The following is a 57,671-nucleotide window of genomic DNA, read 5'->3' on the forward strand; positions in this document are numbered from 1 at the left end:
CCGTCGCCGCTGCCGGCGCGGGCACTGCGGCCGCGGTGTCTTGCGCCGCCAGGTCAGCAGGCGCCGCGGAAGCCGAGGGCGCCGTCGATGTCTCGGCTGCCGGTGTAGCGGGGCCGGTTTGCGCCGCCGTGTCGTCCTTGGTCATCGATGCGGATGGCTCTGCCTGCCTGACGGTGGGCGACGGCGCGCTCTCCTGTGTTGTCGTCTGCGCGTCCGCCTTCGGCTCGCTGGCAACGCTGGCCAAAGCGGTTTCCACCGGCTGTACGGCCACGGCCGGTGCCGCCTCATTGTTGGTGACTTCGACCGGGTCGGAGAAGAAGGCTTTGCCCAGTTGCAGGCCGGCAAGCGCCAGCATGATGGCGATTGCCCCCATCAGGATCGGCTTGCGCCGCGCCTTGAGCAGGTCGCCGATCCTGAGTGCCTTGACCGGGCCTTTCATCGTCGACTGGCGCTTGAGGGCGTCCGCCTCGGCGGCCGCCGCTTGCGCAGCCCGTCTGGCTGCCGCGATGAAGTCCGATTTCGCCGCCTCAGCGCCGCCTTCCCGGGTCGGCTGCCCGCGCTCGTCGCGCACGCGCTTCATGATGGCGCTGAGGTCGGGTGCGCCGGAGCCGGGTTCCAGTGGCCGGTTGGCGAGCTTGGGGTCGAGGGGCTCGTCGAGATCGACGCTCGGTATCTCGGCGCTCTGCGCCGAGCCTGCAAGCGGCGGCATCTCGGCGTCCTTCTTGCCCTTCAAGGCGCGCGCCAGCCCGCCTAACATCGATTTCCTGCCGCCGCCTTGCTCGGTTTTTTCACGCGTCGTGTCTGAACCGAGAGCCGCCAGGGCTGCTGCGGCGGCGGCCTCGGCTGGCGTACGCGGACCTGGCTCGTCGCGCACGAGCGCCGCGGCGCGGCCGTCGAGATCGGCCATGCTGCCCGTCAACGGCAGCGGCTGGTCGAGGTCCATCGACGGTGCGTCCTGCACCGAGATCTTGGATGGCCGGCCGAAACGCTTGCTCAACTCCGCGCTTGCCGGTTCGCCCGTCTCCAATGAACCAAGCCTGTCAACGATCTTGAGCAGCGTATCGTGGATAGCCTCGAACGTTCTCGAATTGCGCTCGTCCGAACGGCGCGTCAGTGCCTCGAGCGTCTTCAGGTCCTGGGCGAGGCCGGTAACGGCCGCCGTGTTGGCGCTTGATCCGGCCAGTGAGCGGACGGCGCTCTCAGCCGCCTCGCGCGCCGCGCCGAGGATGGAATCGCGGGTTCCGGCCAGCGACTTCTCGATTTCGTTGAGACGCGGGCTGATGTCGTCGAATTCCGGCAGCGGCGTGCCGGGCTTGGAAAGATGCGCCGTCAGGCCGGCGACCTGCGCTTCAAGGCTGCGGATCAACGCCGGGTCGATGCTGGCGACCTGCGCCGCGGACGAATCCAGCCGGCTTGAGATGTCTTCGAGCCGGCTCTCCAGGCCACGGATCGCCGCCTCGTTGGCGGGATCTGGAACGCGCGTCTCAATCCGCTTGGCCAGCGCGGTGAAGCGGGCGTCGATAGCATCCATAATGCCGGCGCTATCGACCTGCGGCATGCGCTGGTCCAGCCTGTCGGCGACCTCGTCCAACCGGCGCTCAAGGTCGCGAAACAGCATGTTGCCTTGTTCGATTGCGTCGCCCTGGCGACGTTCCATCATGCTGGACAGCACGTCGAAGCGCTGCTCGAGCCCCTGGAAGATGTAGTCGGCGTCGGGCATGGCAGGCGCGTGGTCGATCTTGTCGGCAATAAGCGCGACTTGCCTGGCAAGGCGCTCCATCGCCTGTTCCGGCAGATTGGCTCGGCCGGCCAGTTCATCCACGCGGCTCGACAATGTGTTGAGACGGTCGATGACCTCCCGACCCGGACGATCCTGCGACACTTCTTCGATTTGCTGGGCCAGTGAATCGATCCGCTTCTCGATGCGTTCGAAGGGCTCGGGGTCGAACGAATTGGCTTGCGCGGCAACCGTCGAGGCGACGATCGCGCGGGAAATCTCGTCGAGCCGCTCGTCGATCTGACTGAATGTGTCGCCGCCGCGATTGTCCTGCTGGCGGGCGAAATGGTCGACCGCTCCGGCAAGCGTGCGGACCTTTTCCTCGAGCGAGCGCAGCGACAGCGATTCCGGCAGATTGCTGACGGCATTGCTGATCTGTTCGAGCCGCTCCGTCAGCGCCGACAGGCCGGGTGCATCGGAACGCTTGCGCTGATCGGCCTCGACGCGATCCTCGAAAGCGTTCCAGCGGCGGTCGAAATCGTCCCAGCGGCGTCCGACCGCCTGCACGCTCTCCTCGCGCGCCAGCGTATCGAGCGCGGCTTTGACCTGCTCAAGCTCGAGCCGCAGCATATTGACGCTTCTGTCGTCGCTTTTTTCGGCCAGTGTCTGGATGGCGCCGGAAAGCCGCTCGAATTCGACGCTGAGTTCGGCGCTGCCTTTGCCGCCGCCATTTGACTGGAAGGCTCGCCCAATATTCTTGCGCAGTACCTCGAACTCGCGTTGCAGGCCGGAGGTCATCTGCTGGCGCAAGTCTTCGCGCAGGCCGCGCAATTCCCCGGCGATCTTGCCGGCTAGGGCGACGCTGTCCTCCTGGCCGCGTACCCGGTCGATATCGCGGGCGATCGCCTGGTAATTCTGGTCGAAAGCCGCTGCTGGACCTTTCGGCCGCTGCGCGCGTGGATCCTCATACCGGCGCTGCTGGCCATAGGGTTGGGCGCTGGGATAGCGTGGTTCTGCCGCTGGTCGGCGCGGATCGGGGTGGCTTGCCGTCTCCTCGCGCGTCCGCTCCAGCCGCTGCTCCAGAGTTTCCAGGGAGCGGTTGAGCTCTTCAAGCGTCGTGTGCGGCCGGCGTTGCCTGCCGGCGTTGAGTGTATCGAGGTAGGACCGCTTGCTGTTCATCAATGCGCCCGTTTCAGAATTGCTGGCTTTCACCAGGTTCCCAAAGTCCTGCCGGGACGAAGGCGACTGCTTGGCTTGTTGCAGTGGAAGACGAGCTTCCCGGGTCTCATCCGCGCTCCGAAAAACCGTGAAAAATTCAGTACAGGATAGACACGGGTAACCGACATGCGCACATTTCGCCCCAACGTGGTAAACAACGCGTTAACCAAGCTTAAGAAGTTGCAACTTTGTCGGCTGGCCGCCGACGGCGCCGGGTGTCTTTTTTGGACGCGCAAAAGACGTTGTAGAATTTTGATCAGCCGCATGATCGCTCCCGAAATCGGCAACGACCTTTTAGGTTGTCCGCTGGTGCTGCGGCATAAAGTTGCAAGACCAGAACGCTCTTGCGTGGTGAGGCGGCTATCGATATAGAATTGACGTAAACGTAAATGAGCGGATTACGCCGTTTGCGATTTGTTTGTTGAAACCACGAGTGGAAGCACGCCCCCGCTTTCACTCAGGCGACGCAAGGTCCGCGACCGCGACGCCACCAGACGGGGAAAGCCAGTGACCATGAAACTTATTTCGCCCGGCCAAGCCGCGGCCAACACCAACGATATGTCGAGCGAAGCCGGTGAAGAGCTTGTCCGCATCGGCGAAATGGCCAAGAAATACGGAGTGACGCTGCGTACGCTGCGTTTCTATGAGGACAAGGGTCTGCTCAACCCGCAGCGCGACGGCTCGACCCGTCTCTATACACGCCGCGACAGGGCCCGGCTGAAGCTGATCCTGCTTGGCCGCAAGGTCGGGTTCTCGCTGCGCGACGTCAAGCAGATGATGGACCTCTATGATCCGAACGGCTCCAACACCAAGCAATTGCGGCTGGCGCTCGACAAGTCGGAGAAGCAGCTTGCCCGTCTGCAGAAGCAGCGGGCGCTGATCGACGACGCCATCAGCGAACTGAGTGCTTCGATGTCGACCGTCCGGCAAATGCTGATCGAGCGCTCGACGCCGCAGGCCAGCGTAGCGAGCTAAACTAAGCTTTCGATTTGTGACGAATAAGAGCCGCGTGGCTTTCGCTGCGCGGTTCTTCGTCGTTTGCCGTGCTTTGTCGTTTGTCGTCCTGGCGCGCGGGGAAAATTTGACGCACCGCCGAATTGACGTTTACGCAAACGTCAATATTTGTTATCTCGACCACAACGTTGGTCCGTCTGCCATCCTCATATGCTGGGGCTGATTTCGGGGCCAAGACCGCATGGTGGAGGAAACGCATGCCGATCTACAGAGCGCCGGTCCGGGACACGCTGTTCGTGCTGAACGAAGTGCTGGGATATCGGCGTTATTCCAATCTTCCCGGATTTTCCGACGCGACGCCGGATGTGCTCGAGGCCATCCTTGCCGAGGGCGCGAAGCTCGCCGAAAACGTGATGCAGCCGCTGAACCGCGTTGGCGACGTGGAAGGCTGCATGCGCCATGACGACGGTTCGGTAACGACGCCGAAAGGCTTCAAGGAAGCTTTCGACCAGTATCGCGAAGGCGGCTGGATGGGGCTCGCGGCACCTGTCGAGTTTGGCGGGCAAGGCTTGCCCTACGCGGTGCACACTGCGGTTGCCGAATACATGGTGTCGGCCAATATGTCGCTGATGATGTATGCCGGCCTGACGCAAGGCGCGATCGCTGCGATCATCACCCATGGCACCAAAGAGCAGAAGGCAACATGGTTGCCGAAGCTGGTCGAGGGCGCCTGGACCGGCACCATGAACCTGACCGAGCCACACTGCGGAACCGATCTTGGCTTGCTGCGCACCAAGGCCGTCCCAAATGGCGACGGCACCTACAGGATCTCCGGTCAGAAGATCTTCATCTCGGCCGGCGAGCATGACATGTCGGACAATATCGTCCACCTGGTGCTGGCCCGTATCGAGGGCGCGCCGGATGGCGTGAAGGGCATCTCGCTGTTCATCGTGCCGAAGCTCAAGCTCGATGCCTCAGGCAATCCGGGCGAGAAGAACACCGTCTCCTGTGGCTCGATCGAGGAGAAGATGGGTATCCATGGCAACTCGACCTGCGTCATGAATTACGACGACGCTGAAGGCACGCTGCTCGGCGAGGCCAATGGCGGGCTGAAAGCAATGTTCACCATGATGAATGAGGCGCGGCTTGGCGTCGCCCTGCAGGGACTTTCGCTATCTGAGGTTGCCTACCAGAATGCGGTTTCCTACGCCAAGGATCGTCTGCAGGGCCGCTCGCTGTCAGGGCCGAAGGCGCCGGACAGGAAGGCCGATCCGATCATCGTCCATCCGGACATCCGCCGCAGCCTGATGACCATGAAGGCTTTCAACGAGGCCGGCCGCGCGCTGGCGCTGTGGACGGCGATCAAGTCCGACATCGCTCACCGCTCCGGTGACGACAAAGATCGCCAGGTCGCAGACGACTACACCGGCCTGATGACGCCGGTGGTCAAAGGCGTGCTCACCGACAAGGGGTTCGATCATGCGGTAATGGCGCAGCAGGTCTTCGGCGGCCACGGCTATATAGAAGAGCACGGCATGAGCCAGTTCGTCCGCGATGCGCGCATCGCCATGATCTATGAGGGTGCCAACGGCATCCAGGCGCTCGACCTCGTCGGCCGCAAGCTGGCCTTGAATGGCGGCCGCGCGGTCCAGGCTTTCTTTAAGGAAGTCGGAGAGTTCTGCGAGGAAAACCGCACCGACGAGACGATGGCGCCCTTCACCAAGGCGCTGAAGAAGGGCCTCAACGATCTGCAGACGGCGACGATGTGGCTGGTGCAGAACGGCATGGCCAAGCCCGATAACGCCGGTGCCGCCTCGACCGATTACATGCATCTCTTCGGCCTGGTGGCGCTGGGCTATATGTGGGCGCAGATGGCCAAGGTGGCCGCAGCGAAATTGGCGAACGGCGCCGACGGCGCTTCGTCCTTCTACGACAACAAGCTGGTGACGGCGCACTTCTTCATGGAGCGGATCATGCGGGAGACGTCGGCGCATCTTGCCCGCATCTCCAGCGGCGCCGACACATTGATGGCACTGCCGGCGGAAGCGTTCTAGGTTCGGCGTCTCCCTCCCGCTCGAGGGGATGGTGGCCCGAAGGGCCGGGAGGGGTCCTGCGTGCAGTGCGCCGACCTCCATTCTGGTGCATGCCTTGGAGGAAAATGATCGCAATGCCGTGGCACATGGCGCAGGTTGTAAAAGGTAAGGTCGAGCAAGTCATCGGCGACCCCCCCCGGCCGCTTCGCGGCCACCCTCCCCTCGAGGGGGAGGGGAACGTCGGCGCGAGGGAGAAACCATGACCCACCCCGCCGAAATCCTTGGCCTTCCCAAGCCCGCCTGGGCGGCGGACGAGGTCGGCATGCTTTACGACATGGCGCACCGCTTCATGTCGGAAGAGATCGCGCCGCGTTACGACGAGTTCGAGAAGAACGAAATGGTCGACCGCGAGAGCTGGCTGAAGGCGGGTGCTGCCGGCCTGCTCTGCGCCTCTATGCCGGAGGAATATGGCGGATCGGGCGGCACCTTCGCGCATGAGAGCGCCATCATCGAGGCGATCGGCCATGTCGGCGTCGACGGGTTCGGCATTGGCCTGCACAATTCGATCGTTGCCCCCTACATCCTCCATTACGGCTCGGACGAGCAGAAGAAGAAATGGCTGCCGAGGCTGGCGACCGGCGAGCTGATCGGCGCCATCGCCATGACCGAGCCCGGTGCGGGCTCCGACCTTCAGAGCGTCAAGACGCGCGCCGAAAAGGACGGCAACCAGTACAAGCTCAACGGCTCGAAGACCTTTATCACCAACGGCCAGCTCGCCAATTTCATCATCGTCGTTGCCAAGACCGATCCTGAGAAGGGCGCCAAGGGCATCTCGCTGATCGTCGTCGAGACTGACGAGGTGGAAGGTTTCGAGCGCGGCCGCAACCTCGACAAGATCGGCCTCAAGGCCAACGACACGTCGGAACTGTTCTTCAACGACGTACGTGTGCCGACCTCGAACCTGCTCGGCAACGACGAAGGCCAGGGCTTCGTCCAGTTGATGCAACAATTGCCGCAGGAGCGGCTGCAGATCGGCACCACTGCTATCGCCATGGTCGAGCGGGCCTTGGCGCTTACCATCGACTACGTCAAGGAGCGCAAGGCCTTCGGCAAGCCCATCATCGAATTCCAGAACACCCAGTTCAAGCTTGCCGAATTGAAGACCGAGGCGACCATCGGCCGCGTCTTCTACAATGACTGCGTTGCCCGTCACATTAACGGCGGCCTCGACCCGGTGACCGCGTCTATGGCCAAATACTGGCTGTCGGACCTGCAAGGAAAAGTCGTCGACGAATGCCTTCAATTGCATGGCGGCTATGGCTACATGAATGAATATCCGATTGCGCGCATGTTCCGCGACGCCCGCGTCCAGCGCATCTACGGCGGCACCAACGAGATCATGAAATTGCTGATCGGGCGCTCGCTCTGAGCGAGTTTCAGCAAACCCAAGGAGCAGGAAAATGGCCGAAGCTTATGTCTATGATGCCGTGCGCACGCCGCGCGGCAGGGGCAAGAAGGATGGCTCGCTGCACGAAGTGCCGGCGGTGCGGCTCGGCGCCAAGGTGCTCGAGGCCATCCGCGACCGCAACGGGCTGGACACCGGCACCGTCGACGACATCATCTTCGGTTGTGTCGATCCGGTTGGCGAGGCGGGTGCGGTCATTCCACGTGCCGCCGCTTTCGAGGCCGGCTACGACACCAAGGCGCCTGGCATGCAGATATCGCGCTTCTGCGCCTCGGGCCTCGACGCCATCAATTTCGGCGCCGCCAAGATCGCGCAGGGCGCCGACGAGATCGTCATTGCCGGTGGCGTCGAATCGATGTCGCGCGTCGGCATGGGCGCCTCCGGCGGCGCCTGGTTCATGGACCCATCGGTCGGCCTGCCCGGCTGGTTCGTGCCGCAAGGAATCTCGGCCGACCTGATCGCCACCAAATACGGCTTTTCGCGCGACGACGTCGATGCCTACGCGGTCGAAAGCCAGAAGCGTGCCGCCAAGGCGTGGGGCGAGGGCCGCTTCAAGAATTCGGTGATCTCGGTCAAGGACCAGAACGGCCTGACCATCCTCGACCATGACGAACATATGCGGCCCTCGACCGACATGCAGTCGCTGGCCGCGCTCAACCCGTCCTTCGTCATGCCCGGCGAAATGGGCGGCTTCGACGCCGTCGCCGTGCAGAAGCATCCCGAGGTGGAACAGGTCAACCACGTCCACCATGCCGGCAATTCCTCCGGCATCGTCGATGGCGNTGCAGAAGCATCCCGAGGTGGAACAGGTCAACCACGTCCACCATGCCGGCAATTCCTCCGGCATCGTCGATGGCGCGGCGGCCGTGCTGCTCGGCTCGAAAAAGGCGGGAAAGACGCTCGGCCTCAAGCCGCGCGCACGCATCCGTGCGTTCGCCAACATCGGCTCCGAACCGGTGCTGATGCTGACCGGCCCCGTCGACGTCACCGAGAAGCTGTTGAAGCGGGCGAAGATGAAGCTGTCGGACATCGACCTGTTCGAGCTCAACGAGGCCTTCGCTTCGGTGGTGCTGCGCTACATGCAGGCTTTCGACATTCCGCATGACCGGATCAACGTCAATGGTGGGGCCATCGCCATGGGCCATCCGCTCGGCGCCACCGGTGCGATGATCTTCGGTACGGTGCTGGACGAATTGGAACGCCGCGACCTCAACACCGCGCTGGTGACGCTTTGCATCGGCGCCGGCATGGGCACTGCAACGATCATCGAACGCGTCTGACGGAGAGAGATGATGAGCTACACCAATTTCACCCTCGACATCGACGCCGACGGCATTGCGCTGGTCACCTGGGACATGCCGGACCGTTCGATGAACGTCTTCACCGAGGAGGTGATGCTCGAACTGAATACCATCGTCGACAAAGTGGCGAGCGATGCAGCGATAAAGGGCGCGGTGATCACCTCCGGCAAGGATACGTTCTCGGGCGGCGCCGACATCACCATGCTGCAGAAGATGCTGGCGACCTTCGCCGCCGACAAGGCGAAGGACCCGGAGAAGGCGACCAAGGCGCTGTTCGACAATGCGGGCACCATGAACGGCCTGTTCCGTAAGCTGGAAACTTCGGGAAAGCCATGGGTTTCGGCGATCAACGGCACATGCATGGGTGGCGCGTTCGAATTGTCGCTCGCCTGCCATGGCCGTGTCGCGGCCGATTCAGACAAAGTGAGGATGGCGCTTCCCGAAGTGAAGATCGGCATTTTTCCGGGCGCCGGCGGCACCCAGCGCGTGCCACGGCTGACCGACCAGCAGCAGGCGCTGCAAATGCTGACGTCCGGCCAGACGCTGTCGCCTCAGAAGGCCAAGTCGATGGGCCTGATCCATGAGATTGCCGAGCCGGACAAGCTGGTCGAAACCGCCAAGGCGATGATCAGGAACGGCTTGAAACCGGTGGCGCCATGGGATGAAAAGGGCTTCAAGCTGCCCGGCGCCCCGATCTATTCGGTGGCCGGTGCCAATCTGTGGCCCCCGGCCATCGCCATTCTGCGCCGAGAGACCTATGGCAATTATCCCGCCGCTGCCGCCATCCTGAAATGCGTCTATGAGGGCCTGTTGGTGCCGTTCGACACCGCCTTGCGGATCGAGCAACGCTATTTCACCGAGATCATGCAGACCAGGGAAGCGGCAGCGATGATCCGTTCGCTGTTCGTGTCGCTGCAGGAACTGAACAAGGGCGCGCGCCGCCCGGCCGGTGTGCCGGAAACGAAGTTCAAGAAGATCGGCGTACTCGGCGCCGGCTTCATGGGCGCTGGCATTGCCTATGTGACAGCCAAGGCCGGCATTCCGGTGGTGCTGCTCGACCGCGACATGGAGTCCGCCGCCAAGGGCAAGGCGCATTCCGACAACCTGATCTCGGATCAGGTAAAGAAGGGCCGTGCCAAGCCGCAGGACAAATGTCAGTTGCTGTCGCTAATCACGCCGACGGCCGACTATGCGGATCTCGCCGGCTGCGATCTTGTGGTCGAGGCGGTATTTGAGGATTCGGCCGTAAAGAAGGGTGCCACCGAACAGGCCGAGGCTGTGCTCAAGCCGTCGGCGATCTTCGCCTCGAATACGTCGACCATACCGATTACATCGCTGGCCAGGAATTCGGCGCGGCCGAAGAATTTCATCGGCATCCATTTCTTCTCGCCGGTCGACAAGATGATGCTGGTCGAGATCATCCTCGGCAAGAAGACCGGCGACAAGGCGCTGGCAACCGCGATCGACTTTGTCCGTGCCATCAAGAAAACGCCGATTGTCGTCAACGATACGCGCGGCTTCTATGTTAATCGCTGCGTGCTGCGCTACATGTCGGAGGCCTACAAGATGCTGATCGAAGGTGTTCCGGCGCCAATGATCGAGAACGCGGCCAAGGCCGCCGGCATGCCGGTCGGTCCTTTGGCGTTGACCGACGAGACGGCGATCGACCTTGCCCAGAAGATCATGAAGCAGACCATGCGCGACCTCGGCGACAAGGCGGTCGATCCGAAGCAGATGGCGCTGATCAACACGATGGTCGACACGCATGGTCGCTTGGGCCGCAAGAACGGCAAGGGCTTCTATGACTATCCGGCAAAACCGGCCAAGAAGAAGCTGTGGCCAGGCCTCAGGGATCTCTACCCGCAGCTGGCGCCGGAGCAGGTCGATTATGAGGAACTGAAGCAGCGGCTGCTGGTCACCATCGCGCTTGAGGCGGTACGGGTGATGGAAGAGGGCATCGTTACCGACCCACGCGAGGCCGATGTCGGCTCGATCCTGGCCTTCGGCTTCGCGCCCTATACAGGCGGTGCACTGTCCTACATCGACGGCATCGGCGCGAAGAAATTCGTCAAACTCGCCAAGCGCCTGCAGAAGAAATACGGCACCGAGTTCAAGGCGCCGAAGCTGCTGCTTGATATGGCCGAGAAGGGCGAGACCTTCTACGAGCGCTTCGATCCCTATACCAGGGACGAGGCCAAGGAGGCAGCCTGACGCCGTCTTCGGCGGTGGACAAGATGGCGGCCAAGGGGTAAAACAGGGAAGGTATTTTTTCCTGTTTCGAAGGAAGAGCAAGGTGCTCTCGCACGACCGCGTTTGGGCCGCCATCGACGCTCTTGCCGAGCGTTATTCGCTTTCGGCCTCTGGGCTGGCCAGGCGCGCTGGCCTCGACTCGACCGCCTTCAACAAATCGAAGCGGCTGTCCTCAGATGGACGGCCGCGCTGGCCGTCGACCGAATCGCTGGCCAAGATCATCGAGGCGACCGGCGCCTCGCTGGATGAATTTGCGGGGCTGGTCGAGGGTCGGGGTAATTCCGGCGCACTACCCGTGCAGAGATCGTCGGTGCCGCTGCTCGGCTTCGCCCAGGCGGGCGCCGGTGGCTTCTTCGACGACGCCGGGTTTCCAGCGGGGCAGGGATGGGACCTGATCGAGCTTCCGGCACGGGCAACCGAAACCTCCTATGCCTTGAAGGTCCAGGGCGATTCCATGCTGCCGCTCTATCGCAATGGCGATGTCCTGATCGTCGAGCCAGGGGCTACCATACGAAAGGGTGATCGCGTCGTCGTCAAGACCAATGCCGGCGAGGTGATGGCCAAGGTGCTCGACCGCCAGACACCGAGGTCGATCGCGCTGGTCTCCCTCAATCCCGATCACCCGGACCGCGACATCCCCATGCGCGATGTCGAATGGGTGGCGCGGATTGTCTGGGCAAGCCAGTAGGCGCGGGGCCGGTGCGTCTGCCTCACCTTGCCTTGGCTGTTCTGGCGATCCCGGCGATGGCCACGGCAATTGTCGCCGGCGGCCGCGCCGTCCAGAGCGAAAGCGGCGGCCCCTGGGAGCAAATCCAGGTCGGCGCTGAACCGCAGCCCGCCGCGCCGGCTACGTCGGCCATCCCGAAACCAGTGCCGGCCAAGCAGGCGGCGCATTCGAGGGCAATCGATCCAGAAATCGTGGTGCCGCCGCAGCTCGGTTCCAACGAGCTTGAACGGATAGAGCCGCGCGCCCCGTTGAGCGATCTGGCATTGGCCGGACCGCCCAAGCCGCCAAAAACGAAAATGCCCGACGACTGGAAAGGCACGAAACTATTCCAGCCCGTCGCGTCGGCCGCCGGGGTCATCGAAGCAAAGGGCTATTCGATTGCGGTTTCCGGTATCGACATCGTCAAGCAGGAGGAGACTTGCACCGACGGCGGCGAGTCCTGGAATTGCGGCATTCGGGCGCGAACGGCCTTCCGCGCCTTTCTCCGCAGTCGTGCGGTGGTCTGTGCCGTGCCGCCCGAAGGCGGTCCTGATCTGATCGCCGCCGAGTGCCGGATCGGCAATCAGGATATCGGCCAATGGCTGGTCGAAAATGGCTGGGCGCGCGCCGCCAAGGGCGGCCCTTACGTAGAAGCCGGCGAGAAGGCGCGTGCAGCAAAAAAAGGCGTCTTCGGGCCGCCGCCGAGCGTTTCAGGCCTGCCGCCGCTCCCGGCTGCTGCGTCGCGATCCGCGCCTGTAGCGCCTAGCTCGATCCTGGAGGAGCAAGACGGCGTCCTCATGCCGCCAGCTGACCAGCCAGCGCCCGCTGAATGAGCTCGCGCGTTTCGGCGATGCCGTAGAGCGCGGCGAAGGAGCCGAAGCGCGGCCCGCGTTCCTGACCTATCAGCACCTGATAGATCATCTGGAAGAAGGCGACGGAGACACCGGGTCCGCCCTCCGGGCTCTGCTTGGAATGATCCTGGTAGCGCTCGATCTTGCGCGCAACATTGAGGGCAGCGTTCTGGATTGCCTCGCTGTCGGCATCAGCCGGCAGCGCGGCGAGCGCTTCCGAAAGCTTGGTCAGCGCCTCGCGCTCGACCGCGTCGGCAGCACGGTACACTTTCGCCGGCTTCACGAAATCGTCGAAATAGCGGATGGCATATTCGGCCAGCCGGTCGAGCTCGGGATGGGTTGTCGGCGTCACACCCGGCGCGTGGCGCGAAATGAAACCCCACAGCACGTCCCTGTTCTGCGCATTCGAGGCGCTGACCAGGTTGAGCAGCAGCGAGAACGGAACCGGCAGGTCGACTGCCGGGGGATTGCCGTCATGCATGTGCCAGACCGGATTGCCCAGCCGCTCCTTCCAGTCCTGCCTCTGATAGGCAGAGAGGAACGTGTAATATTCGTCTACCGCCTTCGGGATGACGTCGAAATAAAGCTTCTTCGCGGTTCGCGGGCGCTGGAACATATAAAGGCTAAGGCTCTCGGTCGGCGCGTAAGTCAGCCACTCGTCGATGGTCAGCCCATTGCCCTTCGACTTCGAGATCTTCTGGCCGTTCTCATCGAGGAACAGCTCATAATTGAAGCCCTCCGGTGCCGGAGCATCGAGCGCGCGGCAAATCTGCCCGGCGAGCTTGACGGAATCGATCAGATCCTTGCCGGACATCTCGTAATCGACGCCGAGTGCTGCCCAGCGCATCGCCCAATCTGGCTTCCATTGCAGCTTGGCATGACCGCTGGTCACCGGCGTCTCGAAGCGCTCGCCGGTGTCCGGGTCGCGCCACACGATGGTGCCGGCGTCGAGCTTGCGCTCGTCGATCGCGACTTGCATGACGATGCCGGTCTTGGGATGGATCGGCAGGAAGGGCGAATAGCTCAGCGCCCGCTCCTCGCGCAGCGACGGCAGCATAATTGCCATCACCTTATCGAAGCGCTCGAGCATCTTGAGCAGCGTCGCGTCGAAGCGGCCGGAAGTATAATAGTCGGTCGAGGAAGCGAATTCGTAATCGAAGCCGAAACGGTCGAGGAAAGCGCGCAGCCGTGCGTTATTGGCGGCGCCGAAGGACGGATACTCATTGGAGAACGGGTCCGGTATCCTGGTCAGCGGCTTGCCGAGATAGGCGCGCAGCATGTCCTTGTTAGGCACATTGTCCGGCACCTTGCGCAATCCGTCCATGTCGTCGGAGAAGCACAGCAGCCGCGTCTTGACCTTGTCTTCAGTCAGCACGCGGAAGGCGTGGCGCACCATAGATGTGCGCGCCACCTCGCCGAACGTGCCGATGTGCGGCAGGCCGGACGGGCCGTAGCCGGTCTCGAACAGCACCGTTTCCGGGTAGCCGCTGCTCGCGTAGCGGGCGACGATCTTGTTCGCTTCCTCGAATGGCCACGCCTTGCTTTCGGCGGCGGCGGCGAGGACTTCCGGGCTGAGATCGATCGGCTGTTGTTCGGCCATGATGCTATTCCTGCAACTTTGCCAGCATCCATGCCGGCAGCCGCATGCTCTAGACCATGATCCCGAAAAGTGGAACCCGGTTTTCGGGCAGCACCGTGATCAGGCAAGAAGATTAAGAGCCCCCGTCCCGATAGTCAGGATGGATCAAGTTCCAAGGCGTGATCGGAGCGCCAACGATCGCGGCTGTTTTTCCTTGCGGCGCCGGTCCCTCGTTCCTAACTTCGGGACCGTCTCAAGGAGTTGTAAATGCCATTGTCGCCACACGAAGCCATGATCTACCTGATGGTCATCACCTCGGCGTCAGACCGCGACATGACCGACGTCGAACTGGCGCGGATCGGCGACGTCGTTCGATCCTGGCCGGTGTTTGAGGATTTCAACCAGGAGCGGCTGGTCGAGGTCGCCCAGGCCTGCCAGAAAATGCTGCATGAAAAGGATGGGCTGGAGGGCGTCCTGGCGCGCGTCGCCGAGGCGCTGCCCGAACGCCTGCGTGACACCGCCTATGCCGCCGCCTTCGAGGTCGCAGCTGTCGATCTCGAAATGCGCCTGGAGGAGGTGCGCGTCCTGCAGCTCGTCCGCCGGGAACTCGACCTCGATGCGCTGACGGTCGCCGCCATTGCGCGAGCCGCCAAGGCCCGCCTTCGCACGCTGACCTGAGCCGGCGGCCAAGCTCAGAAAAAACTGACGGGAAAATAGCGCAGATAGAACTCGGCGAACGTGCCTTTCACCGAGATTTCCTGCAGCGCGTAGTCGAAAGCGGCGGCCAGTGCCGGATCGTCGGCCCTGGTGGCGATTGCCATGCCTGAGCCGAGATATTCGGGCGCCAGATAGGGGCCGCCGGCAAAGCGGCAGCAGCCCGCTGCATCCGAACCGCCGAGCCAGAAGGCGAAACGCATGCCGTCGCCGAAGGCGGCGTCGATCTTGCCGGCTTTCAGCTCGCCATAAAGCTCCTCCGGCTTTGCGAACGGGACGATTTGGACGTCGCCGAAATAATCGCGCAGCATCCGCTCGTGCGCGGAGCCGGCGATCACGCCGACACGCTTGCTGCGCAGCTTGTCGAACATTGGTTCGGTCAGCGCCTGTGTCTTCAGCATGATGAAGCGTGCCGGAAATTGCAGGTAGGAGCGTGAAAATGCGTATTTCGACCGCGACTCCGGCGTCGCGGCGATGCCGGCAATGATCGCTTCGCCCTCGCCTTTCCCGAGCGCACCTTCGAGCTCGGCCCAGGGCAGCGCCTGGATCTGGCATTTTTCGGCAATGCCGAGCTCGGCGCAGATGGCGCGCGCCAGGTCGACATGGAAGCCCGACAGCCGGCCTGCCCCATCGAGGAAATTGAACGGCGGGAAATCCGTGGTGGTCAGGAATCGCAGCCGCGGCAGCATCGAAAGGTCCGGCTTTGGCAGCCGCTCCTTGGCGTCCCAGAACACCGGCACCTGCGGCTCCGCGGCGAGCGCAGCAACCGCAAGCGATTGCGCTCCGATCAATATCGAGATCAATGAAATGGATATGCGCCGAAACGCCACGCGACGACTCCGTCCGGTCTTGCCCCGGCTTTCGTACGAAATAACAGGTTTTTGTACGAAAAAAACACAGGTACGACGGTTTTTGGTTTCATCATTGCAATTTAGGGATATTGTTTAGTGAGTTTGCAAGTGACTGCGTGATGCCGGCTGAAGAGGAGCAGTAGGACGCACAGGGGAGGCAGCTTTGCAGTCCGGGGTTGATGGCGTGGTGCGGGTTGATCACTGCCATTGGCGTCAAGAGCGGAAGGCAACATGGGGTAGATGTTGCGATGGGTCATTTCGATCGTACGCTGGAGTTGATAGATCAGTTGCAGCACGCCGGCACAGCCGCCGCCGTCTGCGAAAAGCTGCTGGGGGTAACAAGCGGGTTCGGGCTGACGGCGCTGATGGCCGGGACGGTTCCGCAACCTGGCACGCCGAGAAACCAGCAAAAGGACCATGTGCTGCTCTGCGACTGGCCGGCTGAATGGCTTGAGCGCTACGTCGCGCGCAACTACGTCGATCACGACCCCGTCGTCAGCCACATGAAGCAGCTTCAAGCGCCATTCCAGTGGCGGGAAGCATCTCAGGGCATCCGCATCGGCAAGAGCGGCGGCGAGGTGATGGGCGATGCCGGCGAATTCAAGCTGCGCGACGGGTTGGCCTTCCCGCTAATCACGCTCGATGGCCAGATCGTCATGGTGTCGCTAGGCGGCGAGGCTGTCGAATTGTCGAGTGCCGAGTTCGGGTTGGTGTCGCTGGTCTCGACTTATGCGATTGGCCGCGCAATGCAGCTCCACACTATGGCGGGCAAAACCATCGATCATGTCGAATTAACGCCGCGTGAGCGCGAATGCCTGCAATGGGCTGCTGTTGGCAAGTCCGAATGGGAGATTTCACAAATTCTCGGCATTTCGGAACACACGTCAGAGAAACACCTTCTTAACGCCAAAAGCAAACTCGGTGCTGTTAACCGGGTCCAGGCCGTCGCGGAAGCGATAAGGCGCGGCTATATTAACTAGGTCGGCCGCGCCGGCCTAGAAATTCTTGCTTGCGTGATCGCGTAATTTTTTTGGGAAAGCACGGCCGTATCTTCCTATTGAAACTAGGAGACGGCAAATGCTTTTTTCCCTCACGACCCAGGAATTGATGGAACGGCCCGACCTCTGGGAGGCAGTTCATCGTTTGCGTTACAGAGTTTTCGTCGAAGAGATGGGATGGACCGATCTGCAGCGCCCTGATGGCCTCGAGATCGATCAATTCGACCACGACGAGGCAGTGCACCAGATCGTCATCCGCAATGGCGAGCTCGCCGGTTATCAGCGGATGTTGCCGACGACCCGGGCACATCTTCTAACCGATGTGCTGGCGGACCTTTATGAGGGAACCCCACCGTCGGGCCCGAATGTCTATGAACTGACCCGCTATGCGGTTGCGCCGGGATTCCGCGACGGTCGGCGCGGCGTGTCGACGGTCGGCACCGAGCTGATCGCCGGCTTCGTCGAGTGGGGACTGAAGCGCAACGTCAACCAGGTGATCATCGAATTCGAGCCGATGTGGGTGCTTCGCGCGCTGCAGCTGCATTTCCTGGCAACGCCGCTCGGTTACCAGCGTACCTATGGCAACCAGCAGGTGGTTGCCACACTGCTCACCTTCAACGAGCACACGCTCGACGTGGTGCGTTCGCGCCGCAACCACTTTGCGCCGGTGCTGGCCAGAGGGTACCCGGACATGCTCGGACAGAGACGCGCCTCGTGAGATTGGAGAAAGGCCATGAACGTTCACTCAAAAGCAGAATTCCGCAATCACACGCTGATCGTCACGGTATCGTCGGGTGACGGCCGCCCGGTGCTGGACAGGCGGGCCTATGAAAGCCTGGCCAGGACATTCCACGAAGCCGCTGTCGACGACGACGTCCGCGTCGTGGTCCTGCGCGGCTTGGCCGGGTGCTTCTGCCTCGGTGCCGATTTCTCCGAATTTCTCGACGCCACCAAACATCGGCGACTGATCGCCGCCGTCACCGATATGTTCCGCACGCTGGCGACGTTCCCGAAACCGGTCCTTGCCTGTGTCGACGGCGACGCCGTCGGCGTCGGTTGCACCATCCTGTTCCACTGCGACATGGTGATCGCCTCGAGCAAGAGCACGTTTCGGGTGCCGTTCGTCGATTTCGGCCTGGTGCCGGACGCGGCGACCAGCATTCTGGCGCCGCAGAAGCTCGGCTATGCCGGGGCGTTCCGCTTCTTCTGCCTGGGCGACACGCTCGCCGCCGAAGATGCCAGGGCACTGGGCCTTGTCGGCGAGATCGTGACGGACGGCAGCGTCGAGGAAGCCACGTTGGCAAGAGCCAGGCAACTCGCCAAGAAGCCTGTCGCGGCGCTGCTACAGACGCGCGACCTGCTGAGGGGCGACACCGGCGCGCTCTGCGACCGCATCGACCAGGAGATCTCGCTTTTCCAGCAGGCGCTGCAGGACGACACCACGCTGAAGCGACTGCAGCGGATTGCCCGGCTGGCGGCATGAGAGCCGCGTATCGATGAGGTGAGCTTATTTTTCGAGGAAAGTCGGCCCTTCGCCGATGATCTTCTTGTCCTCCTTGCCGATGACGTCGAGGTCGCGGCCGTCATAGGGAAGCGAAAGGAGAATGCGCTGCATGACGGCCAGCCGCGCGCGCCGTTTGTCGTTCGCCCGCACAATGATCCAGGGCGCGAACTCCTTGTGCGTGCGCTCGACCATCAGGTCGCGCGCTTTGGTGTATTCGTCCCATTTGGTGATGCCGGCGATGTCGATTGGCGAAAACTTCCAGCTCTTCAGCGGGCTCCAGCGGCGGTCGTGGAATCGCTCGAGCTGCGTTTCCCGGCCGATGTTCAGCCAGAATTTGAAGAAATGTATGCCCTCGTTGCGGATCATCCGCTCGAAATGCGGAACCTCGTCCAGAAATTGCTCGTGCTGCTCGGGCGTGCAGAATCCCATCACCGGTTCAACGCCGGCGCGGTTATACCAGGAGCGGTCGAAGGTGACGAATTCGCCCGACGTCGGGAAGTGGTCGACGTAGCGCTGGAAGTACCATTGTCCAAGCTCGGTGGGCGTTGGCTTGGTCAGCGCCACGTTGCGCGCCGTGCGAGGGTTCAGATACTGGCGCAAAACGAAGATCGTGCCGCCCTTGCCGGCAGCGTCGCGCCCCTCGAACAGCGACATTACCCGCTTGCCCGTCGACTGCAGCCACGCCTGCGCCTTGACCAGCTCGATCTGCAGCTTCTCTAGCCTCTCGTCATACTCCTCGCTCTTCATCTTCTTGTCGTAAGGGTAACCGCCGGCGGTGAGCTTGCGGTCCTCGACCCAGTCGGGAAGCGCGGGGGCCTCGATGTCGAACGCCCTCTCCTTGCCGTCGATCATGATCTTCAGCGGCCCCGATGAGGGTGCGGCGGGGCTTTCCTTAGCGTTTTTCATCGAGGCGAACCTTTCCAGCTTCCGGACTCGTGCTATTGGGAGCCTTACTGCATCGGCCCGAAAATCGGAATCGATTTCGGAAAGAACGATGCAGCAGATAAAGTGGTAGAGCGTCCTTTGTGCGTCCAATTGGACGCACTGCGCTCTAGCGCCGGTCCAGCAAGAAGTTCTTGAAGTGGCCGCAGACGGAGCGCAAATGGCCGACATCGGCACAGAGCGGAGAGGCAGGGCGCAAGCCGTCGCCATGCGGCTGTGGAACAGCCGCTGGCTGCTGGCGGCCGGCCTCGTTGCGGTTCTGATGGTCTATGGTTTTGCCGGCATGTCTGGCTATGTGGTGCTGCTGGCTGGCGCCGTGCTGGTTGCCGCTGCGATGCTGCCGGCCGGCATCGCCCGCCAATCGACCGAAAATGCCGCGGCCATCGAGTCGAGCGTGCAACAACTTTCCGGCGAATATCTCGCGGCGGCGGTTGCCGATCCGCTGATCATTTTCGATCGCTCCGCCGCCATCGTCCATGCCAACGCCGCTGCCTTTGCCGCCTTCGGCGGGATTGCCCCCGGCATGTCGCTGTCGCTGAAATTCCGCGCGCCGGAAATGCAGGGCTTGCTGGATAGTATCTTGGCGGGCAACGTCGCTTCGGACAGCGTCGACTACATAGAAAAGCTGCCGGTCGAACGAGCCTATCGGGTGAGCGCGTCTTCAGTCGGCCATGCCACGGATCTCTACGTACTGGTGTTCAAGGACCAGAGTGAGGCGCGCCGGATCGACAGAATGCGTGCCGACTTCATTGCCAATGCCAGCCACGAGCTGCGCACGCCTCTCGCCTCGATCGCCGGCTTCATCGAGACGCTGCGCGGGCCGGCCCGCAACGACCCCGCGGCGCGCGAGCAGTTCCTGCAGATCATGCAGAACCAGACCAGCCGCATGGCGCGCCTCATCGACGACCTTCTGTCGCTGTCGCGCTTGGAGATGAAGCCCTATCTCAAGCCGGGAACCGAGGTCGACCTGCGCCAGGCCATCGACAGCGTCATCGATTCGCTTGGGCCGCTCGCAAAGGAAAACGGCGTCGTCATCGAGCGTGATTTCGCGGAAGGGCCGCTCGACGTGCCCGGCGATCGGGACGAGCTTTTCCAGGTCTTCGAAAACCTGCTGGAAAACGCCTGCAAATATGGTCAGTCGGGCGGACGCGTCGTGGTGTCGATCATACGCAGCGACAGCGATCCCGAACCAGGCATCGACGTCACCATCAGGGATTTCGGCCCCGGCATCCCCGAAGAGCACATCCCGCGCATCACCGAGCGCTTCTACCGCATCGACGTCGAGAACAGCCGAACCCAGAAGGGCACCGGCCTTGGCCTGTCCATCGTCAAGCATATCCTGACCCGCCACAACGCCAGACTCTCCATCAGGTCGGAGGTCGGCAAGGGTGCGGCGTTCACGGTCCATTTGCCGGCTCGCTAACGTAGTACTATCTCTAGCACATAATGGGCCGTTTCTTTTTTCTGTCATCCGGCTAGCGTATCAGCGGGGATTCGAGGGAACGACTCAACCACGAGATCCCGGGAAGGCATTTCGTCCATGCAATCCGTGCATATCGTCAGCGCCTATGACGAGGAGCTGAAATATCTGTCGAAGCGCATCGCGGCGATGGGCGGGCATGCCGAGCGCATGGTCGAGCAGGCGGTCGCGGCGCTGGTCAATGCGGATCCGGGGCTTGCCCAGAAAGTCATTCGGGACGACCTGGTTCTGGATGAGGGACAGCGCGAGATCGACGACAAGGCGATCATCATCATCGCCAAACGCCAGCCGATGGCGACGGATCTGCGCGAGATCGTCGGCGCGATCCGCATCTCGGCTGACCTCGAACGGGTAGGCGACCTCGGCAAGAACGTCGCCAAGCGGGTGGTTGCCGTCGCAGACGGGCGCCAGCCGAACAGCCTGTTCCGCGGCCTCGAGGCTTTGGCCAATCTGGCACTGACCCAGCTCAAGGAAGTACTCGACGTCTACGCGTCGCGGTCGGTGGAGAAAATCGGTTTCGTGCGCGACCGCGACGACCAGATCGACGCCATGTACACCTCTCTGTTTCGCGAATTGCTGACCTACATGATGGAAGACCCACGCAACATCACGCCCTGCACACATCTCCTGTTTTGCGCCAAGAACATCGAGCGCATCGGCGACCACGCTACCAACATCGCCGAGACGATCTACTATATCGTCACCGGCGATCAGATGCCGGCCGATCGTCCGAAGGGCGACAAGACGGACAAGATTATTCTTCCCGCAACCCAACCAGCGAAGTGAGTTCTCTCAGAACTGATGCGAATTTCGGATTCGCCACCTGACAGAAAATTGCGCTAAGCTTTCGACGCGCCGACTTCTCAGTTCCGCGATGAAGGCCCCGCCTTCAGGAGGCTGCGATGGAATACGTCCGCGAGTTTGCTCCTGCGCCGCCGATGTCGGGTATAATCGCTTGCGGCGTCTATACGGCTGGGCGGCGCATCGCCGACATTCCGATCGAGGAAGCCGGCGAATGGGCCGGGAAGCCGGGCCACGTGGTCTGGATCGGACTGCTGGAGCCCGACCGCAATTTGTTGCTGCGCGTCCAGGCGCAATTCCATCTGCATGAGCTGGCGATCGAGGACGCCGAGCATCCGCACCAGCGACCGAAGATCGAGCAATATGGTGATGCCCTGTTCATCGTTGCCCGCACGGCGCAGCTGATCGACAGCCGCGTCACCTTCGGCGAGACGCATCTGTTCGTCGGCGCGGGCTACATTGTCAGCGTCAGGCATGGCCCGTCGACCTCCTACGCGGCCGTTCGCCAGCATTGGGAAAGCTGCCCGCATTCGCTTGCCAAGGGCGAGGATTTCGTCCTCTACGCCATTCTCGATTTCATCGTCGACAACTATATGCCGGTGCTTGAGCAGATCGAAAACGAGGTCGAGGCGATCGAGGACAAGGTTCTGCTGAAACCGATGACCGGCTCGGATATCGAACGGCTTTATATGCTGCGCCGCGATCTCTTGCGCCTGCGTAATGCGGCCCTGCCGCTGGTGGAGGTCTGCCGGCGGCTCACCAGCGCCGATCTGCCGCAAATCCACACAGCCATGCACCCGCTGTTTCGCGACGTCACCGACCACATCCGCACTGTCCAGGAAAAGATCGACAGCCTGCGTGAGGTTCTCGCCTTCGCCTTCGAGGCGAGCCTTCTGGTCGGTCAAAGCCAGGAGACGGCGATCTCCAAGAAGCTTGCCTCATGGGCCGCAATCTTGGCCGTGCCGACGGCATTCGCCGGCATTTACGGCATGAATTTCAGCGACATGCCGGAACTGAGGATGGAATATGGCTACCCGGCCGTCCTGGCGGCAATTGCCCTGATCTGCACGTTTCTTTACTGGCGGTTTCGCAAGAATGGGTGGCTTTGAAGCGAGGGCAGTAGGGCAGGAGGGCAGTAGGGCAGTAGGGCAGTAGGGCAGTAGGGCAGTAGGGCAGCAGGGCAGTAGGGCAGTAGGGCAGTAGGGCAGTAGGGCAGTAGGCTATCGCTTCGGGAGCGCGCTTCTCTACAATTCACCTACTGCCGTACTGCCTTACTCCCCTATTCCCCTAACTATCTGCTCCGCCGCCGCTCCGATGCCGGCTGGAACGCCACGCGGGCGTGGTACTTGCAGTAGGGGCCGGTTTCGGCGGCGTCGTTGCCGCAGAAATGGAAGTCTTCCGAAAGCGGATCGCCGTTCGGCCATTTGCAAGTGCGCTCGTTGAGTTCGACAAGTTGCAGATGCCGCGAGATCGGCACGACGACGTTCTCGACCGGGCGGATATAGTGGCGCGCCACCGGTTCGGCATCGAACTGCGCCTTGAGCGCGGTCGCACCGATCGACATCGAGGTGGTGGCATGGCGCGTGGCGCTTGCTGCCCGGGACACCGATTTCTGGATCGTCGATCCCTGCACCGTCTTCTTCTGGCGTGCCGGTGAGGCGGTCGTGCGTCCGCGACCGGACAGTTTCAGCCGGTGCACTTTGCCGATGACCGCATTGCGGCTGACCCCGCCAAGCTGTGCGGCGATCTGGCTGGCGCTGAGGCCCTCCGACCACAATTTTCTGAGAAGTTCGACTCGCTCGTCAGTCCAGTTCATGAGACCGCGCTCCTGCTGAAACGTGCGGCAATCGGAATCCATTCCCGACCCGGCTTCTGCCGGGCAGACACCACATATATCGGGTGATTAGGTCCGCCGCACGAAATCTAGTTATTTCTCTACTACAATTACCTTATGCGCTGACTCGGTGACAAGAGTCCCAAGGCCAACACGAATCGGTTTTTTCGGTTTTCCCCAACTTGCCCGGTCGCTTATGAGCCGGCGTTATGCTGGGGGGCTTGCCGCGCGACCTTGCGCGACCTTTTCGTTGACTTCACGGCCGAAAAACACGATAAGCCACAAGGGCCGCCGCTTTGGCGGCTTTTTGATTTTTCCGGTTCCGGAGACGCATATAATGAGCGGTTCGGCGCTTTTCGAGACCTTTGTTCGCGCACCCCTGGCTTTCGACCACGGTGAAGGCACCTGGCTGGTCACCGACAAGGGCGAGCGATATCTCGATTTCGCCGGCGGCATCGCCGTGAATTCGTTGGGCTACAGCCATCCGCATCTGGTCGCGGCCCTCACCGAGCAGGCCGCCAAGCTCTGGCACGTCTCCAATCTGTACGAGATTCCTGGACAGAGCCGGCTCGGCGAGCGGCTGGCCGACGCAAGCTTCGCCGACAAGGTGTTCTTCACCAATTCCGGCGCAGAGGCGCTCGAATGCGCCATCAAGACGGCGCGGCGCTACCACTTCGTCAAGGGCCATCCCGAGCGCTACCGCACAATCACCTTCGAAGGCGCCTTCCACGGCCGCACCCTGGCGACCATCGCCGCCGGCGGCCAGTACAAGTATCTGGAAGGTTTCGGCCCCAAGGTCGACGGCTTCGACCAGGTCGGCTTCGACGATGTGGATGCCGCCGAGAAGGCGATCACGCCTGAAACCGCGGCGATCCTGATCGAGCCGGTGCAAGGGGAGGGCGGCATCAGGCAAGTGCCGACGCAATCGCTGAAGCGGCTCAGGCAGCTCTGCGATCAGCACGGACTGCTCCTGATTTTCGACGAGGTCCAATGCGGCGTCGGCCGCACCGGAAAGCTGTTCGCGCATGAGTGGGCGGGTGTCACACCCGACCTCATGGCGGTGGCCAAAGGCATCGGCGGCGGCTTTCCGATGGGTGCCTGCCTCGCCACCGACGAGGCAGCGGTCGGCATGACCGCCGGCGTGCACGGCACCACCTTCGGCGGCAATCCGCTGGCAATGGCGGTCGGCAACGCCGTGCTCGACGTGGTGCTGGAAGACGGCTTTCTCGAAGACGTCCGGCGCAAGGCACTGCTGTTGAAGCAGGGGCTCGCTGGCGTCGCCGACGAATTTCCGGATGTTATCGAAAGCATCAGGGGCACCGGCCTGATGCTCGGGCTTAAATGCGCGATGCCCAACACCAAGGTCACGGTGGCACTGCGTGACCAGCATCTCTTGACGGTTCCGGCCGGCGACAACGTTATCCGCCTGCTACCGCCTCTCACCGTCACCGACGCCGAGATCCACGAAGCGCTCGAGCGCATTCGTGCCGGCGCCAAGAGCCTGGCAGATGCCATCGTCGCTGCCGCTGCGAAGTAATCCTGGAATTTCTGATGTCCCTTCGCCATTTCACCGATCTTTCCGCCGTTTCCGAAGGCGATCTGCGCTTCATGCTCGACGACGCAGCGGTGCGAAAGGCAAGGCTCAAGGCCGGCGAACGCAGCAAGCCGCTCGAAGGCAAGGTGCTGGCGATGATCTTCGACAAGCCGTCGACGCGCACGCGCGTGTCGTTCGACGTCGGTATGCGGCAGTTGGGTGGCGAGACGATCATGCTGACCGGCACCGAGATGCAGCTTGGCCGCTCGGAGACCATTGCCGACACGGCCAAGGTGCTGTCGCGCTATGTCGATGCCATCATGATCCGCACCACCTCGCATGACCGGCTGCTGGAACTGACGGAAAACGCTACGGTCCCCGTCATCAACGGGCTGACCGACGAGACCCATCCCTGCCAGCTGATGGCCGACATCATGACCTTCGAAGAGCACCGCGGTCCGGTGGCCGGTAAAACGATCGCCTGGACCGGCGACGGCAACAACGTGCTGCATTCGCTGCTGGAGGCATCCGCGCGGTTCCATTTCAAGCTGAACGTCGCCGTGCCCGAGGGCAGCGAACCGGCCCAGAAGCATGTCGACTGGTCGAAAGCCAATGGCGGCAAGCTGAAATTCAGCCGTTCGCCCGAGGAGGCCGTTCACGAGGCCGACTGCATCGTCACCGACTGCTGGGTGTCGATGGGCCAGGAGCACCGTGCCCGCGGCCACAATGTCTTCCTGCCCTATCAGGTCAATGCGGCACTGATGGCGAAAGCCAAGCCGGACGCGCTGTTCATGCACTGTCTACCGGCGCATCGCGGTGAGGAGGTTACCGACGAGGTCATCGACGGTCCGCATTCGGTGGTGTTCGATGAGGCCGAGAACCGGCTCCATGCCCAGAAGGCGGTCTTGGCCTGGTGCCTGGGCGCTTGATACGAGCCGCGGTGATCCGGGCCGGCCTGATCTGCGCCGCCTTGATCTGGGCCGCCTTGATCCGGGAGTTGGTGGTGCCTATCTCAGGCGCATCACGCAAATCGAGCGCGTCTCGTCGCATGCGCCCCGGAGGGCGGCATCGCCGCGCCCCGGAGCTTTGTCATGTTGGAAACTCATCAATTGGCTGAACATAAACCCAAGCTCGGCGAATTCGGCTACGCCGGCGACGACCATGTCGTGCCGTTCGAGGTCGGCCCGCTCGACGTGCGCGGTCGCACCGTCCAGCTCGGGCCGATGCTCGATGCTATTCTCAGCCGCCACGACTATCCCGAGCCGGTCGCCCGGCTCCTGGCTGAAGCCTGTGTGTTGACGGTATTGCTCGGAACTTCGCTGAAGTTCGAGGGCAAGTTCATTCTGCAGACCCGCACCGACGGGCCGGTCGACATGCTGGTCGCGGATTTCTCCACGCCGCACGCGCTGCGCGCTTATGCCCGCTTCGATGCCGACCGGCTGCAGGCTTTGACTTCTGCCGGCGAGACGTCACCGCAGACGCTGCTCGGCAGCGGCGTCCTGGCGCTGACCATCGACCAGGGCGCTCACACACAACGCTACCAGGGCATCGTCCAGCTCGACGGCGTCACACTGGAAGATGCCGCACGCACTTATTTCCGCCAGTCGGAGCAGATTCCGACCGACCTCCGGCTTTCGGTTGCCAAGCTTCTGACGCCCGGCGTCGGCGGTGCCCGCGAGCAATGGCGGGCCGGTGGCCTGCTGGCACAATTCCTGCCGCAGTCGGCGGAGCGCATGCGCGTACCCGACCTTCCCGGTGGCGACGGCGATCCGCGTGAGGAAATCCACGACCCGACCGACAATTCCTGGCAGGAGCTGCTGGCGCTGGTTGGTACTATTGAACCGACCGAGCTGATCGATCCGACGATCGGCGCCGAACGGCTGCTTTACCGGCTTTTCCACGAGCATGGCGTCCGCGTGTTCGGCGGGGTGCCGGTCGCCGACCAGTGCTCATGCTCGAGGGAGAAGATCCACGGCATCCTCGAAGGCTTTTCCGCCGAGGAGATCAGGGACAGCACCGAGGATGGCAGCATTCACGTCGCCTGCGAATTCTGCTCGAAGCAATATGACTTCGACCCGGCGGAGTTTGCAGCGGCCGGATGACGGCCGTCAATTGACGGTGCGCCGCATTCCCGGCAAGTCGAGCGAGAAGGCGGGGATGGCGACGTCGAACGTCTCGCCCCGCTTGTTGCGCATGGTGTAGTGCCCGACCATGATGCCGGACGGCGTCGAGAGCGGGCATCCAGACGTATACTGATAGCTGTCGCCGGGGTTGAGTCCGGGTTGCTCGCCGACGACCCCGGGGCCGCGCACTTCCTCGACCTTGCCGGTGCCGTCGGTAATGTGCCAGTAGCGCGACAGAAGCTGCACGAACTCATCCGACTGATTGTCGATGGTCACCTGATATCCCCAGACATAGCGGTTTTGCGGCGGGTCGGAGTGATCCTCCAGATAGAACGGCCTGACCTGCACTTCGATGTTGCGGGTGACGGCGCTGTACATAAACTGCTCCAAAGCAATGTAGATGGAACTTCGACGCTCAGCGCAGTTTGATCAACGATGCGCGTCATCTCCTTGCCCGACTCGAGCGCAGGTGCCGAAAAACAATGTCATTTAAGTGACACATGACAATGATGGTGTGCAGGCTTGTGCCGGGCGACTCAGCGTTCTGTCGAATTGTTGAAAACGGCCGTCATGCGGCCGGCACTTCTGGAGTGACCAGATCTCGATGGAACCGACATTCGCAGCCGCCCTCCTTTCCATAGCCCTCCTTCTTTCAAATCTCGCCAGCATCCTGTTAGCTTCGCTGAAGCTGAAGCGACCAGGCAGGATCGCACCGCCCGCGGCCAACGCGCCGCCGGTATCGATCGTCATCCCGGCGCGCGGCGTCGAGCCGTTTGCCGAAGAGACGCTGGAGCGCGCCTTCTCACTCGACTGGCCGCGCTACGAACTCATCTTCTGCGTTGCCCATGCCGACGACCCGGTGGTCAAGCCGATCACCGCCGCAATGGCGCGCTTTCCAGCTATTCGCGCCCGTCTTCTAGTCGGTGACGACCGCATCAGCGGCAATCCAAAACTCAACAATTGCGTGAAGGGTTGGGAAGCGGCGCATTATAGCTGGGTCATCCTTGCCGATTCCAACGTGCTTATGCCGAGCGACTACGTCCAGCACCTGATGGCGGCGTGGCGGCACGACACCGGCCTCGTCTGCTCGACGCCGATCGGCTCGCGGCCGGACGGCTTCTGGGGGGAGGTCGAATGCGCCTTTCTCAACACGCTGCAGGCACGCTGGCAGTACGCCGGAGAGGCGCTCGGCCTCGGCTTCGCGCAGGGCAAGAGCATGTTGTGGAATAAGCCGATGCTCGACGCCAATGGCGGCATCTGCGCGCTTGCTGCCGAGATCGCCGAAGACGCCGCCGCGACCAAGCTGGTCAACGGGTTCGGACTGCGGGTCAATCTTGTCGCCTCGCCCTTCGAACAGCCGCTCGGCCGGCGCACGTTTGGCGAGATCTGGTCGCGGCAGGCGCGCTGGGCGCGGCTGCGCCGCGTCACCTTCGCGCTGTTCTTCGCCCCCGAGATCCTGATCGGCGCAGCGCCGCCGCTGGTGCTTGCGCTGATCGCGGCGGCTGACGCCGGCGTCAGCCTGCCGGCAACCGCCATCGCCGTGCTGGTCGCGGCCTACCTGCCGGAATGCGCCTTGGCCTCGGCCAAGGGATGGCACCTGTCGCTGCGCACCATCCTGGCGATGATGGCGCGAGACCTGATGCTTCCCGCCATTTGGGCGCGCGGATGGCTGAGCGGCGCCGTCGACTGGCGCGGCAATGTGATGACTATCCAGACCAAGCCCGTCGCGGAGCTGGAAGAGACCCCGTCCGGCGCCTGATCGGCGCGTCCCCGCTCGCCTCTATTCGGCCAGCCCTTATCCGGCAACTCTCAGTGCCTGCTCGATGTCTTCGAGCAGGTCGTCGGCGTCCTCAAGGCCAACTGACAGCCTGAGCGTTCCCGGTCCGATGCCGAGCTCGGCGCGGGCCTCATCGGTCAAGTTCTTGTGCGTCGTCGTCGCCGGATGGGTGATCAGGCTCTTGGCGTCGCCGAGATTGTTGGAAATCAGCACGACGTCGAGTGCGTTCTGGAAGGCAAAGGCCGCCTGCTTGCCGCCCTTCACATCGAGGCAAATCAGCGTCGAGCCACCCGACATCTGCTTCTTGACCACCGCCGCTTGCGGGTGGTCGGCACGGCCAGGATAGATGACACGGGCGATTTGCGGGCGCTCGGCGAGGAAATCCGCGATGCGGCCGGCACTTTCCGTTTGCTGGCGTACGCGTAGCGGCAGCGTCTCCAGGCCTTTCAGCAGCGTCCAGGCATTGAAGGGCGAGAGGCTTGGGCCGGTGTGGCGGAAATAGTCATGCAGGTTCTCGTCGATCCATTTCTTGTCCGACAGAACGATGCCGCCAAGACAGCGCCCCTGGCCGTCAATATGCTTCGTGGCCGAATAGACGACGATGTGGGCGCCGAGCTGCAGGGGTTTCTGCTGCAAGGGCGTAGCGAAGACATTGTCGACGATCAGCCTGGCGCCGATCGAATTGGCAAGTGCCGCGACGGCGGCGATGTCGATCACCTCCAGCGTCGGATTGGTCGGGCTTTCCAGAAAGAACAGTTTGGTGTTCGGCTTGACCGCCTTTTCCCAATTGGCGATGTCGGTGCCGTCGACCAGCGTTGCCTCAATGCCGTATTTCGGCGCCAGCGTCTCGACCACCCAGCGGCAGGAGCCGAACAGCGCGCGCGCCGCGACGATATGGTCGCCCGCCTTGGCGCTGCACAGCAGTGCTGCCGTCACCGCCGCCATGCCGGATGCCGTGGCGCGCGCGTCCTCGGCTCCTTCCAGCGCGCACATGCGTTTCTCAAACATGTCGACCGTCGGATTGGCATAGCGCGAATAGATGAAGCCCGGCTCCTCGCCCTTGAAGCGGGCCTCCGCCGCTTGCGCCGTCTCGTAGACATAGCCTTGGGTGAGATACATCGCCTCGGAGGTCTCGCCGAAGCCGGAACGCAGCGTCCCGGCATGCACGAGTGCGGTCTGAGGCTTCCAGTCGCGCTTCTTGGTCATCATTCCATCCAAACACCAAAATTGGTCCAAACAACAAAAAACCGGTCGCGAAAGTCGCAACCGGTCCATATGGCCTTGCGGCCCGACGGTCCTTTAGCGACTTGTTTAACGTGGCTGCAAGCCGACCGGCCAAATCACCACGGGATAACGAGCTTTAGACCCGCGCCACGCTTGCGTCAATTGCCGGCATGATTAAGAGGGTTGTACCAAGCAGGTGCCAAAGGCGTCCACGGTCGGACCTGCGACAGAACAAGACCTCGCCCGGCGTTCGAACGGAGCCAGACCCTTGCGGCAGACAGGCATTCTTCCCGATCAGGATATTTCCGCGCTGTTCCAGACGGGCGCGCTGAAATCGCCGCGCACGCTCGATTCCGATCAGATCCAGCCGGCCAGCCTTGACCTCAGGCTCGGCGACAAGGCCTGGCGGGTGCGTGCTTCCTTCTTGCCCGGCCCGGACTACAGGGTTGTCAACAAGCTCGACCGGCTGAAGCTGCACGAGATCAACCTCGCCGAAGGTGCCGTGCTGGAAACCGGCTGCGTCTACATCGTGCCGCTGCTCGAAAGCCTGGCGCTGCCCGCGCATATTTCCGCCTCGGCCAACCCGAAAAGCTCGACCGGACGGCTCGATATCTTCACCCGGGTAATGACCGACCGTGGCCACGAGTTCGACAAGATCGCCGCAGGCTATGAAGGTCCGCTCTATCTGGAGGTCAGCCCGCGCACTTTCCCGATCGTCGTGCGCACCGGCTCGCGGCTGTCACAGATCAGGTTCCGCACCGGCAATGCGCTCTTGTCAGAAAGCGAGCTGCACGAGTTGCACCGCGCCGAGATGCTGGTCGCCACCGAACCACCCAACATCTCAGGCGGCGGCATCGCGCTGTCGATCGACCTCGACGGCGACAAGGATGGGCTTGTCGGCTATCGCGGCAAGCACCACACCGGCCTGGTCGACGTCGACAAGCGCGCCGCGCAGGATGTCGTCGATTTCTGGGAGCCGCTCTACAAGAGCGGTGCCGGCGAGCTGGTGCTCGATCCGGACGAATTCTATATTCTGGTGTCGCGCGAGGCGGTGCATGTGCCGCCAGTCTACGCCGCCGAAATGACGCCTTTCGACCCGCTGGTCGGCGAGTTCCGCGTCCATTATGCCGGTTTCTTCGACCCGGGTTTCGGCCATTCGGCGTCGGGCGGCACCGGCAGCCGGGCGGTGCTCGAGGTGCGCAGCCACGAAGTGCCGTTCATCCTCGATCACGGCCAGATCGTCGGACGGTTGGTCTACGAGCACATGCTGAAACGGCCGCAGGCGCTCTACGGCACAGATCTAGGCTCGAACTATCAGGCGCAGGGCCTGAAACTGTCCAAGCATTTCCGCGTCGCCCGCTGATCTTGTTCGCAGGCCATCAGCCGCGAAACAGATATTCTTTCGCGGCGCCAAGGCAGCCATGAAACTGACCGACAAAGAGCAGTTCTCGCACTGCCAATCGCTTCTTCCCCCAAAAACCTCTGGTTTGCTTCTCGTCGTCAAGTGAGGCGCTTGAGCTGGACTGCAAGGGGAACAACTGCTTGCCGAGACATCCCAGCACATGGGCTCTGGCGGAGTCGATACCGCAGGCTCTGCCATTGTCGTTCAGTCTGTCAGCGCGGAGTGCGGACGTCATGCGATCCGCGTTGCGCATCAGAAAGCTCACTTGCGATTTCGAATAGCCGGTGGCCAGAAGCCGGTCAGTCATCGACATTCGGGCTTCGCGATAGGATCTTGCGCTGCATTGTCCGGCGCTGTAAGCCGCTGGGGAGAAATAGGCGAGGAACAGGACTAAACTTACGAACACAGTGCCAATCCGCAGGCCGTTCATTTCTCGCCCCTGAATTATGTCACCAGTTTACAACGCCTTCACCGCCACCTTCACCGGCTGCTCGATTTCAAGCGGGTTGCGCAGAGGCAGGCCGAAATCCTGCGCCTCGATTTCGAATACGTCACCGGCCTCGGTCCTGATGCCGTCGGCGAAGGACAGCGTCGCCGTGCCGAACATGTGTACATGCACGTCACCCGGCTGGCGGAAGGCCGAGTATTTGAAGTGATGATGCTCGAGATTGCCAATGGTGTGCGACATGTTCGCCTCGCCCGACAGGAACGGCTTTTCCCAAAGCAGCTTGCCGTCGCGTAGGATGCGTGAAGCGCCGCGGATGTCGGACGGCAGGTCGCCGATCAGGATCTCCGGGCCGAACGAAGCGTTGCGCAGCTTGGAATGGGCGAGGAAGAGATAGTTCACACGCTCGGTGACGTGGTCGGAAAACTCGTTCGACAGGGTGAAGCCGACACGGAACGGGGCGCCGTCGTCGCCGATCACATAGATCCCGGCGATTTCCGGCTCCTCGCCGGCATCCTGGGCGAAGGCCGGCGACATAAGCGCCGCACCGGGCGCCACCGCCATGGTGCCGTTGCCCTTGTAGAACCATTCCGGCTGCACGCCGGTCTGGCCCTTCGCCGGCTTGCCGCCCTCAAGCCCCATGCGGAACATCTTCATGGAATCGGTCAGCTGTTCCTCGCCGTCCGTGCTGAGCTTCTTGTGCATGGAATCGCGGGTCGCGGCGGAGCCGAGATGCGTCAGCCCGGTACCGGTGAGATGGAGATGCGCCGGATCGGGATGGTTGATCGGCGACAGCAGCCGGCCCTTCTTGTAGGCTGCGTCGAGATCGACGGTTTCGCCGAAGCCCTTGCGCTCGATCAGGGCGACAAGCCCGCTGCCGGTACGCGCGGCTTCCATCGCCAGCGAATAGACGCTGCGGGCGCCGTTGATGACGCGGGTCTTGCCGCCGCTGCGGGCAACGACGCGGATCGTCTCGGCGTCGTCGAGGATTTGTGAGATCAGCATGGTAACCCTCTCTGAATTGTGGGCTTGGCGTGCCTTTCTTGGCAAACCCTGCCCTGCGCGGCCCGGACCCTGTCCGCGCCTCGGTTGAAATTCTTCGTCCGGATTGCGCTCGCGGATCAGGTCCCTCGGGGGACTTCTTTGCGCCGCCCGGCAGCGCCGCGATGTGACCCGTATGCCTCCTGGTTGCCTCTCAAGCCTTGTTCTTGTTGTAGACGTCGAAGACGACGGCGCCGAGCAGCACCAGGCCTTTGACCACCTGCTGCCAATCGACATTGACGCCCATGATCGACATGCCGTTGTTCATGACGCCCATGATGAAGCCGCCGACCACCGCGCCGATGACCTGGCCGACGCCGCCCATCGCCGAAGCGCCACCGATGAACACCGCGGCGATGACGTCGAGCTCGCTGCCGAGGCCGGCCGCCGGCACAGCCTGCCCCAGGCGCGCTGCGATAATCAGGCCGCCGAGTGCCGACAGCACGCCCATATTGATGAACACCATCAACGTCAGCCGTTCGGTCTTGATGCCCGATAGCTGGGCTGCCTTGACATTGCCGCCCATCGCATAGATGCGACGGCCGATCGTCATGCGTTTGGTAACGAAGACGAACAACGCGATCAGCACGCCCATCACCATGAGAACGATGGGGAGGCCCCTATAGGTGGCGAATTGGTAGACGAGAAACAGCGCCAGCGCGCTGATCACCAGGGTCTTGACGACGAACAGCGAGAAGGGCTCGGCTTCGTAGCCATGTTTCTCGCGGGTGCGCCGTGCCCTGAGCCCGAAATAGGCATAGGCGAGCACGGCGACGAGGCCGATCACGATCGTCGTCAGGTGCAGCGTCAGGCCGCTGCCGACAATGGTTTTGCCGGCGGCGTTCACGGTTGGCGGTATCAGCGTCAATGGGCCGATCAGGTCCGGAATGAAGCCGGAACTGAGCGCCTTGAAGCCGACGGGAAGCGGCCCTACGGAAGACCCGCCACCCAGCAGCGCCTGGCAGATGCCGCGGAAGATCAGCATGCCCGCCAGCGTGACGATAAAGCTCGGTATTCGGTGATAGGCAATCCAGTAGCCTTGTGCCGCGCCGATCGCACCACCGACGATCAGGCAGATGATCGACACCACCAGCGGATTGCTCAATGGGCCAAGCGGCCAGATGACCATCATCATCGCCGCCAGTGCGCCGATGAAGCCGGCGACGGAGCCGACGCTGAGATCGATGTGACCCGAAACGATCACCAGAAGCATGCCCAGCGCCATCACGATGATGAAGCTGTTCTGCTGCACGAGATTGCTGAGGTTCACCGGCTTGAACAGCGTTCCGGACGTGGTGAACTGGAAGAACACCATGATTGCGATCAACGCCAGCACCAACCCGTATTCGCGCAGGTTGGTGACCAGCGCCGAGACGGCAATGCGAGGTCCCTGTTGTAGATCCTGGGCAACGCCGGTCTGCGGCCCGGGAGCGCTTTCGGTGCTCATGATGCTTTTCCTTCTCCGCGGACGATGGCGCGCATTATCTTTTCCTGGCTGGCGTCGCTTGCCGCCATTTCGCCGACGATGCGTCCTTCGTTCATGACGTAGATGCGGTCGGTGATGCCGAGCAGTTCGGGCATTTCCGACGAGATGACGATGATTGCCTTACCCTCGGAGGCGAGACGCGCGATGATCGTATAGATTTCATACTTGGCGCCGACGTCGATACCGCGTGTCGGCTCGTCGAGGATCAGCACTTCCGGATTGGCGAACAGCCATTTCGACAGCACCACCTTCTGCTGATTGCCGCCAGAAAGGTTGCCGGTCATCTGGTAGACGCTCGAGGCGCGGATATTGGTCCTGCCGCGATAATCGTTGGCGACCGAAAGCTCGCGCAAATCGTCGATCACGCCGTGGCGCGACACGCCGGGCAGGTTGGCCAGCGTGATGTTGTGCTTGATGTGGTCGATCAAGTTGAGACCGTAGGTCTTGCGGTCCTCGGTAACGTAGGCAATGCCGTGTTCCACCGCCTTGCTCACCGAAGAGACGTCGATCGGCTTGCCGTTGAGGAACACCTCGCCGGTGATGCGACGGCCATAGGACCGGCCGAACAGGCTCATGGCAAACTCGGTCCGGCCGGCGCCCATGAGCCCGGCAATGCCGACCACTTCGCCCTTGCGGGCGTTGAGGTTGATACCCTTGATGACCTGCCGCTCGGCATGGATGGGGTGGTAGACCGACCAGTTTTTCACTTCGAGAACGGTCTCGCCGATCTTCGGCTCGCGCGGCGGATAGCGGTCGTCGAGCGAACGGCCGACCATCGAGGTAATGATGCGGTCCTCCGAGATGTCCTTCTTGGCCAGCGTCTCGATGGTCCGCCCGTCACGGATGATGGTGACCTTGTCGGCGACCCGGTTCACCTCGTTGAGCTTGTGCGAGATCAGGATCGAAGTGATGCCTTGCCGCTTGAATTCGAGCAGCAGATCGAGCAGCGCCTGGCTGTCCTTTTCGGACAGGCTCGCGGTCGGCTCGTCGAGAATGAGCAACTTCACTTCCTTGCTGAGCGCCTTGGCGATCTCGACCAGCTGCTGCTTGCCGACGCCGATATTGGTGATCAGCGTGTTGGGGTCCTCCTTGAGGCCGACCTTCTTGAGCAGGGCGCTGGTGCGCGCCTCATTGGCATTCCAGTCGATGACGCCGTATCTGGCGTGCTCGTTGCCGAGAAAGATGTTTTCGGCGATCGACAGCATCGGCACCAGCGCAAGCTCCTGGTGGATGATGACGATGCCCTTGCGCTCGCTGTCATGGATGCCTTTGAAATGGCACTCATCGCCGCGATAGATGATCTGGCCGTCATAGGTGCCGGACGGATACACACCCGACAGCACCTTCATCAGCGTCGACTTGCCGGCGCCGTTCTCGCCGACCACGGCATGGATCTCGCCTTCCTCGACCATGAGCTTGACGTTCGACAGCGCCTTGACGCCGGGAAACGTCTTGGTGATGTCGCGCATCTCCAAAATCGTCGATGCCATTGAGAATACCACTCCTGCGAGGTCCGCAAACAATACCGGGCTGGCTCGCCAACGAAAAGGGGCCCTGCCTGCGCAGGACCCCAGGCTTTGTAACCGCGATTACTTCAGTTCTTCGGCCTTGATGTAGCCGGAGTCGACCACCAGGGCCTGGTAGTTCGACTTGTCGACGTCATGCGGCGTCAACAGGATCGAGGGAACGACCTTGACGTCGTTGTTGTAGGTCGTGGTGTCGAGGCCTTCCGGCTTGCCGCCCGAGAGCACCTTATCGACGAGTTCGACCGTCGCCTTGGCGAGTTCGCGGGTGTCCTTGAACACCGTCGAATACTGTTCGCCGGCGATGATCGCCTTGACCGAAGCGGTCTCGGCGTCCTGTCCGGTGACGATCGGCCATGGCTGATCGGCGGTGCCGTAGCCTACGGCGCGCAGCGAAGCGATGATGCCGCGCGACAGGCCGTCATAGGGCGAGAGCACGCCATCGACGCGGCTGCCGTCCGAGTAGTTGGCGGAGAGCAGATTGTCCATACGGGCCTGGGCGGTTGCCGCCAGCCAGCGCAGCGTGCCGACCTTGTCCATGCCCATCTGGCCGGACTTCACGACGAGGGTCTTGTCGTCGATTAGCGGCTGAAGAACCGACATGGCGCCGTTATAGAAGAAGAACGCATTGTTGTCGTCCGGCGAACCGCCGAACAGCTCGATGTTGAACGGGCCCTTCTTCTCGGGATAACCGAGACCCTTGAGCAGCGATTTGGCCTGGATGACGCCGACGCCGAAATTGTCGAAGGTGGTGTAGTAGTCGACATTTGGCGTCTTCTTGATCAGGCGGTCGTAAGCGACGACGACAACGCCGGCGTCATTCGCCTTCTGCAACGCATCGCCCATCGTGGTGCCGTCGATCGAAGCGATGATCAGCGCCTTCGGGCCCTTGGTGATTTCGTTTTCCAGCTGGCTGAGCTGGTTCGGAATGTCGTCCTGCGCGTACTGCAGGTCGACAGTGTAGCCCAGAGCCTCGAGCTGGGACTTGACGGCGTCGCCGTCGTTGATCCAGCGCTGCGAGGTCTTGGTGGGCATCAGCACGCCGATCAGGCCTTCGCCCGCCTGCGCCGGCAGCGTCATGGCCGCGATGCCTAGGGCCGCGACGGCGGCCAGTGTCTTGACAATCTTCACATTAACTCTCCCTGGTTGATGGACGCGTACCCTTGGGTTTCGTGGGCCGCGCAATCGTGCAGGAGCGCCAAACGCGCCGCTGCCGTCAATCGATCTCCGGTATCCTCCCAATCGGCCCCGAGACTCTGGTTTCAATCGATACGAGTTTTCCCTCGTCACCGACCGTCAAGCCTCAGGACGCGCGAAGGGTGTGTCGCTTTGCCATAACTGTCAAATGCGATCTTTGATGGTTGCTATATCGAGACTGATATGGCTTAGGCTAGTGACGACGCTGCCGGATCCAGCCAGGGCGCCGGGCGTAAGAGTAGGGAAGAATCATGGCGGCGCTGCGAAATCCTGACGGAATATCAGCCAGTTACGATGAAATTCCGGGTGATGGCGGAACCTTGCTGCGCAGCGGCTTGAGCCTGCGTCACATGCGCATGATCGCAGCCCTCGACGAGCACGGCCGGGTGAGCGCCGCGGCCCAGGTCATGAACATCTCGCAGCCGGCGGCCTCGCGCATGATCGCCGAGATGGAGGCCGTGCTCGACGTCAAGCTCTGCGAAAGGCTGCCGCGCGGCGTCACGCTGACACCCTATGGCAAGGCGTTGGCACGGCGCGCGCGATCGATCCTGCTCGAGATGCGCGAGGTCGATCGCGAGATTTTCGAGCTCAAGGCGGGCAAAGGCGGCTCGGTGTTCCTGGGCGCGGTGACAGCACCGGCGATCGAGCTGGCGGTGCCGGCGATCCGCGAGATCCGGCGCCTTTATCCGCGCATCGAAATCACCATGCAGGTCGAGACATCGAACGTCCTGGCGCGCGAGCTGATCGCCTCGCGCCACGATTTCATCATCGCCCGCATCCCCGACGACCTCAATCCGCGGCTGTTCGAAGCGCGCGTCATCGGCGTCGAGAAAGCCTGCCTGATCGTGCGCCGCGGCCACCCGCTGACCAAGGGCAAGGCGGTGCGGCTGGAAGACACCGCCGCCTATGACTGGGTTTTCCAGTCGGGCGGCTCGCCGCTGCGCCAGGCGATGGAAAGCAACTTTTTGAACCGCAACATCGCGCTGCCGGACCGCATCCTCAACACCAGCTCGCTGCTATTGACTCTGGTCATGGTCGCGCAATCCGACGCCATCGCGCCGGTGTCGATCCAGGTCGCGAAGTTCATCCAGAACCCCGAGGGCCTGGCCGGCGCTATCGATGTCGTCCACACTGAATTCGACATCGAGGTCAGGCCGTACAGCCTGATCACGGTGAAGAACCGCGCGCTGTCACCGGCAGCCAAGATGCTGCACGATTTTATTTTGCGAGAGGTGGGCTGAGGGTTGGAGCGGGTAGCGGGCGCATCCCGTGGCCGGCCAGACGACCAGACAGGCCCGCCAGCAGCGGCGCCGATGCACGTCGGCCACTACTGCCTGATGCTCAAAAAAAGCCCGCCAGCAGAAGCCAGCGGGCCAAGGGTAGACTTTCCGGTTGGGGTCATTCGAGGCCCCGCCGACCCTCAATGTGAGATATTCCACGAACTGGCACATCGGCCAAACAGATGAAAGACGGCCAGCCGGGCTGTAAAACTGCCTATAAATCCGCTGGTTTTCAGCTTGGCCAGAACAAGTGCAATGCACCGGGGGCAAAAGCTGGAGCGGGTAGCGGGAATCGAACCCGCGCGTTCAGCTTGGGAAGCTGACAAGCTACCATTACATCATACCCGCGCTGGTTCCTCCGATATCATGGCCCGGCGCCGATGCGCAATCCGGTTTGAGGGCTCGGCTTGATGCAGGGCTATCAACTGCGTATTTCTAGGCATGTGCCCGAATCGCGGCACCCGACTGTGGAGACAGGCTTGTCCGCACTGAACCGCTTTCTCGGCGATACGCCGCTCCGGGTGATCCTGAAGCTGCTTGTGGTGTCGTTCCTCGTCGGGCTGGTCATGAATGCCTTCGGCTGGTCGCCGATGGATGTGCTTTACGGCATTCGCAAATTCTTCATCGACCTGTGGAATTTGGGCTTCCACGCCATCGACCGTTTCCTCGGCTACATCCTGCTCGGTGCCGCGATCGTCGTGCCGGCCTTCATCCTGCTCAGGATCGCTAACTACCGGAAATGAATTTTCAGGCGTAGCCCGCCGCCACCTCGAACAGGATGGCGTGCCGTGCAGCAAGTGCTGCGACATCCGTCGAATAGCCTCCGCCGATAACGCCGCATACCGGTATGCCAAGCGTGCGGAAATGGCGGATCACCATATCGTCGCGGGCACGCAGCCCGTCATCCGTGAGCGACAACCTGCCGAGCCGGTCCTCGACATGGACATCGACGCCGGCATTGTAGAAGACGAGGTCCCAGCGCCTTCGCGCCGACAACTCCGGCAGGATGGCGTCCAGCCGCTCCAGATAGGCTGAATCGCCGGCGCCGTCGGGCAGGGCGACATCGAGATCGGAGGCGATCTTGAGCGCGGGGTAGTTGCGGTCGCCATGCATGGAGAAGGTAAACACGCGCGGCTCGTCGTTGAGGATATCCGCCGTGCCGTCGCCCTGATGCACGTCGAGGTCGACGACCAGGATGTTTTGGACAGCAGCTTCGGCGAGCAGCACCAGCGCGGCAACGGCTACGTCGTTGAAGGTGCAGAAGCCGGCGCCTTGCGCGCGCCGCGCGTGATGGCTGCCGCCGGCGGTGTTGCAGGCGATGCCGTTCAGCAACGCCAGCCGCGCTGCCAGCACCGTGCCGGCCGTTGCGAGCTGCGCCCTCAGCGAAACCCGCGGTCCCACGGGAAAGCCGATCTCGCGCTCGATCGCCACCGGCACTTCGCAGGCAAGCACCTGGTCGACATAGTCGACCGCGTGGGCAAGCTTCAGCCATGATGGCCGCGCCGCCTCCGGCATGTTGAGCGCTTCGGGCTGCGCCAGGCCGCGTGCCCGCAAGGCATCCATCAGCAGCGGATATTTGCTCATCGGGAAGCGGTGGTTGACGGCGAAGCCGGCGTCGTAGTCGGGATGATGAACGATCTGCAAGGGCATGGGACGGGCGGTGCGCCAGAGGCGGGTTTCGGTTGACCATAGCGGGGTGGATGGTTGCGCGAGGTCCGCAAACTGGGGCACATCGGCTAGCCGATCAAGCCGCAACAGGAAGCAACACGCGTTTGGAGCAGGCTTTACCCACCGAAGTCCACGCCACCGAAGCCAGGGCCTTCGTCGTCACCAACCGCTCGGTGCTCGCCATCGCCGTGCCGATGACGCTTGCCTATCTGACGACGCCGTTGCTCGGAATTGTCGACACGGCGGTGATTGGGCAGTTCGGCGACGCCGCCCTTCTCGGCGGCCTGGCGGCCGGCGCCCTGATCTTCGACGTCGTTTTCACCACCTTCAACTTCCTGCGCTCCGGCACCACCGGCCTCGTCGCCCAGGCCTTCGGGCGCGGCGATGCGCTGGAGGAGCAGGCGGTGTTCTGGCGCGCCGTGCTGATCGCGGTCGTCGCCGGCGTCGTGCTTGCCGCGCTTGCGCCGCTGGTCTCCACCGCCGGGCAATGGTTCATAGGCGCCGAACCGCGCGTCAGCGCGGCGATGGACGTCTATATCCGCATCAGGATGCTCGCCGCACCGTTCTCCCTGATCAATTACGCCATCCTCGGTTACGTGCTTGGGCGCGGCGAGGGCGGGCTCGGGCTGATGCTGCAATTGATACTGAACGGCATCAACATCGCCCTCTGCTTCCTGCTTGGCCTGGAGTTCGGCTGGGGCGTCGCCGGCGTCGCCTGGGCGACGCTCACCGGCGAATTCGTCGCCATGCTGCTGGGTCTCGCCATCGTCGGCCGGCGCTTCTGGGCGGCACCCAGGCTGCCGCGCCACCGCGTCCTCGATCTGCCGGCATTCCTGCGCATGATGTCGCTCAACCGCGATATCATGATCCGCTCCTTTTCGCTGCTCGCCGCCTTCGCGCTGTTCACGCGCCAGGGCGCGCAGTTCGGCACGCTGACGCTGGCCGCCAACGCCGTGCTGATGAACCTGTTCCTGGTTGCCGGCTATTTCATCGACGGTTTCGCCACTGCCGCCGAGCAGCTCGCCGGCCGCGCCATCGGAGCGCGCGCCGCCACCGCCTTTAACCAGGCGGTGCGGCTGACGCTGCTTTGGGGACTCGGTCTGGCCGGCGCGGCGACACTCTTCTTCCTGCTGGAGGGCACGGATCTGATCGCCCTGATCACGACCGCGACGGACGTCCGCGCCATTGCCGACATCTACCTGCCCTGGGCGGCGTTCACCGCGCTCAGCGGCGTGCTGGCTTTCCAGATGGACGGTGTCTTCATCGGCGCAACATGGTCGCGCGACATGCGCAACATGATGCTGTTGTCATTCCTGGCGTTCAGCGCCGCGCTGCTGATCCTGGCGCCGGCCTTCGGTAATCACGGCTTGTGGGCGGCGTTGCATGTCTTCCTGCTGGTACGCGGCTTCAGCCTGCTCGCCATATTGCGGCTGCGGGTGCGCGCGGTCTTTGGCTGATCGCTAAAACGGTTTCGCCGCCCAGTGATCGAGGCGGCTGTCGCGAAGCTCGCGCAGCGACTTCAGCCGTTGACTGTCCATGAAACGGGCCATGCCGGAAAGAATGCGCCCCGGCAGCGCGGGCCCGGCATAGATCATGCCGGTATAGAGCTGGACGAGATCGGCGCCGGCACGGATCTTTTCCAGCGCCGTCTCGGCGGAATCGACGCCGCCGACGCCGATGATGGTGGGATCCGGGCCAAGCAGTTTTCGCATCCTTGCCAGCACGATAGTCGAGCGCTCGAACAAGGGTTTCCCCGAAAGCCCGCCGGTCTCGCCGGCAAGGCCGGCGCTGCTCAGGCCGGCTCGCGCGATCGTTGTGTTGGAGACGATGACGCCGTCCATTTGCTTGTCGCTGATCTCGGCGGCGATGTCCTCAAGCTCGGCCTCGACCAGATCCGGCGCGATCTTGAGGAACACGGGCGGTTTTGCCGGTGCTGCCGCACGCGCGGCCATGACCCGCGACAGAAGTTCGCCAAGCTGTTCGCGTGCCTGCATGTTGCGCAGGCCCGGCGTGTTCGGCGAGGAGATGTTGATTGCCAGATAACTGGCATATCGCGCGAACCGGACCACGCCGCGTTCATAGTCACTGACGCGGTCGGTGCTGTCCTTGTTGGCGCCGATGTTGACGCCGACGATGCCGGCACGGCCCATGCGGGCGGCAAGGCGCTTTTCCGCGGCGGCGTGGCCTTCATTGTTGAAGCCCAGCCGGTTGATCACTGCCCCGTCCGAAGGCAGCCGGAAGATGCGCGGCTTCGGATTGCCGGTCTGCGGCAGCGGCGTGATCGTGCCGACCTCGGCGAAGCCGAAGCCGAGGCCGAGCAGCGCGTCCGGCACTTCGGCATTCTTGTCGTAACCCGCGGCCATGCCGAGCGGGTTCGGGAAACCGAGCCCGCAACGGCTGACCTTTAACCTGTTGTCCTGCGGCGGACGACCGGCGACCGGCAGCCCGCATCTCAGCGCGGCAATCGACAGCCCATGCGCGGTTTCCGGATCGAGCGTGAACAGCAGTTTCTGGCCGATCCGGTCGAACGCGCTCATTCGGCCTCCAGCGCCGGGAATTCATGCCGGCCGTCAGCGCCGAGCGGCAATGCCTGCACCGAAACGACCGCATCGAGGCCGAGCCCGCCATAGAGATGCGGGAACAGGGCGCCGCCGCGCGAGACCTCATATTTCAGCGCATCGCCGAGGCGCGCGCTATCGACGGCGACCAGCAGCAACCGGCTTTGGCCGGCGAAATGTTTGGCCGCCGTTTCCCGAACCTGCCCGGCGGTGGAAAAATGGATGAAGCCGTCGGCGACGTCGATCGGCGCGCCGGTGAAGCCGCCTTCTCTTTCAGCCTCGCGCCACAGCGCCTCGGGAACTATCTTGTAGATGATCTCGGACATCGTTGCGCTATAGTCCGAACCGACCACGCGGGGAAGGGCAGGCCCGTGTTCTTCCCCATTTCAGGTTCATCCCCATTTCAGGCGCAAACTGTGATAGATTGCGCTGACTGGCTCATGGAGGAAAACATGCGTCTGAAACACGTCTTGATCCCCGCAGCACTGGTGTCGCTTGTCGCGGCGTCGGCCTTTTCCGAGGAAGCCGATCGCTACCGGTTGGAGAAATCGGCCAATGGCTATGTCCGCATGGATACGCAAACCGGCGCCATGTCGCTCTGCGAGGAACGCTCCGGCCAGCTCGTCTGCAAGACGGCGGCCGACGAACGTGCCGCCCTACAAGATGAGGTCGACCGGCTGCAAAGTTCGGTGAAGGCGCTCGACGAACGCGTCGCCAAGCTCGAAAATTCGCTTGCCGCCCGTTTCGAATCGACTTTGCCCAGCGAGGAGGATTTCAACAAGACGATGGGCTACATGGAGCGCTTCCTGCGCAGCTTCATGGATATCGTCAAGGACATGGACAAGGACGACGACGGCGCCAAGCTCAATTCGCAAAAGACCTAGGCAATTCGCAAAAGACCTGGGGCGGGAATAGCAAGCCGCCCACGCCGGACGGCAGGCGTAGCGTTACAATCGTTCAGATCCTGCAAGGCGGAACATCGCCAACGGGATTCGGGGAGGGATATCACCGTTGGGCTACACATTCGTCATTGCCGATGATCACCCGCTTTTTCGCGGTGCATTGAGGGAGGCACTCGCGGGTATCGGAGATGTTGCCGCCATTCACGAGGCTGGCGATTTCGAAAGCGCCAAGGCGCTTGTCCTGGCCAATGAGGATGTCGATCTGGTGCTGCTCGATCTCTCGATGCCGGGGGCAAGCGGTCTTTCCGGCCTGATTTCGCTGCGCGGCATCCATCCGGCGGTGCCGATGATGGTGGTCTCGGCGCATGACGATCCGGTGACGATCCGGCGCGCGCTCGATCTCGGCGCCTCCGGCTTCATCTCCAAATCGGCCAGCATGGAGGAGATCCGCAATGCGGTGCAGTCGGTGCTCGCAGGCGATATCGCGGCTCCCGTCGGCATCGATCTCGGCGTCGAGCGCGATCCCGAGATTTCCGACCTGATCAAGCGGCTGCAGGCGCTGACCCCGCAGCAGACGCGCGTGCTCGGCATGCTGGCTGAGGGACTGCTCAACAAGCAGATCGCCTATGAGCTCGGGGTCTCCGAAGCGACGATCAAAGCGCATGTCTCGGCCATCCTGCAGAAGCTCGGCGTCGACAGCCGCACGCAGGCGGTCATCCTTTTGTCCAAAATCGGCAGCGACCCGCTGCAGACGGCCGGCTGATTCCTATTCGGCCGCCGGCGCCAGCGGCCTGACCCTGGCCATCATCGAGCGCAGCATCGCCGGTTTCAGTGGTTTGCTGATCACCGGCACGTCGAGCCTGCCGGCGGCGGCGCGAACCTCGCTGGAGCGGTCGGCGGTGACCAGCACGGCCGGCAGGTCCTCGCCATGGATCGCACGCAACTGGGCGATCAATTCGAGGCCGGTCCTGTTGTCGAGATGATAGTCGGCAAGCACGAGGTCCGGCCGATGCATGCCGGACCTGTCGAAATCCTCCGCGCCGGAAAGCGTGTCGACGCTGCAGCCCCAACCCTCGAGCAGCAGCCGCATGCCGTCGAGGATGCGGGCGTCGTTGTCGATGCAGAGCACATGGAGCCCGGCAAGCGAGGCCGCGGCACGGGCAGGCGGCTTCGCCTCGGCCTCGCGCCGCGGTGCCTGCACGGCCACCACCGGCAGCAACACGGAAAAGCGTGTGCCCTTGCCTGGGTTGGAGAAGATCCGGATTTCGAGGCGCAGGACGCGGGCGATGCGGTCGACAATGGAGAGCCCAAGGCCGAGGCCTTCCGCCTCGCGTGCGCCCTCGTCGAGCCGGGTGAATTCGCGGAACACGGTGTTGAGCTCGTCGCCGGCAATGCCGATGCCGGTGTCGATAACCTGGATCTCGGCCAGTTCGCCGCGCCGCCGCGCGCCGACCAGGATGCGGCCACGGCGCGTATACTTGATGGCGTTGGAAACCAGGTTCTGGATCAGCCGGCGCAGCAGATTGCGGTCCGTCATGACGCTGAGCGACGACGGCATGATCGAGAGTTCGAGCTTCTTTTCGGCGGCAAGCGGCCGGAAGTCGTTGCCGATCTGGCGCAGCAGCCCGTCGAGGCCGAAGCTCGTATCGTCCGGCTTCATCGCGCCGGCATCGAGGCGCGAAATGTCGAGCACCGCGCCGAGGATGGTCTCGACCGATTCCAGCGACGATTCGATGTTCATCGCCGCCTTGCCGGCAGGTCCCTTGCCGGTCTTCTCGATCAGCGACGAGCAATAGAGGCGGGCGGCGTTCAGCGGCTGCAGGATGTCGTGGCCGGCGGCAGCGAGGAAGCGGGTCTTGCCGAGATTGGCCTCCTCGGCCAGCATCTGCGCCTGCGCCAGCTCCTCATTGACGCGGGTGAGCTCGGCGGTGCGGCTCTTCACTCGCTGTTCCAGGGATTCGTTCGCGCGCTTCAGCGCCAGATCCTGCTCGACACGTCCGGAAATGTCGGCGTAGGTGGCGACGATGCCGCCGTCCGGCATCGGATTGGAGCGCAATTCCAGGATGCGCCCGCTTGTCTTCAGCTCCATCTGCCATGGGCTGACGAAGCTGGTCAGGCGGTTGAGCATGGTGACGCGCTGGTCTGCCGGTATGTCACCGCGCTCGGCAAGGTGGCGCAGGATACGATCGAGTGAGACGCCGACCTGGCCCATCTCGTCGGGCAGGTCGAACAGCGCCCGGTACTGGCGGTTCCAGCAAATCAACCGGAAATCGCGGTCGAAGACAGTGATGCCCTGTTCCATCTGGTCGAGTGCGATCTGCAGCAGGTCGCGATTGTGCTGCAGCGCCTCGGTGGCGTCATCGAGCAGGCGGAAGGCGTCCTTGGATTCGCGGTCGTTGCGGCGCAGCAGCAGCGACAGGATCAGCCGCGCCGAAGAGGAGCCGACGGCACTGGCCAGAAGCTGCTCGGAGAAGCGGATGACATCCATGCTGGCCTGTTCGTTGCCGAGCAGTGAAGTGCCGCTGCTCTTTTCGAACGACTGAAAGGACCGCTCGGTCCGTTCGACACCGAGATAGCGCGCGATCGTGTCCTTGAGGTCGTTGACGGTAATGGTGGTGCGGAAGCGGCGCAGGCTGGGCAGCGGACCCGCTTCGCGCGGCACGAAGATCGACGCCTGGATGCGTTCCAGCGGCACAGAGGCGCGCGATAGCGAGCCGAACACAAAAAACAGCGTGTTGATCGACAGGCTCCACAGCACGCCATGGTTCAGCGGCTCGGCGACGGTGCCGAAAAGAGCCTGCGGCCGCAATGCATCGAAGCCGAACAGGCCGTGGACGAGGATGCCGGTATCGGGCGCGACGAGCGAGGGAAGCAGCAGCGTATAGCTCCAGACGACGATGCCGGCGACCATGCCAAGCGCCGCACCCCGGCCGTTGGCGCCGCGCCAGACCAGGCCGCCGATCATTGCCGGCGCGAACTGTGCGATCGCGGCGAACGACATCAGGCCGATCGAGGACAGCCGCGCGCTGTTGGTGCTCTCGCGGTAGTAGAGAAAGGCGATGAACAGCATGATGAAGATCGCCGCCCGCCGTACATTGAGGATGAGCGTCGACCAGTCCTCGTTCTCNCTCGGATGTCGTGGTCCGCAGAAGCCGGCGCACGAACAGCGGAATGACCAGGTCGTTGGAGATCATGATCGACAGCGCGACGCTTTCGACGATCACCATTGCGGTCGCCGCCGACAGCCCGCCGATGAAGGCGGCCATGGCCAGCACGTCGTGGCCGCTGAACAGCGGCAGCGACAGCACGTAAAGGTCGCTGCTGGTCCTGGGGCCGACCAGTTCCAGGCCGGCCAATGCGATCGGCAGCACGAACAGGTTGATTGCCACCAGATAGAGCGGAAACACCCATGTCGCGGTGCGCAGCTCGGCCTCGCTGCGGTTTTCGACGATGGTGACGTAGAACTGGCGCGGCAGCATGAGGATGGCAAAGCCGCTCAGGCATGTCAGCACCAGCCAGGTAGCGAGCGAGGTGTTGTAGCCCATCGCCTTGCGCACCTGCGTGTTTTCGGCGAGCTGGTCGAACATATCGCCTGGCCCGCCGAAGATCAGGAACGTGACCATCAGGCCGATCGCCAGGAAGGCGGCGAGCTTGACCACGGTCTCGACCGCCACAGCCAGCACCAGCCCGTCCTGGTGCTCGGTGGCATCGGCATGGCGCGTGCCGAACAGCACCGCAAACAGCGCCAGCAGCATGGCCACGACCAGCGAGATGTCACTGACGAACGGATCGAACGACGGCGGCGAGCCGGTATAGTGCTCGACCATCAGGCTGACCGAGCCGGAGATTGCCTTCAATTGCAGCGCGATATACGGCACGGCGCCGATGGTCGCGATCAGCGTGGCGATCGCCGCGACAGCGAAGCTCTTGCCGTAGCGGGCACCGAGAAAGTCGGCGATCGAGGTGATCTTCTCGGTCTTGGCCAGCCTGACGATGCGCTGCAGCAGCGGAAAGCCGAACACGAACACCAGGACCGGTCCGATATAGATGCCGAGGAACTCCAGGCCGCGCTCGGAGGACAGGCCGACCGAGCCGAAGAAAGTCCAGGAGGTGCAGTAGATCGCGAGGCTGAGCGCATAGATGAACGGCCGGGCGCGGCCGGGCCCGGTTGAAGTCGAGCGGCGGTCGCCCAGGCTGGCGATGACGAACAGCAACGTCACATAGGCGATCGCGATGATGACGATGAACCAGCCTTGCACGGCTCGAACTTCCTCCCTGCGCCGGCTTTTTCATCCGGCCTTCCAGACGCAATCACAGCTTGGCGACCGAGTCCATCGCGGCTTTCGGCGTATTATATCGGCTGCGTCGGGCAATCGTGACCGGCTGAAACCAGCTTTTGCTCCTGTTGCAACCGCAGGTTTTTGCTATTCTGCCTGCCGGTCGATGCCGGAGGAGCGGCAGAACGGCCGGTCAAGACAAGGAGGCGTCGAATGCTGAAAGAGTTTCAGGAATTCATTTCCAGGGGCAATGTGATGGACCTGGCCGTCGCCGTCATCATTGGCGCTGCCTTCGGCAAGATCGTCACCTCGCTGGTCGACGACATCATCATGCCGGTCATCGGGGCGATTTTGGGCGGATTGGACTTCAACAACTACTTTCTGCCCTTGTCCTCGGCCGTTAACGCCACATCGCTGGCTGAGGCAAAGAAACAGGGCGCGGTCTTCGCCTATGGCAGCTTCATCACCGTGGCGCTGAACTTCCTTATCCTCGCCTTCATCATCTTCCTGATGGTCAAAGCGGTGAACAATCTGCGCCAGCGGCTGGAGCGCGAGAAACCGGCCGCCCCGGCCGCTCCGCCGCCGGCCGATGTCGCGCTGCTCACCGAAATTCGCGATCTCCTCGCCAGAAAGTAGCGCCTGCGGTAACTTTCTGGACCAAAACCCCGGTCGCTTGCGGCCGGGGTTTTCTGTTTTCGTCCGCCCTGAAACACGCTAGCAGTCGAGCAAACGAAAGCGGACCATCCATGACCCTGATCGATACTCTGCGCGCCGAAGCGCGGGCGGCGCCTGAAAGCGGCATTGTCGCCGTCATGAATCGCGGCCGCGGCCGCGACGGCATGATCCCGCTCTGGGCCGGCGAGGGCGACCTGCCGACGCCTGCCTTCATCACCGATGCCGCCGCCAAGGCGATGGCTGGCGGCGAAACCTTCTACACCTGGCAGAGGGGCATTCCTGAACTCAGGCAGGCGCTCGCCCGCTACTACACCAGGCATTTCGGCAAGACTTTCGCCAACGAGGAATTCATCGTCACCGGCTCCGGCATGCATGCCATCCAGATGGCCATCGATGCGGTGGCCGGCAAGGGCGACGAACTCGTCTACCTGTCGCCGGCATGGCCGAACTTCGCCGCCGCCGCCGGCATCGCGGGCGCCGTTCCAGTCGCGGTCACGCTCGATCAGTCGGGCAATGGCTGGTCTTGCGATGTCGACAAGATCGCAGCGGCGATCACGCCACGGACCAAGGCGCTGTTCGTCAACACGCCGTCCAACCCGACCGGCTGGACCGCCGACAAGGAGACGCTGCAGGCGATCCTCGATCTCGCCCGCGAAAGGGGCCTGTGGATCATCGCCGACGAGATCTACTCGCTGTTTCATTACGGCCATGGCCGCGCGCCGTCCTTCATCGACATCATGGCCGATGAGGATCGCATCCTGTTCGTCAATTCCTTTTCCAAGAACTGGGCGATGACCGGCTGGCGCATCGGCTGGATCAAGATCCATCCCGCCTTGCAGCAGGTGTTCGAGAACCTGGTCCAGTATTCGACTTCCGGCGTTGCGCAGTTCATGCAGCGCGGCGCCGTCGTCGCCCTCGACGAAGGCGACGCCTTCATCGTCGAGCAGGTGGAGCGGGCGAGGGCGGCGCGCGACCTGGTCTGCGGCATTCTCGCTACCACCGGCAGGGCGCGGTTCACAGTGCCGCAGGGCGCATTCTATTTGTTCTTTGCGGTCGACGGCATCACCGATTCCCGCGCTGCCGCCTTCGACATGGTCGACCGCGCCAATGTCGGCCTGGCGCCCGGCACCGCCTTCGGCCCCGGCGGCGAAGCCTTCCTCAGGCTGTGCTTCCACCGCCGCCTCGACCAGCTCGAGGAAGCGGCAAATAGGCTGGCGAAATGGATGAAGACTGTCTGAGCGACTTCGCTCTGACGACCAAATGGTTCTCGGCGTAGAGTTTTAAACGACCTTCAGCCGCCCGACTTCGGCACCAGCAGCGGAATGACGCGATCGCTTTTGGCGACCGACGGTCGGCCGGCGGACCCGTACGGAATCCCCAACGCGTCCCATGTCTCGACCAGTGCGTCCTGCAGCGACGCGATCAGCGCGTCCGAATGGAACGGTGTCGGCGTGATGCGCAGCCGCTCGGTGCCGCGCGGCACTGTCGGGTAGTTGATCGGCTGGATGTAGATGCCGTGCACACCGAGCAGGCGGTCGGTGGCCATCTTGCAGAGCTCGGGATCGCCGACCAGAAGCGGCACGATGTGGGTAGGCGACTCCATCACCGGCAGGCCGGCCGCGGCCAGCACTTGCTTGGTCCGTGTCGCCTGACGCAGCTGCGCATCGCGCTCGGCCTGCGAGCGCTTGAGATGGCGGATCGAGGTGGTTGCCGCGGCAGCGATCGCCGGCGGCAACGCCGTGGTGAAGATGAAGCCCGGCGCATAGGAGCGCACCGCGTCGATCACCGCAGTGTTGCCGGCGATGTAGCCGCCAAGCGTGCCGAACGCCTTGGCCAGTGTGCCCTCGATGATGTCGATGCGGTCGGCCAGCCCTTCGCGCTCGGTGATGCCGCCGCCGCGCGGCCCGTACATGCCGACGGCGTGGACCTCGTCGATGTAGGTCATGGCGTTGTAACGCTCGGCGAGATCGACGATCTGCTTGATCGGCGCGATGTCGCCGTCCATCGAATAGACGCTCTCGAAGACAATCAGCTTGGCGCGCTCGCGGCCGGCCGTCTGCAGCAGGCTTTCGAGATGCGCGACGTCGTTATGACGGAAGATCTTCTTCTCGGCGCCTGAGCGCCGCACGCCCTCGATCATCGAAGCGTGGTTGAGCTCGTCCGAGATGATCAGGCAATTGGGAAGCAGCTTTGCAATGGTCGAGATCGACGCCTCGTTGGAAACGAAGCCGGAGGTGAAAACCAGTGCGGCTTCCTTGTCGTGCAGGTCGGCCAGCTCCAGTTCGAGCTCGACCAGCGGGTTGCTGGTGCCGGAGATGTTGCGGGTGCCGCCGGCCCCCGACCCCATCTTGCCTGCCGCCTTCTGGAACGCGGCAATGACGTCGGGATGCTGGCCCATGCCGAGATAGTCGTTGGAGCACCAGACGGTGATTTCCTCGGCGCGGCCATTGGCGCGCCAGATGGCGCGCGGGAATTTCCCGACAATACGCTCAAGGTCGGCGAAGACGCGGTAGCGACGCTCCGCATGGAGCTGGTCGATCGCTTCCTCGAAAAACCGCTGATAGTTCATGTCGCCTTCCCAGTTTTGCGCGGGATCATAGTCATTGGCCCATTCGTCGTCCACCTGGCCTTTTTGGTCAAAATGCCACGCCCCGAGCCTGTTCCTAACGACCACGGAACGTGGCCTATTCCCTTGATGTGGATCAATCTTGTTTCACGACAATGCCACGCGCCGATGAGACTGGTTACCGCAGGTTTTAATGGCCTGGCGGCGAGTTTTCCAGTACGGCGACGATTGAGACAGTTCCGATAAATCATGAATAGCGAGGATGCGGATGACGGTTTTGGTGACAGGCGGTGCCGGCTATATCGGTAGCCATATGGTCTGGGAATTGCTGGACACGGGCGACAACGTCGTCGTCCTCGACCGGCTTTCTACCGGCTTTGAATGGGCGGTGGCCCCGGAAGCAAAGCTCGTCGTCGGCGACGTCGCCGACAGGGAACTGGTCGCCTCGATCATTCGCGACAATAAGGTCGACGCGATCATCCATTTCGCCGGCTCGATCGTGGTCCCCGAATCGGTCGCCGACCCGCTTGCCTATTACGAGAACAATACCTGCAAGACGCGCACCTTGATCGAGACTGCGGTGCGCGAAGGCGTGCCCAATTTTATCTTTTCCTCGACCGCCGCCGTCTATGGCGGCGCCGGCCTGGAGCCGGTGCGCGAGGATGCCCGGCCTGCGCCGGAATCGCCCTATGGCCTGTCCAAGCTGATGAGCGAATGGATGCTGCGCGACGCGGCAATTGCCCATGGGTTGCGCTATACGGCGCTGCGCTATTTCAACGTCGCCGGCGCCGATCCGAAGGGCCGCACCGGCCAGTCGACGCCCGGTGCCACGCATCTGATCAAGGTCGCTTGCGAGACGGCGCTCGGCAAGCGCCCCTTCATGCAGGTGTTCGGCACCGACTATCCGACGCCGGACGGTACCTGCATGCGCGACTATATCCACGTCAGCGACCTGGCGGCGGCGCATCGGCTGGCGCTTCAGCGGCTGCGTGCCGGCGGATCGAGCCTGGTCGCCAATTGTGGTTACAGCCACGGCTATTCGGTGCTCGAGGTCATCGACAGCGTCCGCCGCGTCTTCGGCCATGATTTCGAGGTACGGATGGGCGATCGCCGCGCCGGCGACGCCGCCGCGGTCGTCGCCAATTCGGAGCTGGCGCGCGGCGAGCTCGGCTGGACCCCGCAGCGCGACAACCTCGACCGGATCGTTGCCGATGCGCTTGCCTGGGAGCGCATCCTGACCAGCAAGAATTCGGCTCTGGGGTGAAGTGGGCTCTCCGCAAAGGTTGGTTCAGCGCGCTGGGGGCGGAATGAAAATCCTGGTGCTTGGGGCGGGCGTCGTCGGTACGGCGGCGGCCTATTATCTGGCCAGCGACGGCCATGAGGTGACGGTGATCGAGCGCCATCCGGCGGCGGCACGCGGCACCAGCCGGTCGAATGCCGGCCTGGTGTCGCCCGGAGACGCCACCGCCTGGGCCTCGCCAGCCGCGCTGAAGACGTTCCTGCGCGGCCTCTACAACCACGATCTCGGCATCAAGGTGCGGCTGCGCTTCGATCCGTATTTTTTCGCCTGGAGCCTGCGCTTCCTGCGCCAGTGCACGCATAAGCGCATGCGCGCCAACACCGACGTCAAGCTGCGTCTGGCGCTCTATTCGCGCGACTGCATCAACGCCGTCTCGGCCGAAACCGGCATCCACTATGACGAGCGCAAGAAAGGCATTCTCTATTTCTTCCGCTCGCAGCAGAGCTTCGATACCGGCACCGACAATTATCGCTATCTCGGCGAACACGGCCTGCCGATCGAGATCGTCGGCCGCGACCGGCTGGTCGAGCTCGAGCCCGGCCTTGCCGGCGCCAAGGACAAGATAGCCGGCGGCGTCTATTCGCCGATCGACCAGACCGGCGACTCCAGCCAATTCACGCAGCGCCTCGCTGCCTATGCCGCCGAGAAACTCGGCGTCCAATTCCTCTACGGCACCACGGTTGAAGGCCTTGACATCGACGGCGACCGGGTGCGCGCGGTGATGACCTCGGCCGGCCCGGTGGCCGGTGACGCGGTGGTCATTTCCATGGGGCCGGAGAGCGGTCTGCTCGGCCGCCGCTACGGCATCGACCTGCCCGTCTATCCCGTGAAGGGCTATACCGTGACTGTTCCGCTGGAAGATGAAAGCAAGGGGCCGATCATGGGTGGCGCCGACGAGGACCGGCTGATCGGCTATTCCAGGCTGGGAAATCGGCTGCGGATGTCCTCGACGGCGGAGTTCACCGGGTTCGACCGCACGTTCAAGCCACGCGATTTCAACTCGATCCTGAACACCGGCAAGGACCTGTTCCCCGGCGCTTTCGACGAGAGCAAGGCTGAGCTCTGGGCTGGACTTCGCCCGATGATGCCTAACTCCGTGCCGGTCATCGGACGGGCGCGGTACGACAATCTCTACCTCGACACCGGCCACGGCCATCTCGGCTGGACCATGGCCTGCGGTTCGGGAAAATTCCTTGCTGACGTGGTCGCCGGCCGCAAGCCGGAGATCGATCCGCAAGGATTGCTCTACAGGAACTAGGCATCTCCAGACATCAGGGCGCCATGAGCTCGGCGGTCAGGTTCGTTCGTCGACCGCCGAACGCCAGGAGCGCACGTAACTTGTCCAGAGTGGATCGGCCGACGGTTCGGTCCTTTCGCCTCTGCCTTGCGGTGTCCCCTGGTCCGACGCCAGCAAGGCGGCGCCGATGCTGGTGCCTGTCGCAGCCTCGGAGGCAATGACGGCGCGCGCCGCCGCCGCAGCCAGCATGCGGGTGAACAGCCGGTTGCGGGCGAAGGGTCCTTCGACGATGGTGGGACCGTCCGCGCCGATCAGGTCGAGGCAGGTCGCGGTCATCAGCGCCAGGTAGAACGAGATGGCGACAAAGCGCTGGCCGACGCTCATACCGTCCGCGTTAAGCCATGATGCGGTATGATGCGGAAACGGCCCCGAACCCTGTTGGGTCGAGGGCAATAGGGACGTCTTGCGCGCCAGCACCGTGGCAACATCGTCTTCCGTCCAGTTCTCCGATTGGCCCTCGGTCAGCACGGAAAACTCGCGGCCACCCATGAAGCGCGCCGAGGGCACGGGATCGCCGAGCGCGTTGACATTGACCAGCGTATCGCGTGCCGGGTCGAGCGCGATCTTGTTGCCGCCAATCGCCATCGACACCACCCAGGTGCCGGTCGAGACCACGGAGAAAGGCGGTCTGTCGGACAGGAGATGCGGCAGCAGCGAGGCGTTGGAATCGTGCAGGCCGCAAAACACCGGCGTTTGCGGGTCGAGCCCGGTCCGTGTCGCAAGCGCGGGCAGGATCGGCCCGAGGCGGTCCTTCGCCGGCCGCACCGGCGCCATTAGCCGGCGCCATTCCAGCCGGTCGACCAGCGACGAAAAATCCGCTTTCCACGGGTTCCACAGATCGGTGTGGCAGCCGAGCGAAGTCACCTCGCTGGCGGCGACGCCGGTCAGGCGCAAGGCCCAGTATTGCGGATACATCAGGATCGCGGCGGTTCCGGCGAAATCCGCCGGAAAGCGCTTCTGCTGCCAGAACAGCTGTGCGCCGAGATTGAGGCCGGCCGGCAGGCGCGGCGTGCCGGTCTCGGAGAACGCCGGACGGATCGTGTCATAGTCCCCGGCAAGGGCATCCGGCCCGTCGAATTCGTAGTCGAGCACCGGCAGCGCCAGTTCGCCTGATGCGTCGACCAGCACGCCCGTTGCGCCATGGGTGGTGATCGATATCGCATCGATGCGCTGCTCGCGATCGATCTCGGCCAGGCTGCCAAGGATAAACGCCCATAACCGCTCGACGTCATGGTGCGGGTATGGGCCTTGCCGAACCGGCTCGTTCACCATCCTGCGCAGCGCGACTTCGCTTGCTGCGGCAAGATCGACCAGCGCCACCTTGGCGTTGGTCTTGCCGATATCGATGACGGCGACGTGGCGGGTCATTCCATATGGAACATTGTTTCCAGCGGCACCGCCACCGGCTCGTTGTTCGGCTTGGTCTCCATGATGTCCGCCATCTCGGCCCACCAACGCTGCATCACCGGATGCTTCGGCAATTCGTCCATGCCATGGTCGTCACGGCGCCACAGCACGCCGAACAAGGTGTTGGTCTCCTCGTCGAGGTGGATCGAGTAATCAGATACGCCGGCCTGCTTGAGCAGCGCGACCAGCGACGGCCAGATGTCGTCGTGGCGCCTCTTGTATTCGGCCTTCATGCCCGGATTGAGCTTCATCTTGAACGCGTATTTCTCCGGCATCAGGCAAAGCGCTCCCGCCGTACTCGCCGCCACAGGATCGGCAGCGCGATGACGATGATCAGCAGCAGGCCGATGAAGATCGACATAACGATCCCCGGCACGTTGAGCAGGCCGAGGCCGAAGGTCACCAGTCCCATGATGAAGGCGGCCAGCATCACACCCAGAATGCTGCCGGCGCCGCCCAGGATGCTGACGCCGCCGAGCACCACCATGGTGATGACTTCCAGCTCGTAGCCCTGTGCGATGGACGGCCGGGTCGAGCCGAGCCGCGATGTGATCAGCACCGAGGCGATGCCCGCCATCAGGCCGGTCAGGCAAAACAGGATGAATTTGATACGGCCGACGCGTACGCCGGAAAACTGCGCCGCGACCGGGTTGTTACCGATGGCAAAGACCCGGCGGCCGAAGCTCGTCCGGTGCAGAAGGAACCAGTAGACGACTGCCGCGACCAGGAAAAGCGTCAGTTCGAACGACACCACCCACCAGACATAGCCCTGGCCGAAGAAGGCGAAGCTCGCGGGATAGCCCTTGTAGGCCCGGTCGCCCAGGATGATGAAGGCAATGCCGCGAAACAGGCTCATCGTGCCGATGGTGACGACGATCGACGGCAAGCCGAGCCTGGTGACGAGCAGTCCGTTGAAGGCGCCGCAGCCGAGCCCGACGACGAGGCCGATTGCCACCAGTTCAGGCATGCCGGCGCCGGCCTGCACCGCCATTCCCATCATTGTTGACGCCAGCGCGATGATGGCGGCCACCGACAGGTCGATTTCGCCCGAGATGATCAGCAGCGCCATGGCCAGCGCGATCAGCGCCTTTTCCGTAAAGTTGAAGGTCAGGTCCGACAGCGACCACGCGTCGAGGAAGTAGGGCGAGGCAAAGCTGTTGACGGCAAAGATGGCAACCGCCACGACGACCAGCAGCGCCTCCCATGAGAAGATCGCCGACGTCAGCGGCTTGTCGAGCCGATCGGGAATGTGGCGTGGGGCAGGGGTGTCGGTCATGCCGCTTCCGCCTTTTTGAGAATGATGCGGCCTTGCCGGCGTTCGCCGCGCGCGTTGAGCACCACGGCCAGGATGATGGCGCTGCCTGAAATCGCCATCTGCCAGAAGGGCGAGATATTGATGACCGGCAGCGCGTTGGAGATGATGCCGAGGAACAGCGCGCCGAGCACCGCGCCGCCGACCGAACCGATGCCGCCGGCAATCGAAATGCCGCCGATGACGCAGGCGGCGATGATATTGAGCTCATAGCCATTCGCGACCTCGACCGAGGCGATGACGTAGCGCGAGATCCACAGATAGCCACAGAGGCCGCCGATCATCCCCGAGATGCAGAAGACGATGAATTTCGTCCGGCCGACATCGATGCCGGCATAGATCGATGCGGTCGGGTTGACGCCGATGGCATAGATCGAGCGGCCGAGCGCGGTGCGCGTCATCACGAGGAAGAACAGCGCAATAACCAGCAGGGCGATCCACGACAGTACCGGAATACCGAGGAAAGCCGCGCGCTGCAACCCGATGAACTCAGCGCTCATCTGGTCGGCGTTGACCCAGGCGCCGCCTGAAATGACGAACGTGGCGCCGCGGTAGATGGTGAGGGTGCCGAGCGTTACCACGATCGAGGGAATGTTCAGCCGCCATACCAGCAGGCCGTTGATGGCGCCGAGCACCAGGCCGACCAGCAGTGCGATGACGATCAGCAGCGGGATCGGGATCGCCGGATGCGCGGCGTTCAGCATTGCCACCACCATGCCGGTGAAGCAGAGATTTGAAGCCATCGACAGGTCGATCGAGCGGGTCAGGATGACGACCATCTGGCCGAGCGCCAGGATCATCAGGATCGACGTGTCGTTGAACACCTGGCGCAGGTTGGCCGGATCGGCAAAACCTGGAAACCGCGTGGAGATCAGCCCGATCAGCACGACGATTGCCGCCAGCAGCCAGACCTCGCGATATTTGAGAAGAGCCTTCATGCCGCGATCCCCGCTGCCGTCCTGACCAAGGTTTCGGCGTCGAGCCCTTTATTGTCGTAGACCGCGGCAATGCGGCCCTCGCGCATAACGACGACGCGGTCCGACATGCCGAGGATTTCCGGCAATTCGGACGACACCATGATCACCGACAGGCCTTGCGCGACGAGCTCGGCCATGAAGCCGTGCACGGCCGCCTTCGAGCCGATGTCGATGCCCTTGGTCGGCTCGTCCAGGATGATCACCTTGGGCGCGGTCGCCAGCCATTTGGCGATGACGATCTTCTGCTGGTTGCCGCCCGACAGCGTGCCGACGTCCTGGCTGAGCGAGGAGGCGCGCAGATCGAGCCGCTCGGTATAGGAGCGGGCCAGCGCGAACTCTTCGGCCAGCCGCAATATGCCGGATTTGGATGTCCGTTTGAGCGAGGGCAGCGAGACATTCTGGAAGATCGGCAGGCCGATCACCACGCCTTGCTTGCCGCGCTCCTCCGGCACATAGACGATGCCGGCGTAGATCGAATCCGCCGCCGATTTCGGCGCGATTG

Annotated in this window: 48 protein-coding genes, 1 tRNA gene, 2 pseudogenes and 1 riboswitch (1 of these 52 running past the window's edge); of the genes and pseudogenes, 28 read left to right on the forward strand and 23 right to left on the reverse strand. The window is 63.0% G+C overall.

Going from position 1 to position 57,671, the window contains the following annotated elements; translation table 11 throughout:
* The coding region (locus X773_RS56905) for a hypothetical protein (protein ID WP_023677330.1) at window positions 1–2,896 on the reverse strand (2,896 nt) is incomplete at its 3' end.
* Between the two features lie 552 nt (window positions 2,897–3,448).
* Between X773_RS56905 and X773_RS56910 the strand changes: the two genes are divergently transcribed.
* From X773_RS56910 to X773_RS56940, 7 genes and pseudogenes are all read left to right on the forward strand, one after another.
* Window positions 3,449–3,910, forward strand: coding sequence for a MerR family DNA-binding transcriptional regulator (locus tag X773_RS56910; RefSeq protein ID WP_023677331.1), 462 nt, complete (start codon window positions 3,449–3,451; stop codon window positions 3,908–3,910).
* A 236-nt stretch (window positions 3,911–4,146) separates the two neighbouring features.
* Window positions 4,147–5,943 (forward strand): acyl-CoA dehydrogenase, encoded by a 1,797-nt coding sequence (locus tag X773_RS56915; RefSeq protein WP_023677332.1) that lies wholly within the window; start codon window positions 4,147–4,149, stop codon window positions 5,941–5,943.
* 238 nt (window positions 5,944–6,181) lie between these two features.
* A complete protein-coding gene (locus X773_RS56920) occupies window positions 6,182–7,351 on the forward strand; it encodes an acyl-CoA dehydrogenase family protein (protein WP_023677334.1) in 1,170 nt (389 codons plus the stop codon).
* A gap of 31 nt (window positions 7,352–7,382) precedes the next feature.
* Window positions 7,383–8,667 (forward strand): annotated as a pseudogene (locus X773_RS56925) (acetyl-CoA acetyltransferase).
* Window positions 8,668–8,679: 12 nt separating this feature from the next.
* Window positions 8,680–10,899, forward strand: coding sequence for a 3-hydroxyacyl-CoA dehydrogenase NAD-binding domain-containing protein (locus X773_RS56930; RefSeq protein ID WP_023677335.1), 2,220 nt, complete (start codon window positions 8,680–8,682; stop codon window positions 10,897–10,899).
* 82 nt (window positions 10,900–10,981) lie between these two features.
* Window positions 10,982–11,626, forward strand: coding sequence for a helix-turn-helix transcriptional regulator (locus X773_RS56935; protein ID WP_023677336.1), 645 nt, complete (start codon window positions 10,982–10,984; stop codon window positions 11,624–11,626).
* A gap of 11 nt (window positions 11,627–11,637) precedes the next feature.
* Window positions 11,638–12,477 (forward strand): thermonuclease family protein, encoded by an 840-nt coding sequence (locus X773_RS56940; RefSeq protein ID WP_023677337.1) that lies wholly within the window; start codon window positions 11,638–11,640, stop codon window positions 12,475–12,477.
* On the opposite strand, the gene X773_RS56945 is transcribed toward X773_RS56940, so the two are convergent.
* Window positions 12,440–14,095, reverse strand: coding sequence for a lysine--tRNA ligase (locus X773_RS56945; RefSeq protein WP_023677338.1), 1,656 nt, complete (start codon window positions 14,093–14,095; stop codon window positions 12,440–12,442). The genes X773_RS56940 and X773_RS56945 overlap by 38 nt on opposite strands.
* Window positions 14,096–14,341: 246 nt before the next feature.
* On the opposite strand from X773_RS56945, the gene X773_RS56950 reads away from it, so the two are divergent.
* Window positions 14,342–14,752 carry a tellurite resistance TerB family protein gene (locus X773_RS56950; protein ID WP_023677339.1) on the forward strand — a complete coding sequence of 137 codons (411 nt, stop codon included), beginning with the start codon at window positions 14,342–14,344 and terminating at the stop codon, window positions 14,750–14,752.
* Between the two features lie 14 nt (window positions 14,753–14,766).
* Here the strand turns inward: X773_RS56950 and X773_RS56955 are convergent, their stop codons facing one another.
* Window positions 14,767–15,618, reverse strand: a complete 852-nt coding sequence (locus X773_RS56955; protein WP_023677340.1) for a transporter substrate-binding domain-containing protein — start codon at window positions 15,616–15,618, stop codon at window positions 14,767–14,769.
* 269 nt (window positions 15,619–15,887) lie between these two features.
* Between X773_RS56955 and X773_RS56960 the strand changes: the two genes are divergently transcribed.
* From X773_RS56960 to X773_RS56970, 3 genes are all read left to right on the forward strand, one after another.
* Window positions 15,888–16,619 (forward strand): LuxR family transcriptional regulator, encoded by a 732-nt coding sequence (locus tag X773_RS56960; RefSeq protein WP_023677341.1) that lies wholly within the window; start codon window positions 15,888–15,890, stop codon window positions 16,617–16,619.
* Between the two features lie 97 nt (window positions 16,620–16,716).
* Window positions 16,717–17,355, forward strand: coding sequence for an acyl-homoserine-lactone synthase (locus X773_RS56965; RefSeq protein ID WP_023677342.1), 639 nt, complete (start codon window positions 16,717–16,719; stop codon window positions 17,353–17,355).
* A gap of 15 nt (window positions 17,356–17,370) precedes the next feature.
* Entirely contained in the window at window positions 17,371–18,120 is a 750-nt protein-coding gene (locus X773_RS56970) for an enoyl-CoA hydratase-related protein (RefSeq protein ID WP_023677343.1), read from the forward strand.
* 24 nt (window positions 18,121–18,144) lie between these two features.
* On the opposite strand, the gene ppk2 is transcribed toward X773_RS56970, so the two are convergent.
* Window positions 18,145–19,047 (reverse strand): polyphosphate kinase 2, encoded by a 903-nt coding sequence (ppk2, locus tag X773_RS56975; RefSeq protein ID WP_023677344.1) that lies wholly within the window; start codon window positions 19,045–19,047, stop codon window positions 18,145–18,147.
* 196 nt (window positions 19,048–19,243) lie between these two features.
* Here ppk2 and X773_RS56980 point away from each other — a divergent pair, with 196 nt between their 5' ends.
* The 3 genes from X773_RS56980 (at window position 19,244) to X773_RS56990 (ending at window position 22,473) form a co-directional block, all read left to right on the forward strand.
* Window positions 19,244–20,506 (forward strand): ATP-binding protein, encoded by a 1,263-nt coding sequence (locus X773_RS56980; protein WP_023677345.1) that lies wholly within the window; start codon window positions 19,244–19,246, stop codon window positions 20,504–20,506.
* Between the two features lie 117 nt (window positions 20,507–20,623).
* Window positions 20,624–21,349 carry a phosphate signaling complex protein PhoU gene (gene phoU / locus X773_RS56985; protein ID WP_023677346.1) on the forward strand — a complete coding sequence of 242 codons (726 nt, stop codon included), beginning with the start codon at window positions 20,624–20,626 and terminating at the stop codon, window positions 21,347–21,349.
* A 116-nt stretch (window positions 21,350–21,465) separates the two neighbouring features.
* Entirely contained in the window at window positions 21,466–22,473 is a 1,008-nt protein-coding gene (locus tag X773_RS56990) for a magnesium and cobalt transport protein CorA (protein ID WP_023677347.1), read from the forward strand.
* 182 nt (window positions 22,474–22,655) lie between these two features.
* Here the strand turns inward: X773_RS56990 and X773_RS56995 are convergent, their stop codons facing one another.
* On the reverse strand, window positions 22,656–23,180 hold the full coding sequence (locus X773_RS56995) for a GcrA family cell cycle regulator (protein WP_023677348.1): 525 nt from the start codon (window positions 23,178–23,180) through the stop codon (window positions 22,656–22,658).
* 355 nt (window positions 23,181–23,535) lie between these two features.
* Between X773_RS56995 and X773_RS57000 the strand changes: the two genes are divergently transcribed.
* From X773_RS57000 to X773_RS57010, 3 genes are all read left to right on the forward strand, one after another.
* The gene (locus X773_RS57000) at window positions 23,536–24,735 is read left to right on the forward strand and encodes an aspartate aminotransferase family protein (protein WP_023677349.1); all 1,200 of its coding nucleotides are present in this window, start codon (window positions 23,536–23,538) and stop codon (window positions 24,733–24,735) included.
* 14 nt (window positions 24,736–24,749) lie between these two features.
* Window positions 24,750–25,661: an ornithine carbamoyltransferase gene (argF, locus tag X773_RS57005; protein WP_031211966.1), complete on the forward strand. Its 912-nt coding sequence runs from the start codon at window positions 24,750–24,752 to the stop codon at window positions 25,659–25,661.
* A gap of 162 nt (window positions 25,662–25,823) precedes the next feature.
* Window positions 25,824–26,834, forward strand: a complete 1,011-nt coding sequence (locus X773_RS57010; RefSeq protein ID WP_023677351.1) for an Hsp33 family molecular chaperone — start codon at window positions 25,824–25,826, stop codon at window positions 26,832–26,834.
* Between the two features lie 6 nt (window positions 26,835–26,840).
* Here X773_RS57010 and apaG read toward each other — a convergent pair whose 3' ends face one another.
* Window positions 26,841–27,233 carry a Co2+/Mg2+ efflux protein ApaG gene (apaG, locus tag X773_RS57015; protein ID WP_023677352.1) on the reverse strand — a complete coding sequence of 131 codons (393 nt, stop codon included), beginning with the start codon at window positions 27,231–27,233 and terminating at the stop codon, window positions 26,841–26,843.
* A gap of 226 nt (window positions 27,234–27,459) precedes the next feature.
* On the opposite strand from apaG, the gene X773_RS57020 reads away from it, so the two are divergent.
* Entirely contained in the window at window positions 27,460–28,614 is a 1,155-nt protein-coding gene (locus X773_RS57020; RefSeq protein WP_023677353.1) for a glycosyltransferase, read from the forward strand.
* Window positions 28,615–28,650: 36 nt separating this feature from the next.
* On the opposite strand, the gene X773_RS57025 is transcribed toward X773_RS57020, so the two are convergent.
* A complete protein-coding gene (locus tag X773_RS57025; protein ID WP_031211967.1) occupies window positions 28,651–29,841 on the reverse strand; it encodes an O-succinylhomoserine sulfhydrylase in 1,191 nt (396 codons plus the stop codon).
* A gap of 70 nt (window positions 29,842–29,911) precedes the next feature.
* Window positions 29,912–29,989: riboswitch (SAM riboswitch) on the reverse strand.
* Between the two features lie 135 nt (window positions 29,990–30,124).
* On the opposite strand from X773_RS57025, the gene X773_RS57030 reads away from it, so the two are divergent.
* The gene (locus X773_RS57030) at window positions 30,125–31,219 is read left to right on the forward strand and encodes a 2'-deoxycytidine 5'-triphosphate deaminase (protein ID WP_023677355.1); all 1,095 of its coding nucleotides are present in this window, start codon (window positions 30,125–30,127) and stop codon (window positions 31,217–31,219) included.
* Between the two features lie 16 nt (window positions 31,220–31,235).
* On the opposite strand, the gene X773_RS57035 is transcribed toward X773_RS57030, so the two are convergent.
* The 5 genes from X773_RS57035 to chvE all read right to left on the reverse strand — a co-directional run bounded on the left by X773_RS57035 (window position 31,236) and on the right by chvE (window position 36,884).
* Window positions 31,236–31,688 carry a hypothetical protein gene (locus X773_RS57035; RefSeq protein ID WP_023677356.1) on the reverse strand — a complete coding sequence of 151 codons (453 nt, stop codon included), beginning with the start codon at window positions 31,686–31,688 and terminating at the stop codon, window positions 31,236–31,238.
* Window positions 31,689–31,715: 27 nt separating this feature from the next.
* Window positions 31,716–32,708, reverse strand: coding sequence for an AraD1 family protein (araD1, locus tag X773_RS57040; protein WP_023677357.1), 993 nt, complete (start codon window positions 32,706–32,708; stop codon window positions 31,716–31,718).
* 190 nt (window positions 32,709–32,898) lie between these two features.
* Window positions 32,899–34,191, reverse strand: a complete 1,293-nt coding sequence (gene mmsB / locus X773_RS57045; protein WP_023677358.1) for a multiple monosaccharide ABC transporter permease — start codon at window positions 34,189–34,191, stop codon at window positions 32,899–32,901.
* Window positions 34,188–35,720 (reverse strand): multiple monosaccharide ABC transporter ATP-binding protein, encoded by a 1,533-nt coding sequence (gene mmsA / locus X773_RS57050; protein ID WP_023677359.1) that lies wholly within the window; start codon window positions 35,718–35,720, stop codon window positions 34,188–34,190. Before mmsA ends, mmsB begins: the two co-directional genes overlap by 4 nt.
* Window positions 35,721–35,819: 99 nt before the next feature.
* Window positions 35,820–36,884, reverse strand: coding sequence for a multiple monosaccharide ABC transporter substrate-binding protein (gene chvE / locus X773_RS57055; RefSeq protein ID WP_023677360.1), 1,065 nt, complete (start codon window positions 36,882–36,884; stop codon window positions 35,820–35,822).
* A 317-nt stretch (window positions 36,885–37,201) separates the two neighbouring features.
* Between chvE and X773_RS57060 the strand changes: the two genes are divergently transcribed.
* Window positions 37,202–38,191 carry a LysR family transcriptional regulator gene (locus tag X773_RS57060; protein WP_023677361.1) on the forward strand — a complete coding sequence of 330 codons (990 nt, stop codon included), beginning with the start codon at window positions 37,202–37,204 and terminating at the stop codon, window positions 38,189–38,191.
* Window positions 38,192–38,504: 313 nt separating this feature from the next.
* On the opposite strand, the gene X773_RS57065 is transcribed toward X773_RS57060, so the two are convergent.
* Window positions 38,505–38,578: transfer RNA gene (locus X773_RS57065), tRNA-Gly, on the reverse strand.
* Window positions 38,579–38,709: 131 nt separating this feature from the next.
* Here X773_RS57065 and X773_RS57070 point away from each other — a divergent pair.
* Window positions 38,710–38,973, forward strand: a complete 264-nt coding sequence (locus X773_RS57070; RefSeq protein ID WP_023677362.1) for a DUF6460 domain-containing protein — start codon at window positions 38,710–38,712, stop codon at window positions 38,971–38,973.
* A gap of 4 nt (window positions 38,974–38,977) precedes the next feature.
* Here the strand turns inward: X773_RS57070 and X773_RS57075 are convergent, their stop codons facing one another.
* Complete coding sequence (locus X773_RS57075; protein WP_023677363.1) at window positions 38,978–39,880, reverse strand: histone deacetylase; 903 nt, start codon at window positions 39,878–39,880, stop codon at window positions 38,978–38,980.
* A gap of 50 nt (window positions 39,881–39,930) precedes the next feature.
* Between X773_RS57075 and X773_RS57080 the strand changes: the two genes are divergently transcribed.
* Entirely contained in the window at window positions 39,931–41,355 is a 1,425-nt protein-coding gene (locus tag X773_RS57080) for an MATE family efflux transporter (RefSeq protein WP_031211968.1), read from the forward strand.
* Window positions 41,356–41,358: 3 nt separating this feature from the next.
* Here X773_RS57080 and X773_RS57085 read toward each other — a convergent pair whose 3' ends face one another.
* A complete protein-coding gene (locus tag X773_RS57085; protein WP_023677365.1) occupies window positions 41,359–42,435 on the reverse strand; it encodes a quinone-dependent dihydroorotate dehydrogenase in 1,077 nt (358 codons plus the stop codon).
* Entirely contained in the window at window positions 42,432–42,782 is a 351-nt protein-coding gene (locus X773_RS57090) for a DUF952 domain-containing protein (RefSeq protein WP_023677366.1), read from the reverse strand. The genes X773_RS57085 and X773_RS57090 overlap by 4 nt, the downstream gene beginning before the upstream one ends.
* 126 nt (window positions 42,783–42,908) lie before the next feature.
* Here X773_RS57090 and X773_RS57095 point away from each other — a divergent pair, with 126 nt between their 5' ends.
* Together X773_RS57095 and X773_RS57100 are read left to right on the forward strand one after the other, a co-directional pair.
* Window positions 42,909–43,340, forward strand: coding sequence for a hypothetical protein (locus tag X773_RS57095; protein WP_023677367.1), 432 nt, complete (start codon window positions 42,909–42,911; stop codon window positions 43,338–43,340).
* Between the two features lie 127 nt (window positions 43,341–43,467).
* A complete protein-coding gene (locus tag X773_RS57100) occupies window positions 43,468–44,121 on the forward strand; it encodes a response regulator transcription factor (protein WP_023677368.1) in 654 nt (217 codons plus the stop codon).
* Between the two features lie 3 nt (window positions 44,122–44,124).
* Here the strand turns inward: X773_RS57100 and X773_RS57105 are convergent.
* A pseudogene (locus X773_RS57105) lies at window positions 44,125–47,617 on the reverse strand (PAS domain-containing hybrid sensor histidine kinase/response regulator).
* 231 nt (window positions 47,618–47,848) lie between these two features.
* On the opposite strand from X773_RS57105, the gene mscL reads away from it, so the two are divergent.
* Window positions 47,849–48,271, forward strand: a complete 423-nt coding sequence (gene mscL, locus X773_RS57110; RefSeq protein ID WP_023677369.1) for a large conductance mechanosensitive channel protein MscL — start codon at window positions 47,849–47,851, stop codon at window positions 48,269–48,271.
* A gap of 110 nt (window positions 48,272–48,381) precedes the next feature.
* The gene (locus X773_RS57115) at window positions 48,382–49,548 is read left to right on the forward strand and encodes a pyridoxal phosphate-dependent aminotransferase (RefSeq protein ID WP_023677370.1); all 1,167 of its coding nucleotides are present in this window, start codon (window positions 48,382–48,384) and stop codon (window positions 49,546–49,548) included.
* Between the two features lie 53 nt (window positions 49,549–49,601).
* Here X773_RS57115 and hemA read toward each other — a convergent pair whose 3' ends face one another.
* Window positions 49,602–50,879, reverse strand: a complete 1,278-nt coding sequence (gene hemA, locus X773_RS57120; protein WP_023677371.1) for a 5-aminolevulinate synthase — start codon at window positions 50,877–50,879, stop codon at window positions 49,602–49,604.
* A gap of 265 nt (window positions 50,880–51,144) precedes the next feature.
* Between hemA and galE the strand changes: the two genes are divergently transcribed.
* On the forward strand, window positions 51,145–52,140 hold the full coding sequence (gene galE, locus X773_RS57125; protein WP_023677372.1) for a UDP-glucose 4-epimerase GalE: 996 nt from the start codon (window positions 51,145–51,147) through the stop codon (window positions 52,138–52,140).
* Between the two features lie 43 nt (window positions 52,141–52,183).
* The gene (locus X773_RS57130; RefSeq protein ID WP_023677373.1) at window positions 52,184–53,434 is read left to right on the forward strand and encodes a D-amino acid dehydrogenase; all 1,251 of its coding nucleotides are present in this window, start codon (window positions 52,184–52,186) and stop codon (window positions 53,432–53,434) included.
* 36 nt (window positions 53,435–53,470) lie between these two features.
* Here X773_RS57130 and X773_RS57135 read toward each other — a convergent pair whose 3' ends face one another.
* The 5 genes in view from X773_RS57135 to X773_RS57155 are tightly spaced (each overlapping or abutting the next) and all read right to left on the reverse strand, a layout consistent with a single transcriptional unit that may run on beyond the window.
* Window positions 53,471–54,841, reverse strand: coding sequence for an FGGY-family carbohydrate kinase (locus X773_RS57135; protein ID WP_023677374.1), 1,371 nt, complete (start codon window positions 54,839–54,841; stop codon window positions 53,471–53,473).
* Complete coding sequence (rhaM, locus tag X773_RS57140; protein WP_023677375.1) at window positions 54,838–55,155, reverse strand: L-rhamnose mutarotase; 318 nt, start codon at window positions 55,153–55,155, stop codon at window positions 54,838–54,840. The genes X773_RS57135 and rhaM overlap by 4 nt, the downstream gene beginning before the upstream one ends.
* Window positions 55,155–56,156 carry an ABC transporter permease gene (locus X773_RS57145; RefSeq protein WP_023677376.1) on the reverse strand — a complete coding sequence of 334 codons (1,002 nt, stop codon included), beginning with the start codon at window positions 56,154–56,156 and terminating at the stop codon, window positions 55,155–55,157. The genes rhaM and X773_RS57145 overlap by 1 nt, the downstream gene beginning before the upstream one ends.
* Window positions 56,153–57,130, reverse strand: coding sequence for an ABC transporter permease (locus X773_RS57150; RefSeq protein ID WP_023677377.1), 978 nt, complete (start codon window positions 57,128–57,130; stop codon window positions 56,153–56,155). Before X773_RS57150 ends, X773_RS57145 begins: the two co-directional genes overlap by 4 nt.
* Window positions 57,127–57,671 carry the 3' end of a sugar ABC transporter ATP-binding protein gene (locus X773_RS57155; protein ID WP_023677378.1) on the reverse strand. The gene runs 997 nt beyond the window's last position, so 545 of the gene's 1,542 nt are visible here — the last part of the coding sequence; its start codon lies off the right edge, out of view; it ends in the stop codon at window positions 57,127–57,129. The genes X773_RS57150 and X773_RS57155 overlap by 4 nt, the downstream gene beginning before the upstream one ends.

Origin of the sequence: Mesorhizobium sp. LSJC280B00 (assembly GCF_000502835.1) — a bacterium.
Taxonomy (GTDB): domain Bacteria; phylum Pseudomonadota; class Alphaproteobacteria; order Rhizobiales; family Rhizobiaceae; genus Mesorhizobium.

Excerpts from the sequence above, each read along its gene's own strand:
- X773_RS57130 (WP_023677373.1), top strand. The coding sequence starts at position 52,184 with ATGAAAATCCTGGTGCTTGGGGCGGGCGTCGTCGGTACGGCGGCGGCC.
- galE (WP_023677372.1), top strand. The coding sequence starts at position 51,145 with ATGACGGTTTTGGTGACAGGCGGTGCCGGCTATATCGGTAGCCATATG.
- X773_RS57060 (WP_023677361.1), top strand. The coding sequence starts at position 37,202 with ATGGCGGCGCTGCGAAATCCTGACGGAATATCAGCCAGTTACGATGAA.
- X773_RS56950 (WP_023677339.1), top strand. The coding sequence starts at position 14,342 with ATGCCATTGTCGCCACACGAAGCCATGATCTACCTGATGGTCATCACC.
- mscL (WP_023677369.1), top strand. The coding sequence starts at position 47,849 with ATGCTGAAAGAGTTTCAGGAATTCATTTCCAGGGGCAATGTGATGGAC.
- apaG (WP_023677352.1), bottom strand. The coding sequence starts at position 27,233 with ATGTACAGCGCCGTCACCCGCAACATCGAAGTGCAGGTCAGGCCGTTC.
- X773_RS56980 (WP_023677345.1), top strand. The coding sequence starts at position 19,244 with ATGGCCGACATCGGCACAGAGCGGAGAGGCAGGGCGCAAGCCGTCGCC.
- hemA (WP_023677371.1), bottom strand. The coding sequence starts at position 50,879 with ATGAACTATCAGCGGTTTTTCGAGGAAGCGATCGACCAGCTCCATGCG.
- X773_RS56970 (WP_023677343.1), top strand. The coding sequence starts at position 17,371 with ATGAACGTTCACTCAAAAGCAGAATTCCGCAATCACACGCTGATCGTC.
- X773_RS57025 (WP_031211967.1), bottom strand. The coding sequence starts at position 29,841 with ATGATGACCAAGAAGCGCGACTGGAAGCCTCAGACCGCACTCGTGCAT.
- rhaM (WP_023677375.1), bottom strand. The coding sequence starts at position 55,155 with ATGCCGGAGAAATACGCGTTCAAGATGAAGCTCAATCCGGGCATGAAG.
- mmsB (WP_023677358.1), bottom strand. The coding sequence starts at position 34,191 with ATGAGCACCGAAAGCGCTCCCGGGCCGCAGACCGGCGTTGCCCAGGAT.
- X773_RS57145 (WP_023677376.1), bottom strand. The coding sequence starts at position 56,156 with ATGACCGACACCCCTGCCCCACGCCACATTCCCGATCGGCTCGACAAG.
- X773_RS57150 (WP_023677377.1), bottom strand. The coding sequence starts at position 57,130 with ATGAAGGCTCTTCTCAAATATCGCGAGGTCTGGCTGCTGGCGGCAATC.
- X773_RS57035 (WP_023677356.1), bottom strand. The coding sequence starts at position 31,688 with ATGAACGGCCTGCGGATTGGCACTGTGTTCGTAAGTTTAGTCCTGTTC.
- argF (WP_031211966.1), top strand. The coding sequence starts at position 24,750 with ATGTCCCTTCGCCATTTCACCGATCTTTCCGCCGTTTCCGAAGGCGAT.
- phoU (WP_023677346.1), top strand. The coding sequence starts at position 20,624 with ATGCAATCCGTGCATATCGTCAGCGCCTATGACGAGGAGCTGAAATAT.
- ppk2 (WP_023677344.1), bottom strand. The coding sequence starts at position 19,047 with ATGAAAAACGCTAAGGAAAGCCCCGCCGCACCCTCATCGGGGCCGCTG.
- X773_RS56910 (WP_023677331.1), top strand. The coding sequence starts at position 3,449 with ATGAAACTTATTTCGCCCGGCCAAGCCGCGGCCAACACCAACGATATG.
- mmsA (WP_023677359.1), bottom strand. The coding sequence starts at position 35,720 with ATGGCATCGACGATTTTGGAGATGCGCGACATCACCAAGACGTTTCCC.
- X773_RS57090 (WP_023677366.1), bottom strand. The coding sequence starts at position 42,782 with ATGTCCGAGATCATCTACAAGATAGTTCCCGAGGCGCTGTGGCGCGAG.
- X773_RS56930 (WP_023677335.1), top strand. The coding sequence starts at position 8,680 with ATGAGCTACACCAATTTCACCCTCGACATCGACGCCGACGGCATTGCG.
- X773_RS56920 (WP_023677334.1), top strand. The coding sequence starts at position 6,182 with ATGACCCACCCCGCCGAAATCCTTGGCCTTCCCAAGCCCGCCTGGGCG.
- X773_RS57080 (WP_031211968.1), top strand. The coding sequence starts at position 39,931 with ATGGTTGCGCGAGGTCCGCAAACTGGGGCACATCGGCTAGCCGATCAA.
- X773_RS56990 (WP_023677347.1), top strand. The coding sequence starts at position 21,466 with ATGGAATACGTCCGCGAGTTTGCTCCTGCGCCGCCGATGTCGGGTATA.
- X773_RS57085 (WP_023677365.1), bottom strand. The coding sequence starts at position 42,435 with ATGAGCGCGTTCGACCGGATCGGCCAGAAACTGCTGTTCACGCTCGAT.
- X773_RS57010 (WP_023677351.1), top strand. The coding sequence starts at position 25,824 with ATGTTGGAAACTCATCAATTGGCTGAACATAAACCCAAGCTCGGCGAA.
- X773_RS57075 (WP_023677363.1), bottom strand. The coding sequence starts at position 39,880 with ATGCCCTTGCAGATCGTTCATCATCCCGACTACGACGCCGGCTTCGCC.
- X773_RS57095 (WP_023677367.1), top strand. The coding sequence starts at position 42,909 with ATGCGTCTGAAACACGTCTTGATCCCCGCAGCACTGGTGTCGCTTGTC.
- X773_RS56915 (WP_023677332.1), top strand. The coding sequence starts at position 4,147 with ATGCCGATCTACAGAGCGCCGGTCCGGGACACGCTGTTCGTGCTGAAC.
- X773_RS57000 (WP_023677349.1), top strand. The coding sequence starts at position 23,536 with ATGAGCGGTTCGGCGCTTTTCGAGACCTTTGTTCGCGCACCCCTGGCT.
- X773_RS56945 (WP_023677338.1), bottom strand. The coding sequence starts at position 14,095 with ATGGCCGAACAACAGCCGATCGATCTCAGCCCGGAAGTCCTCGCCGCC.
- X773_RS56965 (WP_023677342.1), top strand. The coding sequence starts at position 16,717 with ATGCTTTTTTCCCTCACGACCCAGGAATTGATGGAACGGCCCGACCTC.
- X773_RS57135 (WP_023677374.1), bottom strand. The coding sequence starts at position 54,841 with ATGACCCGCCACGTCGCCGTCATCGATATCGGCAAGACCAACGCCAAG.
- X773_RS57115 (WP_023677370.1), top strand. The coding sequence starts at position 48,382 with ATGACCCTGATCGATACTCTGCGCGCCGAAGCGCGGGCGGCGCCTGAA.
- X773_RS57020 (WP_023677353.1), top strand. The coding sequence starts at position 27,460 with ATGGAACCGACATTCGCAGCCGCCCTCCTTTCCATAGCCCTCCTTCTT.
- X773_RS56995 (WP_023677348.1), bottom strand. The coding sequence starts at position 23,180 with ATGAACTGGACTGACGAGCGAGTCGAACTTCTCAGAAAATTGTGGTCG.
- araD1 (WP_023677357.1), bottom strand. The coding sequence starts at position 32,708 with ATGCTGATCTCACAAATCCTCGACGACGCCGAGACGATCCGCGTCGTT.
- X773_RS56960 (WP_023677341.1), top strand. The coding sequence starts at position 15,888 with ATGGGTCATTTCGATCGTACGCTGGAGTTGATAGATCAGTTGCAGCAC.